This is a genomic window from Bacteroides sp. B1-V-101 (assembly GCF_023656585.1).
Taxonomy (GTDB): Bacteria; Bacteroidota; Bacteroidia; order Bacteroidales; family Bacteroidaceae; genus Bacteroides; species Bacteroides thetaiotaomicron.
Genome location: NZ_JAMOKH010000001.1, coordinates 346029 through 400873, shown reverse-complemented (window position 1 = coordinate 400873; position 54845 = coordinate 346029). Strand labels below are relative to the sequence as shown.

Genomic DNA, 54845 nt, shown 5'->3' with positions numbered 1-54845 from the left:
GTCTGATTCAGCCTATAGTCATTTAAGACTAGTGTCAAAGTTAGTTCACTGCAACTCTACTTTTCAAATATACACTTATATTTTGTTGTGATATTTAATACTGCAAATGTAAATGTGTCAAAACGCTGACACACCTCTTTTAAATGCTATTTAATGCGAAATTACAAAAATACGCATTTAGATGGAGGCAAACTGTTTGCGCCATTGGCTAGGTGACATGCCCGTTTTTTGTTTGAATATACGATAAATCCATGTGTGGGATGAGAAACCGCACTCTGTGGAAATAGCGTCAATGCTATATTCGGGGTTGGCTTTCATCATGCGAACAGCCTCATTAAAACGAATGTCGCTAAGCCAGGTTCTAAAATTGGTGTATTCTGACTGATTGAAGTATTCTGTCAGTTCGTTTTTCTTGTATCCCAACTTGGTAACTAGCGAATAGATGTTAACTTCATAGTCCTTATAAAATCCCTCTTCACACCATTTCTTGAGGGCTAATTCTATTTCCATCTTTCTATTAGCTGTCAAGATATTTGTGCCATGAGTGTTCTTGCCGTCTTTCATGTCTTCTGCTTCCGTGACTTTTGCTTCTGCGTCATTTTCCTCAGGAATGACTTCTTTGGGTGTGATGTAATAGCCCATAGCAATGAAAGTGTGGACGAAAAAGATGACAGAGAGTAATATCAAGGGACCTATTATATATAATAAGGTATTGAAGAGGATTGCTACAGGAAGGAGTCCAGCAGCAAAGTATAGCAAAATGATGCTGGCTTGCGAATAGCGCACGTATGGAATCAAGTCGATTCCGAAATTCTCCATGAGCTTCTGCTTTCGGGCTTTTGTTTCTTTGCGAATGATAAGAATAAAATATGCCATGCTAGCCACAAAAAGACCGAGCATCACATAGAGCATATTGCCAATGTGTAAACTTTGACTTTTGAACATGCCAATGACGAAAACTATGGCGATGAGTATGTATGCCATCATACCACGTAAACAATACCGTCGCACTTTGTTGCCTGTGCTCTCTATGTTGATTATGGAGAGAGTGATGGCAAATGCCACTGGAGTATAGAACAATATGTTGAATGCTGCGCCCACATCGGTACCTTGTGCACGGAGTCCATGAATCATCTGTAAGAGGTAGTGGACGGAGAAGAATAGCATGGATGCAACGAGAATCCATCTTGATATTTCGTAGCGCCACACCTTCCATCTCACCTGCAAACTTGCCATGGCTAATTGCAATGCTAGCATGGCTGTAATGACGCAACATACAAGTTGTAATATGAATAACGATTTCATAGTATTGTTATTACCTTAATTCCGCAACACTATAAATTTTAACTTTTATAATATCCTGAACAACAAAAAGTTCTTGGACAAGCCAAGCGGCAAAGCCGAGCGGCTCAGGATTTTGTCATGTCAAAGGATTCACTTAACTTAGTGTTGCAAAAATAGTCAAACAAAACCTCATCAAGCATGGTAAAAGTACAAATAAAATCCGAGAAACTCACATCTTTTGGTGGTATATTTCCAATTATGGAGAAATTCGACAGGATGTTGTCTTGTACAATAGACTCTACTTTAGGTTTGCGTAGCAAAGTGTATGGCTATCAATATAGCGAGATAATACGTTCTCTGATGTGCGTATATTTCTGTGGAGGGTCATGTGTCGAAGACGTGACCTCACACCTTATGGAAGCACTTTGCTTGCATCCACCCCTCCGTACATGCAGCGCAGACACAATACTTAGGGCCATTCGTGAATTGACCACACCGAATCTGACCTACAGGTCTGATTCGGGCAAAAGCTACGACTTCAACGTGGCTTCCGACCTTAACAATCTGCTTGTCAATGCATTGCTGGCAACTGGACAGTTGCTGCCAGACAATGAATATGACTTTGATTTTGACCACCAGTTCATTGAGACGGAGAAATTTGACGCAAAAATAACCTACAAGAAGTTTACCGGTTACAGTCCAGGAATAGCAACGGTCGGCGATGTCATCGTCGGGATAGAGAACCGCGACGGCAATACCAATGTCCGTTTCCATCAGGAAGACACTCTAAAACGTATTTTTGAGCGTTTGGAGAATGCCAGAATACATATAAACCGTGCGAGGATGGATTGTGGCTCATGCTCTGAGGCTATGGTGGAAATGGTGGAGAAGCACAGTCGGCATTTTTATATCCGCGCAAACAGGTGTGTATCGTTGTATGACGATATCTTTGCCTTGCGCGGATGGAAGACCGAATACATAAACGGTCACGAGTTTGAGATATGCTCCATCATTGCAGAGAAATGGGTCGGCAAAGCGTACCGCCTTGTCATACAGCGGCAAAGAAGCATCAACAAGGAACTCGACCTGTGGGAAGGGGAATATACATACAGATGCATACTGACAAATGACTATACTTCGACAGACCGTGACATCGTGGAGTATTACAACAAGCGTGGCGGTGCTGAGCGTGTATTGGACGACATGAACAACGGCTTTGGCTGGAAACGGCTGCCAAAATCGTTCATGGCGGAAAACACGGTGTTCCTGCTTCTGACCGCTTTAATACGAAACTTTTACAGACACCTCATATCTGACGCAAACATGAAGAGCTTTGGACTTAAACGCACAAGCAGAATCAAAACTTTTGTATTCAAGTATGTTTCTGTCCCTGCAAAATGGATTAAGACTGCAAGACAGCACATACTGAACATATACACAAGCAATGATGCATACATGATGGCCTTCAAATTTGATTTTGGGTAGCCTCAAATCTTCGTGGCCTTTTGCGTATTGCCTCAAGTCGCATCATGGGGTAAGGGGATTTTGTCTCTTGCGACTGCACCATTAGGGTTCTTTACGAAAACGAGTCGTTTTAGAGAGGTATCTGCAACCCCAGATATCAAAAATATTACAGGTTGCGGATTTTAGGATGTACAAAAGCTCTTTTATGAGGCAATTGATGAACTCAGGATTACTTATCGCTGAAGGGCACGGGATTTGGAGAGCGGAGAGCGATGAAATTCAGTGGCGCAGAGAGTAAAATAATAAAAAAGTTGGATTTTTATTGACGCGAATCAATTCTTTTAGTATTTTTGCCTTGTCTTTTACCAAAAAAGATTAATAACAGTAAGCGTTAGGCATTATCCATGTTCAGGAAATCCCCAATTTCAAGACAACAATTGGATAATACATCAGGTGTCCCTATGCACTATTATATCTTGTTAGCATATATAGGCGTGGGGCTTTGTGTATTATATGTTGTTGAGTATGGGGATACTTCTGAACGGTAATACCAAAGTTCCCACGCTTAACTTTATATAAACACAACTTCAGGGAACAGAGTTGTCATATAATCGCATTATGAAAGCAATTTGTTTCAAAACCGGACAGGTCCTGCCTTCCGTTTTCATTCCTCTGTCTGTTACTGTCTTTAGTGGAATTCTCTGCCTTTTTGTTTCCATTCCTGCCCCTTTTCGGGACTTGCGGCTATTATTACACAAATTACATGCCAAACAGTTTCTCTGAATCCATTTATGGCATTCAATAATCCCCCTGGACATACAGAAGAGGAACTTTGGCAACAAATACTCTCCCTGTCAAGGGAATTGCAGGAATGCAGGGCCTGCCTGCACTATCATAATACGCTGGATTACATATACGACAAGATCAACATGATAGAGAAAGAACTGGATATCTTGTTGAGAATGTTGTAGGGATCTTGTGACAAAAAGGCATGATAATTATACATTTTTATGACTATTTGTCTCGCAAGCATTAAAATTCATTTTACAACTCCATAAGAGTCCGATTTACAGATGCTATCACATAAATTCATGATTATTGCAGGATATGAATTACGATTTATTTTGTCTAATTTCAAATATCAGAACAGCCATGGATAAACGAATTGAATATGCGATGAACACATTGATCAATACAGAAATCTGGTCAACTAACCTGTACCTGTCATTGCAGGTCTATTTTGAGGGGCAGCAACTTCCGATATTGGCCTCATGGCTAAGTGCACAGGCACAGGACAATATGGGCAAGGTCTATCAGATGATGAACCGCATCTATCATGAAGGAGGTGCTGTAACCATCCATGAAATCAGGCGCGACATCCGGCAATGGCCGACACCGCTGGCTGCCTTGAACACCCTGCTTGAACATGAACAATATATATCCCGTCAGATATCCGAACTTCACGTACTATGCCAGAATACGGATTCATCCATCCATTCTTTCATCAAGGGGCTGTACACAAAACGGATATATGTAAGTACGGCGTTTATGGAATTGTTGCGTATCCTGGCCATGGAATATGAACGCAGGCTGCCCTGCTTCATATGATGTGTCAAATCGTGTAACCTGACCGGAGTTTATTGTTCACAGAGAAAATAATGGTCTAAAAATAAAACAAGTATCATCCTATGGATATATTCGCATACTCAATGTTGTGTTTCACTTCGTTGTTCACATTGATGGACCCCCTCGGAGTGATGCCGGTTTTCCTGCAGATGACCGAGGGCATGAGTGCCGGAGAACGCCGGAGCATCGCCTTAAAATCCTGCGCCCTCACGTTCGTCATACTGGTACTTTTCACCTTGTGCGGCAGGTTCCTGTTCCATTTTTTCGGGATCTCGACCAATGGTTTCCGGATTGCGGGAGGTATCATCATCTTTAAAATCGGATATGACATGCTGCAGGCACACTTCACCCATGTGAAACTGAACGAGAACGAGAAAAAAGAATATTCCAGGAACATCACCGTCACGCCTCTTGCCGTTCCGATGCTGTGCGGTCCGGGTGTAATTTCAAGCGGCATAACACTGATGGAAGATGCCCCTGAGCATATTTTCAAAATTGCACTGGTTTGCGTGATCGCCCTAGTCTGTCTCCTCTCTTTCATTATCCTTTGCGTGTCAACGCGGCTTTTGAAAATTCTTGGAGAAACCGGAAATAATGTGATGATGAGACTGATGGGGCTTATTCTGATGGTCATCGCCGTGGAATGTTTCATAAACGGGATGCAACCTGTCCTGACAGATATTTTGAGACAAGCACACGCTTGCCCCTGAATATGAAAAATAAAAAATAGTACCAACATTAAAAATTAGATTCATTATGACCGAGAATTTACAAAAGGCCCTGAACGGGCAGATTACTGCGGAATTATGGTCCGCCAACCTGTATCTTTCAATGTCCTTCTATCTGGAAAAGGAAGGTTTTTCCGGCATGGCCCGCTGGATGCGCAAGCAATCGGCGGAAGAGACAGGACACGCATGTGCCATCGCCGAATATATGGCCAAACGTGAGGCGGAGGCAAAAGTGGACAAGGTCGATGTGGTTCCACAGGGTTGGGGCAGTCCCACCGAAGTCTTTGAACATGCCTTGGAACACGAGAGACATGTTTCCAGATTGATTGACGAACTGGTACATCTGGCTTCCGAGGAGAAAGACAATGCCACCCGTGATTTTCTTTGGGGATTTGTCAGGGAGCAGGTGGAGGAAGAGGCGAATTTCCTGAACATCGTAAACCTGATGAAGAAAGCCGGAGAGAGCGGCATCCTTTTCATGGATGCAAAACTGGGGGAACGCCAGTCCTGATTTGGAATAAAAAAACGACTGACATGAGCACGATTATTGATTTGTTGGGAACGCAGGCAGGATACTACCTGGACCATGTATGCAAGACAATAGACAAGAAACTCATCCATATCCCCGAGCCGAATATGATAGACAAGGCATGGGTGGATTCCGACAGGAATATACGCACCTTGGAGAGCCTGCAAGCCCTGTACGGGCACGGGCGTCTGGCCAATACCGGATATGTCTCCATCCTGCCGGTGGATCAGGGGATAGAACATTCTGCCGGAGCATCCTTTGCACCCAATCCTCTTTACTTCGATCCCGGGAACATTGTGAAACTCGCTATCGAGGGAGGATGCAACGCCGTGGCATCCACATTCGGAGTTCTGGGAGCTGTGGCACGTAAGTACGCCCATAAGATTCCTTTCATCGTGAAGTTGAACCATAACGAGCTGCTGACTTATCCGAACAGTTATGACCAGGTCATGTTCGGTACAGTGAAGGAGGCATGGAACATGGGTGCCGTTGCCGTGGGGGCAACTATCTATTTCGGTTCGGAACAAAGCCGCCGCCAGATTGTGGAGGTCTCACAGGCGTTTGAATATGCCCATGAGTTGGGGATGGCCACGGTATTGTGGTGTTATCTGAGAAACAGCAGTTTTAAGAAAGACGGGATTGACTATCATGCGGCAGCAGATCTGACAGGGCAGGCCAACCATATCGGGGTCACCATCAAGGCTGATATCGTGAAGCAGAAGCTGCCGTCCAACAATGGAGGTTTTAAAGCCATCGGATTCGGTAAGACCGACGGGCGTATGTATACGGAACTGGTCTCCGACCATCCGATAGACCTCTGCCGCTACCAGGTGGCCAACGGGTATATGGGAAGGGTTGGCCTGATCAATTCGGGGGGCGAGTCCCATGGGACATCTGACCTGCATGATGCCGTCGTAACCGCAGTGGTGAACAAACGTGCCGGAGGTATGGGACTTATCTGTGGGAGAAAAGCCTTCCAGAAGACGATGAAAGACGGGGTCTCGCTTCTGAACACCATTCAGGATGTCTATCTGGATCCTTCGATAACCGTTGCATAAAAACTATATGGCATGAAAAGGATCGTATTGTTGAGACATGGCGAGAGCCTATGGAACAAGGAAAACCGCTTTACCGGTTGGACCGATGTAGACCTGAGTGATAAGGGGATCGCAGAAGCCTGTAAAGCCGGTGATATGCTGAAAGAAGCGGGATTCTCTTTTGAGGCGGCTTACACATCCTATCTGAAACGGGCTGTGAAAACGTTGAATTGTGTTCTGGACCGTCTCAATGAAGACTGGATCCCGGTGGAGAAAAGCTGGAGGTTGAACGAGAAACACTACGGCATACTTCAGGGACTTAACAAAAGGGAGACAGCAGACAAATATGGCGAGGAACAAGTCCATATCTGGCGGAGAAGTTACGGCGTGTCGCCCGAGCCGGTGAAGGAAGACGATCCCCGCTATCCGGGGAACGACACCCGTTACGCCGGTGTTCCCGAAATGGAACTGCCACGGACTGAATCCCTGAAGGATGCCGTCATGCGTGTCATGCCCTATTGGGAATGTGTCATCCTACCCACATTGATGCATAGGGACAACCTGCTTGTCGTTGCCCATGGAAACAGTCTGCGCGGGATAGTCAAGCATCTCAAGAATATTTCCGATACGGACATATCCCTCTTGAACCTGCCCACGGCAGTACCTTATGTATTCGAATTTGATGAACGGCCGGTGCTTGTCAGGGACTATTTCCTCGGAGACCAGGAGGAGATACGGAGACGGACGGAGGCTGTAGCCGAACAAGGTATGATCAGACGATAAGAGTCAGTCAATCAGACTGATTTGTATTGTCTTTTTGAATATTTTATTTATTAACAATTTAAAAAAGGAGGTAAAAATGGTACCTGTAAAAACAAATTCAAACTGGTTGCCGAGTATTTTTAACGATTTCTTCGAGAATGAGTGGCTGGCAAAAACGGGAGTTACGGCTCCTGCCATCAATGTCATTGAGAATGACAAGGACTACAAGGTTGAAATGGCGGCTCCCGGAATGACGAAGGATGATTTCAAGGTGAATGTTGACGAAAACAACAACCTGACAATCTGCATGGAAAAGAAAGAAGAGAAGAAGGAGGAGAAGAAAGACAAGAAGTATCTCCGCCGCGAATTCTCTTATTCCAAGTTCCAGCAGACCATCCTGCTACCTGAAAACGTGGAGAAGGATAAGATTTCCGCAAAAGTCGAACACGGGATCCTGTCCATTGAAATCCCGAAAGTGAAGGAGGAAGAAAAACAAAAAACTTCCAAGGCTATCGAGGTTAAATAATTCCATATCTGGAATGGTGTAAGGCCGGACAGGCTTTTCCTGTCCGGAGAGCCGTCCGGCCTTTAACAGGCACTTCCGGAACAGGGAACCGGCACAACCGATGAAGGAATTCAATTTTGAAAAAGAGCTGCTTAGCGTACAGGACGAACTGTTCCGTTTCGCGTACAAACTGACAGCGGACAGGGAGAAGGCGGAAGATCTGCTGCAGGATACCCTGCTCAAGGCAATGCTTCACAAAGAAAGTTACAACAAGAACACAAATTTCAAAGGGTGGCTGTTTATCATCATGCGTAACACGTTTATCAACGGTTACCGGGCGGAGGTCGGTCATACCCGTCTGTACATATCCTCCGATCCTGCATATTATTCGCGGATCATGGACGAGTCCCGTACAGAGGAGGTGGACAGGAACTATGACCTGGAAAAGATACGTAATGCCATCAAAAGTATACCGGAGTCGCATTTCATACCTTTTGAGATGTACCTGTCAGGGTTCAAATACCGTGAGATAGCGGAAAGAACCGGTGTGAGTTTGGGAACCATAAAGAGCCGTATTTTTCACTGCCGGAAAAAACTGAAAGCTATATTGGCAGAATGAAACAAAACAAGAACTGAGATAGATGAAAAAAGATGAATATATAGGAATCCTTACTTCCGGAGGGGACGCTTCCGGAATGAATGCGGCAATCCGTGCCGTGACCCGTACCGCCATTTTCAACGGCTTCAAAGTCAAAGGAATTTACAGAGGGTACGAAGGCCTGATAGCGGGCGAGTCCAGGGAACTTACGACCGAGGATGTGAGCAGCATCATCCAGCGTGGGGGAACCATCCTGAAAACGGCACGTTCCGAAGCGTTCACCACCCCGGAAGGACGCAGAGAGGCATACGATACCATGAGGAAAGAAAAAATCGGGGCGCTGGTAGTCATCGGGGGCGACGGCTCACTGACTGGAGCCCGCATATTTGCCGAGGAATACCCTGTCACGTGCATAGGACTGCCCGGTACCATCGACAATGACCTGTACGGTACCGATTTTACAATCGGATATGATACGGCCCTGAACACCATTGTGGAGTGTGTGGACAAAATCCGGGATACAGCCACCTCGCACGACCGAATTTTCTTTGTCGAGGTGATGGGACGCGACGCCGGTTTCCTCGCCCAGAACAGCGCAATAGCCTCGGGAGCCGAGGCCGCCATTATTCCGGAAGACCGGACGGATGCGGATCAGCTGGAGACTTTTATCGGACGCGGATTCCGGAAGACCAAGAACAGCAGCATCGTCATCGTGACGGAAAGCCCGGGCAATAAGAATGGCGGAGCCATGCACTATGCCGACCGGGTAAAAAGGGAATACCCCGGATATGATGTCAGGGTCTCTATCCTGGGACATCTACAACGGGGAGGAGCGCCAAGTGCCAACGACCGCATATTGGCCAGCCGGCTGGGTGAGGCCGCCATACAGGCCCTGATGGAGGACCAGCACAATATCATGGTAGGCATACATAACAATGAGATTGTCTATGTTCCTTTTGACCAGGCTATCAAGAACGACAAGCCCATTGACAAAAACCTGATCCGTGTCCTTAACGAGTTGTCCATATAAAATGTTACTCCTATGTCGGAAGTTGCCCCTTTAATATCAGACCTTGCCACTATCTTGATTATAGCCGGTATCATAACCGTCATTTTCAAATGGCTGGGACAGCCGGTCATAGTGGGATATATTGTGGCCGGTATTATGGCAGGTCCTTCCATTTCCCTATTCCCGACTGTTTCCGACCAGGCCAATATCAAGATATGGGCGGATATCGGTGTTATTTTCCTCCTGTTCGCCATAGGACTGGATTTCTCGTTCAGAAAGCTGATAAGTGTGGGAGCCTCGGCCATATTCTCCACTGTTATCATCGTCTGCGGCATGATGTTCCTGGGATATACGGCAGGCAATGCGATGGGCTTCTCACACACGAGCTGTATCTTTCTGGGCGGAATGCTGTCCATGTCCTCCACCGCCATCGTATTCAAAGCATTCAGTGACATGGGGCTTCTCGATCAGAAATTTACCGGTATTGTCCTGGGGATACTAATCATTGAGGACGTGGTGGCGGTAATCATGATGGTGGTCCTCTCCACATTGGCTGTAGGCAAGCATTTTGAAGGCTTCGAAATGCTGGAGAGCATATTGAAACTTGCGGCCTTTCTTATTTTCTGGTCAGCATTGGGAATCTATCTGATTCCTACCCTTCTGAAAAGATTGAACCGCTTTATTAGCAATGAAATACTGTTGACAACCTCCCTGGGACTATGCCTGGGAATGGTGATGATAGCGACAAAGGCGGGATTCTCCGCCGCGCTGGGTGCGTTCGTCATGGGATCCCTGCTGGCAGAAACAGATAAAGCGGAAGAAATCGCACATATCGTGCAACCGGTAAAGGACCTGTTCGCCTCCGTTTTCTTCGTATCAGTGGGAATGATGATCGACCCTGCCATGATATGGGAATATGCCGTTCCTGTTTTTATCCTGACGGCACTGGTCCTATGCGGGCAGGTCCTGTTCGGGAGTTTCGGCGTGTTGCTTTCCGGACAACCGCTAAAGATTGCGATACAAGCCGGCTTTTCCCTGGCACAAGTGGGTGAGTTTGCGTTCATCATCGCTTCGTTAGGAATCAGTCTGAATGTAATGGACAAATACCTTTATCCGGTCATAGTGGCAGTATCGGTCATCACCACTTTCCTTACTCCTTATATGATAAGACTGTCGGATCCCGTCTACTGTTTTGCAGACAGGCACTTGCCACAATTCCTGAAAGATTACCTGACGCATTATTCTTCTGGAACAATGACCACAAGACATCAAGGCTCCTGGCACAAGCTCATCAGGTCCATGTTGGTATCCGTCACCCTTTATCTGGTGGTATGCCTGTTTTTCATAGCGCTGTTCTTCTCCTATGCGTATCCTCTGGTAATGGGACGTATTCCGGGGATGAAAGGAAGCCTGCTGAGCTTCGTTCTTGTCCTCCTTATCATATCCCCGTTTTTGTGCGCCATCATCATGAAGAAAAACAATTCCGTCGAATTCCGCAAACTTTGGGCGGACAACAGGTTCAACAGGGGGCTGCTGGTATCAATGATAGTGATCAAGGTGTTGATCTGTATCATTATCGTAATGGGTATCATCATCCGTCTTTTCAATGTCGCTTTGGGGTCAGGACTGATATTATCTTTCCTGATCATTGTCGTTATCTATTTTTCCAAGCGGATACGGAAACGATCGCTAAGTATGGAAAAACAGTTCCTCGAGAATTTCCAGGGTACAGCCGGGACATTTCCACAGGAAGAACCGGAAACAGGAGAAACCTCCACAGAAAAAAATCATGAACTATCAAATAAGTAAAATGTTATGGAATATTCAAGTTATCATGTAAACGTCCCACAATGGAGGGAGATTACAGTCGGTTCACACCTTCCGGCAGAATTGCGGAGATTTGCGGAGATGGCACATAATCTTTGGTGGACCTGGAACGAGGATGCGAAGAGTTTATATAGTGGTTTGAACCCGGAACTATGGGAAGAGGCGGAACAGAATCCGGTACTGTTTCTGGAACGGATGGATTATGAAGAGCTGGAGGCACTGACACATGACGGAAACTTCATGCGTAAGATGGAAAACGTATATTCCACTTTTAAGGCGTATCTTGATGTGGAGCCGGACCACAGCCGTCCGTCAGTTGCCTATTTCAGCATGGAATATGGTCTGGACAGGGTTCTTAAAATCTATTCCGGCGGTCTGGGCATATTGGCAGGTGACTATCTGAAGGAAGCTTCGGACAGTAACGTAGACCTCTGCGCTGTAGGGCTTTTATATCGTTATGGCTATTTTGACCAGGCTCTGGCGATGGACGGGCAGCAACAGGTTCATTATGACCCACAGAATTTCGGGCAGCTTCCGATAGAGAAAGTGATGCAGCCTGACGGGCGACAACTGGTAATCCATGTTCCCTATGCCGACAGTTTCACGGTCCATGCCAATGTATGGAAGGCCAATGTGGGACGTGTTTCCCTCTACCTGCTGGATACGGACAATGAACTGAACAGCGAGTTCGACCGTCCGATTACCCATCACCTGTATGGCGGTGACTGGGAAAACCGGCTCAAGCAGGAAATACTGCTCGGCATCGGAGGAATGATGACATTAAAAGTATTGGGCATCGAGAAAGATGTATATCACTGCAACGAGGGGCATGCCGCACTGATCAATATCCAGCGGTTATGCGACTATATATCCGAAGGCCTGGACTTCGGACAAGCCATGGAACTGGTTAGGGCTTCCTCGCTTTACACTGTGCATACACCTGTGCCTGCCGGCCATGACTATTTCGATGAGGGGCTTTTCAATAAATATATGAAAGGATATCCTGATAAGCTGGGCATTACGTGGGACGAGTTGATGAACCTCGGACGGCAAACTCCGGGCAACAAGGGAGAACGTTTCTGCATGTCGGTATTCGCCTGCAAAACCAGCCAGGCGGTAAACGGTGTCAGCAAGCTGCACAAGTCCGTTTCACAGCAGATGTTCGCGCCTCTCTGGAAAGGCTATTTCCCGGAAGAGAACCATGTGGGCTATGTGACGAATGGCGTACACTTTCCCACTTGGTGTACGGCGGAGTGGAAAAAGCTGTTTAAGGACAATTTCGATGAGAATTTCATGAACGACCAGTCCAATCAGGAAATATGGAAAGGCGTTTATAATATACCCGATGAAGAGATATGGAACATGCGGAAAAGGTTGAAAACCAAACTGATATCCTACATCAAGTGGAAATGCGGCCGGGACTGGCTCAAAAGCCAGGTTGACCCGGCATTGGGTGTCTCCATTTTCGAGAAGTTTAATCCGAATGCTCTTCTTGTCGGCTTCGGAAGGCGCTTTGCAACTTACAAAAGAGCTCATCTTTTGTTTACCGATTTGGATCGTCTGGCGCGGATTGTGAACAATCAGGAACATCCCATACAGTTTGTCTTTGCAGGAAAAGCCCATCCAAACGACACTGCCGGGCAAGGGCTCATCAAGCAGATTGTGGAGATATCCCGCCGTCCTGAATTCTTGGGTAAAATCATCTTCCTTGAGAATTATGACATGGACCTGGCACGGCATCTTATTTCTGGGGTTGACATCTGGATGAATACTCCCACCCGTCTTGCGGAGGCTTCCGGAACTTCCGGTGAGAAGGCTCTGATGAACGGCGTACTCAACTTCTCCGTGCTGGACGGTTGGTGGTACGAAGGCTACCGCAAGGAGGCGGGATGGGCCATCACCGACAAGGCCACCTATCAGGATGAACAGTACCAGAACCAACTGGATGCGGAAACAATTTATTTCCTGCTGGAACATAATATCCTGCCGTTATATTATGAACGGAAAGAAAAAGACTATCCGGAAACCTGGGTCAAGTACATCAAGAACTCGGTTGCGCAAATAGCTCCCCGCTTCACGATGAAAAGACAGCTGGATGACTACTATGACGGATTTTACAACAAGTTGTCGGAACACTTTCATGTTTTGGCGGCGGACAATTATGCAAAGGCGAAAACGCTTGCCGGCTGGAAGGCAGCTGTCGACAGCAGATGGAATGCCGTGGAAATCGTTTCCGTGAATGCGGGAAAAGGATTGGACGCCACGGTGGAGGCTGGTAAGGAATACGAGATGACGGTCGTCATTGACGAGAAAGGGCTGGACAACGCGATCGGATTGGAATCGGTCATTATACGGTATGAGGAGAATGAGGATCGCATCCATGAGGTCATTCCTTTTTCTTTGACATCCAAAGACGGAAACCTATACACTTTCAAGGCAATAACCAGAATGTTCAGCGCTGGAAGCTTCAAACAGGCATTCAGAATGTATCCCAACCATCCCCTGTTACCTCACCGGCAAGATTTTTGTTATGTACGATGGTTCTGAACGGACATGAATAAGCAAGAGTTACTGACAAATGGACGGTGTAAGAAGAAGGCGGACCGAGAAACCGTCTGGCCGGTTGTCATCATGAACTTCACCGGTGTGTATGCCCATGAGGTATTTGCACGGAACAATCAGTTCATTTGGCTAGACTGCCGTCACCTTTCTGGAACGAGAGGTTACTGTGACAAGGAGGGGATACGAAAATTGAAGCGGGTGATTGCCGGTTATCCAGCGGAAGGTATCCATTTCATTGATTCGGGCAATTATCATTACCTGACCAAATTATGGACAGACAAACTTCGAGTTCCGTTCTCTCTGATTGTATTCGACCATCACCCCGACATGCAGCCTCCCTTGTTCAAGGGCATGCTTTCTTGTGGGAGCTGGGTAAAAGACATGTTAGACTGGAATATGCTTTGCAAGAAAGTGGTGATAGTCGGTGCATCGGACAAACTGATACGCACCGTACCGGAAGAATACGGACAACGAGTCAGTTTTTATAGCGAAGCGACGTTAGCTCACGAGAAGGGCTGGCGCAATTTCTCCTCTGCGTATATTGAAGGACCGGTTTACTTGTCCATAGACAAGGATGTCCTGAACCCGGCATCCGCAGTAACAGACTGGGATCAAGGGTCTTTCAGCCTGCAGGAACTGGAGGAATTACTGGCAATTGTCCTTCGAAAGGAACGTGTAGTCGGCATTGATATCTGCGGGGAATGCTCCGCAACGCTTACTTTGTTTGAGGAGAGGCGGGAAGCCACCGTGGACAGCCGGGCGAACAAGGAGCTGCTCAAACTCATACAGTCATTCTCCTGTTTTTTATAAAGCTGTTGGATATTGTTAATTATATTATCACATAAACCATATTTTATTATTATGATGAAAACAATTGTTCGTAAAATCGGTCTGGTTGCACACGATGCAATGAAAAAGGACATGATAGAATGGGTTCTTTGGAACTCGGAACGTCTGATAGGGCATAAGTTCTATTGTACGGGAACCACCGGTACACTCATTAAAAAAGCGCTCGAAGAGAAACATCCTGAAACAGAATGGGATATCACGATTCTGAAATCCGGTCCTTTAGGTGGTGACCAGCAAATGGGCTCACGTATTGTGGAAGGAGAGATTGATTATTTGTTCTTTTTCACGGATCCGATGACATTGCAGCCACATGACACGGATGTAAAGGCACTGACCCGGCTGGCGGGAGTTGAAAATATAGTTTTCTGTTGTAACCGTTCGACAGCGGACCATATTATTTCCAGTCCTTTGTTTCTTGACCCGACCTACAAACGGATTCATCCAGACTATACCAATTATACACAACGCTTTGAAAACAAAGAAATTGTATCGGAAGCAGTAGAACGGGTGAAGAAACGGATGAGCCGAAATGAAAACAATATGATCGAATGAGAATGTAATGTCCAATAAAGGGGATGTGATATGTTTCAGTCATAAAAAGCAGGTTCCTATCCTTTCTGTGAGTATAAAAAAAGATTAAAAGATCAACTGTGTGATAGCAAACTTGCGAGGTATCCTCAAATGGTTTGAAACAGTAATAAACTTTTATCATAAGTTTCTATTATTCCCTTTTATATGAGCGAACACGCCTTTTTGTAGGATTCCAATATAAGAATGAAGACTTCCATGTGGTTGAAACTTAAAATCCTTTTAGGATATGTCATACTGCTTCTCCTGCTCGTCCTGACCATTCATATCTTCCGCAAGGAACAGACGAGGCGGAACAGCCTGCGACAGGATGAGCATGAACTGGCCTGTATCCGGCATCTGGCCGGAGAAACATACGCGGGCTTGCTGGGACTGGCCACTTACGGTGAAACAGCCAGCGTCTGGGATGAAAGCGACCTTGGACTCTACCACACAAAAAAAGACAGTGTCTGTAACATGTTGCAGACACTGAAAAGGTATGTGAAGTCTCCCGAACAACAGTCGCGCATAGATTCGTTATGCCTGCTGCTGGAAAGAAAGGAACTGTTGTTAGACACGGTCATGGACACGTTCGGGCGTCTGCGCAAGACCGGCGAGATCGTGAACAGCAAGATTCCGGCAATCGTGTCCCATATCCAGCAGGCGGATGTCCTTCCTGCCGAGAAAAAGAAGGAGGAGGAAACTCCGAAGAAGGGTTTCTGGTCATTCATCAGGCCCGGGAGGAAAAAATCGGCCTATCTGCAGCAGAAGGAACAGCTGGAACGCCAGCGACAGTCCATTGGTAAACATCAGGGTACCACATCTGTCACGAGCATGCTGCACTCCCTTGACAGGGAGGTGACCGACATGCAGAAAGCCGAACGGGAAAGGCTGCTGGAACAGATGGACCTCCTGTACAGTAACAACACGGACCTGAACCACAGGCTACACCGGATTGTCAGGGACTTTGAGGCGGATGCTGGAATACGGCTTGATGAGCGTTACAGGCAATTCATTTCCACACGCGACCGCTCGTTCCATACGGTCTCTCTGCTGGCTGTCCTCATCTCGTTGCTGACCGTCCTCCTGTATCTTATCATCCACCGGGATCTGAACAGGATAAACCAGTATCAGCGTCAGCTGGAAGCCTCCAATCGTGAGAACACGGAGCTCCTACAATCCAGAAAACGCATGATGCTCACCATCGCTCATGACCTTCGTGCGCCACTGGCTACTATCAAAGGATGCGCCGAACTGCTCCCCGGGGAAGAAAAGAAGAGCCGCAAGGACGAGTATGCGGAAAATATACTCCATTCTTCCGATTACATGATCGGGCTGGTCAATACGCTGATCGGATTCTACCTGCTGGATACCGGCAGGAACAAACCCATCCTTTCGATTTTCCGGCTGGAGACCCTTTTCAGCGAAACAGCCCGGAACTACGGTTCGCTGGCCAAAAAGAAAAAGCTGCGGCTGACAACCGCCTTTTCCGGTCTGGATGTGGTAGTAAGCGGTGACCGTTCCCAGCTCCAGCAAATCCTGAACAATCTGCTTTCCAACGCCATTAAATTCACCCGGCAAGGTGAAATCCGCCTGCAAGCGGAATACCGGAATAAAGAATTGCATTTCTCGGTACAGGACACCGGTACCGGGATGACGGAGGAAGAAACAACCCGGATATTCACAGCTTTTGAACGGTTGGACAATGCCCGTAATGTTCCCGGTTTCGGATTGGGGCTGGCCATTGCAAGCAGGCTGGTCTCCGGGATGCAGGGAAGCCTTACCGTAAAAAGCAAACCGGGTGAAGGCAGCACGTTTACCGCATTCCTGCCACTCCTTGAGGCGGATGAATCCACCCAGATGGATGAGACACGCATCGCTACTGATTATCATCTGGATGGAATCAACGTACTGGTCATTGATGACGACCGGATGCAACTGAACATTACCAAAGAGATGTTTAACCGTAACGGAGTGCGGTGCGACTGCTGCCAGACCAGCCGTGAACTGGTTACCCGGCTACGGTCACAAAGATATGACCTGCTGCTGACGGATATACAGATGCCTGAAACGGACGGCTACGGAATACTTGAACTGCTCCGGGCATCCAATATGGAGAACGCAAAGACAATCCCCGTCATAGCGGTAACGGCACGGGTGGATGATGACAACGAGTATCTGTCGGGCGGCTTTTCGGGCTGCATCCATAAACCATTCTCTATGGAAGAACTGATAAATACAGTGGCACAAGTGATAGGAGAAAAAGACAGAAAGGAGTATGCTCCCGATTTCTCACTCATCCTTTCAGGAGAGGACAACAGGGAGGAAATGCTCGCCCTGTTTATCGAAGAGAGCCGGAAAGACCTTGCCGCATTAACCGCTGCCTTAGACCGACAAGACAAGGAGGCCGCCGCCTCCATCCTGCATAAGAACCTGCCCCTATGGGAAACCGTCCGTCTGGATTTCCCCTTGTCTCATTTACGGGAACTGGTGACAGAACCTGCGACAGAGTGGACCAATAGACAATCCATGGAAATGCGGGACATCATCCGGGCAGTGGAAAAACTGATAGTATACGCTGAAAAATACGGGAGGAAAGCCTATGAAAACAATCCTGATTATTGAAGATGATATTGTGTTCAGCCGTAGCATCAGCAACTGGCTGGTGAAAAAAGGGATGAAAACCGAATGCGTGGCAACCCTTGCGAATGCCCGTAAAGCCATCGGGCAAAAGGAGTTCGACCTAATACTGGCAGACCTGCGCCTGCCGGACGGAAATAGCACCTCGCTCCTGAAATGGATGAATGAGAAGTACTACTCTATCCCTTTTCTGATCATGACCAACTACGGACAGGTGGAGAATGCGGTGACAACCATGCAACTGGGAGCCATCAACTACCTGTGTAAGCCTGTGCAGCCAGACAATCTCCTGGCTCTGATAACGGAGATACTGGATAAAAACGATAACGAACAGGAGTTCTACCGAGGTGAAAGCCCCAAAGCCCATGAGATGTACCGTCTGATAGAGATGATTGCCTGTGCCGACATCTCCGTTCTGCTCCGTGGGGCTTCCGGCACCGGGAAGGAGCACATTGCAGCCGAGATACATGCCCGGAGCCATCGGAAGAACAAGCCGTATCTGGCTATCGACTGCGGGGCCATTTCCGATGAGCTTGCCGCCTCCGAGTTTTTCGGTCATCAGAAGGGAGCCTTTACCGGTGCGGAAAGCGACAAGGTCGGATTGTTCCGTGCCGTTAACGGAGGGACATTGTTTCTGGACGAGATAGGCAACCTTTCCTATAAGACACAGATGCTCCTGCTCAGGGCCTTGCAAGAGAAACGCTGCAAGCCGGTAGGTTCCACGAAAGAATACTCTTTTGATATCCGGCTGGTTGCCGCCACCAATGAGAATCTGGAAAAAGCCATCGGAGAAGGACGCTTCCGGGAAGACCTGTTCCACCGGCTCAATGAGTTCACTCTGCAGATTCCTACACTGGCAGAATGCCGGGAAGACATCCTTCCTCTGGCTTATTTTTTCTTGAAACTCACTTGCGCCAAGGCCCATAAATCGTTTCGTGGCTTTGACCGGCTGGCAGAGGCGGCACTGCTGGAATATCCCTGGCCGGGGAATATCCGTGAACTGAAGAATGTAATAGGTCGAGCCGTACTCATCTGCCAAGAGCAATGGATTTCCGTTTCAGACCTGAACCTTGAAATCTCCCTTCCTAAAGAAGAAGAAACGCAGTGGACGGAAGAAGAAAAAGAAAAGGCGTTGCTTCTCCAGACCCTTGAAAAGACGGGTGACAACCGTTCCAAGGCGGCCCGGTTGCTCAATGTCAGCCGGACTACCCTGTATGAGAAACTAAGGAAATACCATATCATCGACTGACCGGAGGATAACCCGAAGCAAATGAGGTTTACAAAAGTGTAAGCCGTCCTAACATTCTTGTCAAGGACGGCTTACACTTTTTATTTACACCCGTTTCTATATGAAATTTGTTTATTGTTGATTGTCAGTATTTTAAAAAGGTATAGAGCTTTAAACGATAGCAGAGGCATTTCATTTGGCTTACTCCGGTATAAACAAATCAAATGTATGCCGTATGAAACCATTTACAGAATGCCGTATATTCAATTATTTATCTCTGGCTTCAAGCCCAAAACAGACAGTTTCCGATGAAGAATTCTCTTCCTCCTATACCGAATATGAACAATACCTTTACGACCTCGCCATCGAATCGGTTTCCGTATCGGAAAGGCTGCGCCATCTGCTTCACAGCAAGGTAGAACTGATTTCCCTAAAGAAGTTATTCACCCGAACAGGACATTTCCACACGGCAGTAGCCGAATTCTATCTGGACAAATGCCTCCTGCTGGTGGAGGCGGAAATAGAGCTGGTCAATTTTGGTGTACAGTACCCCGGAACCATCACGACACCTTCCTCGTTTCTTTCATCGCTCCATTGGAAAGGTTCGCTGGTCAACCTGATGGAACTGATCTCCTCGCTGGATTACAGCGGGCTGATTACGGACGAAAGCGGCAAACGCCTCTCTTTCGCCGGTATCGTTTCCGCTTTTGAGAAACTCTTCAATGTTGCCATTCCCAAACCATATGACCTGCGTGCCGACCTTGCCCGGCGCAAAAAGAACTATTCCGTCCTGCTGCCCAAACTAAAGGAAACCTTTGAAAAGAACATCGCGGCTTGCGGAAACGGGAAGTGAACAGGGGTATTTTTACCCCCTGTCACAAATAGTCATCTCTTGTCATTTGTAGTCACTTTCCGATTTTAGGTTCGTATCAAAATTATCACTTATTTTGCTGCCGGATAAATAAAACCTGAAAAGATATGGCTAAAATCAATAGTACACGCAAACCCGGACGGGCTGACACTTCGAGCAAATGAAGAGGCGGACGGAATCCCAAAGAGGAATCAGAACTTCATTCTTATTATTACGGATTCCGTCTGGACGAACTCCAGAACATCGAGTTTGAGAGGCTCTTTGAGAATTCGGGAGCTAATAATAAATCCCAGTTCATCCTTGCCGCCCTTTTCGACAAACCGATGAAAGTCGTGAAAATAGATAAGGCGGCAACGGACTACTACATCAAGCTGACCAACCTGCAGAGCGAATACCGCCGGATCGGAGTAAACTATAACCAGGCAGTCAAAGCTCTGCATACCGGACTATCCGAAAAGAAGGCTCTTGCCATGCTCTATAAATTGGAGCAACTGACTATTGAACTAATATCTCTCAACCGGGAGATTATCCGTCTCACCCAAGAATTTGAACAATGGTTGCAAAAATAACATCAGGAGCCTCCGTTTACGGGGCATTATACTACAATCAAGAAAAAGTGGACAAGCAGCAGGCACGGCCACTGGCATGAAACCGGATCATGGAACCGGCAGACGGCCATCCGACCATCCAGCACTGCATCCGTTCCTTCGAACCGTATCTGGCGGCTAACCGCCGGACTGAGAAGCCCGTTATCCACATTTCATTAAATCCACACCCGGACGATGTGCTGACCGATGAACAGTTGACCGCTATCGGCCAGGAATACATGGAAAAAATGGGATATGGCAACCAACCCTATATCATCTACCGGCATGAGGATATCGGCAGGCCCCACATCCATATCGTCTCCCTGCGTATTGACGAGCAGGGAAAGAAAATTAAAGATTACAAAGAATGGCAACGCTCGACCGCTGTTTGCCGGGAGCTGGAGAGGAAATACCATCTGTTACCCGCCGAGAAGATGGAGCGACGGGAATCCCTGCCGCTGACTGCCGTCGATTACCGGAAGGGGGATATCAAGCATCAGATAGCCAATGTGGTCAAGCCCGTCATGCAGGGATACAAGTTCCAATCCGTCAAGGAGTTTAAAGCCCTGCTTGGCCTTTTCCATGTAACGGTGGAAGAGGCCCACAAGACGATAAAGGGAAAGACCTATCATGGACTGGTCTATGCGGCTACCGATGAAAAAGGAGAACGGACCGGCGTAGCCATCAAATCCAGCAAGATCGGTAAAAGCGTAGGCTACGAGGCACTCCAAAAGAAATTTGTGAAAAGCAAACAATGAATTGCCCGACATCCCGTACCCGTACAGACGAAGGAAGCTATCGCTACCGCCCTGCAAGGACAGCCCACCCGTCAGGGATTCCTGCAGGAACTTTCTGGAAAAGGCATTGCCGCCATACTCTGGCAGAACGATTCCGGTGTGATCTATGGCGTGACCTACATCGACCATAACTCAAAGACCGTATTCAAGGGCTCGCTTCTGGGCAAAGAATATTCGGCATCGGTTATAAACCGGAAGTACGGCACGATCCCACCGGAAAAGACTGAAGAAGCCCCTGTTATCCATCCGTCCGAACCGGAAATGAAAGAGACGGAGCTGGTGGAAGGACTGCTTGATATATTCTCTTTGGAATCCTATCCGTATCCGGCAGACGACCTGACGCAAAGCCCTTACGGGAAAAAGAAAAAGAGAAAACGCAGAGGTCCGCATCTGGGCTAATAAAATGTATCACCATTAATTATCATACCGCTTATGTCACAAGACGAAACCAGAGGGCTCAATAAGAACCTTGACTTCATGAGGGCCATCAGCATCCTATTTTTAGTGATGAATGTCTATTATTTCTGCTATCCCTATTTTCTTTCCATGAACCTGAACATCGGTGTCGTGGACAAGATACTGCTCAATTTCCAGCGGGATACCGGGCTGTTTTCCCATTCGCTGGTGAGCAAGTCCTTCAGTCTGCTCTTCCTTTTCTTCTCCTGCATGGGAGCGAAAGGACGGAAGGACGTGGAGATGTCATGAAGGAGTATCGGCTGTTACCTTATAGCCGGGATGCTGCTCTTTTTTGGTAGCGAGCTCTTACTGACGGCACGCTTCCCCGTCGCGCTTCTAACCTTATTATATGTAGCTACCGTAGCTGCCGGATATATCAGCCTGCTTACCGCCGGAACCTGGATCAGCCGCCTGTTGAAGAACCAACTCATGGATGACGTCTTTAACGACGAGAACGAGAGCTTCATGCAGGAGCGCAGGTTGATTGCCAATGAATACTCGGTAAACCTGCCCACCCGTTTCCGTTACCAACGAAAGACCTATTCAGGCTGGATAAACGTGATTAATCCCTTCCGCGCCTCATTGATATTAGGCACGCCGGGATCAGGAAAGAGTTATGCCATCATCAATAACTATATCCGCCAGCAGATAGAGAAAGGATTCGCCGCCTATATCTATGATTTTAAGTATCCGGATTTAAGCATAATTGCTTATAACCAGCTGCTTAAAAACAAGGATAAGTATGCCAAGCCGGTCGGATTTTATGTGATTAATTTCGATGATCCCAGATACAGCCACCGGTGCAATCCCCTCAATCCTTCGTTTCTATCCGATATCGCGGATGCATACGAATCAGCGTATGTAATCATGTTAAATTTGAACAAGAGTTGGATTCAAAAGCAGGGAGATTTCTTTGTAGAAAGCCCGATTGTGCTATTTGCGGCGGTGATCTGGTATCTTAAAATCTATGAAAACGGGAAATTCTGCACCTTCCCACATGCCATAGAGCTATTGAATAAACCGTATTCCGACCTGTTCACCATACTGACCTCTTACCGGGAGCTGGAGAATTACCTGTCACCTTTTATGGATGCATGGAAAGGTGGTGCGATGGAGCAGCTCCAAGGGCAGATAGCTTCCGCCAAAATTCCGCTATCAAGGCTGATCTCACCTGCCTTATATTGGATTATGACCGGAGATGACTTCACGCTGGATATCAATAATCCGGAGGAACCCAAAGTTTTGTGCGTCGGCAATAACCCTGACAGACAGAATATTTACTCATGTGCGTTAGGATTGTATAATGCCCGTATCGTTAAAATGGTCAACCGAAAAGGCAGGCTCAAATGCTCTATTCTAGTGGATGAGGTTCCCACACTTTACTTTAAAGGACTTGACACCCTGATCGCTACCGCCCGTAGCAACAAAGTGGCAGTATGTCTGGGAGCACAGGATTTCAGCCAGTTAATACGTGACTACGGTGATAAGGAGGCGCGGGTGATCCAGAACACAATTGGAAATATCTTTTCCGGGCAAGTGGTCGGAGAAACAGCGAAAAACCTTTCTGAAAGGTTTGGGAAAGTGCTCCAACAGCGCAAATCCATTAATATGACCCGTGAAGACACCTCAACCAATATCAGTACCCAGCTCGACTCGCTGATACCTGCCTCCAAAATCTCCAACCTCTCGCAAGGAGAGTTTGTCGGCAGTGTCTGCGACAACTTCGGGGAGAAGATAGAACAGAAGATATTCCATTGCGAGATCGTGGTGGACAATGAACGGGTAGCCGCCGAAACAAAAGCCTACAAGCCTATCCCCGTCATAACCGACTTTACCGGTGCGGATGGTAAGGACCACATGCAAGAGGAAATCGAAAGGAACTACTATCAAATCAAGGAAGACGTGACGCAAATCATCGAAAAAGAGCTGCTTCGCATCCAAAATGATCCCAACTTGAAACACCTGCTGGAAACGGCAGACGATGAATAATCCCTATTTAATTTATTAATCATTTAAATGTTGTAAACATGGAAAAAAAGAAAAGTTCTCCGGCCAACCTGCCGGGAAAACCCTGCTTCCCCTGGGTGGGAGGTAAAAGAAGACTGCTTCCCGTACTTATCGAATCCCTTCCGAAAGACTTCGGACAGATGGATACCTATGTAGAACCGTTTGTCGGTGGCGGCGCCCTCTTCTTCTGAATAAGACAAGCCTATCCGGAAATCCGTTGCGTCATCAACGACTCCAACGAGGCTCTGATCAATGTCTACCGCGTCATCAAGGAATCCCCGGAGCAGCTTATTAAAGTGCTTGCCCGGATACAGGACGAATACATCGCGCTGGAGGAACATACCCGAAGAAGGGTCTACTTCATGGAGAAACGTACCTACTACAATGAAGGAAACCCGAATAACATCACCCGTGCCGCCCTGTTTATCTTCTTCATGCGTACCTGTTATAACGGCATCTACTCCGTGAACCATAGCGGAAAGCTGTCCGTCACTTTTGGTGCCGGGGGACGGGTAAAACTGTTGGAAGAGGAACTGATCCGCTTTAACCACAAGCTGCTGCAAGATGTTGTGATTCTGGACGGTGACTACCGGCAGACCGCAGAATACACCGGAGCCAACTCCCTATTTTATTTTGACCCGCCTTATAAGCCGGTCAATGAGGGTAACTCCTGCACCTCCTACATGCCACAGGACTTCGGAGATGAAGAGCAGATCAACCTGGCAAATTTCTGCAAGGGAATAGGTGAAACCGGTGCCAAATGAATGCTTTCCAACTCCGATCCCCGGCAAAAGAACCCTGAGAACACCTTCTTCGACGACCTCTATGCCGGTTTCCATATCCAGCGAATCAGCATCTTCCGTTCCATCTGTTCCATAGCCGAGAAAAGAGAAGCGGTCAATGAATTGCTGATCAGAAATTATTAAGAATAAATATCCGGTGGTAGCCGGGTAGCAATAAAAAGAGAGCCAAATCCCCTCCAGCAGGGATTTGACTCTCTTTTTTATTGCCTGCCTTTCATGCATCAGACAAGGACCAGTATTTTATAATTTTCAACCGGACTGTTTCTTTGCAGGCTTTTCAATCAGCTTCGGGGCTGTTTCGTGCTGATGATCCGTCTTGTTCTCCTGCGCCATCTTCCTGCCCAACAGGTAATCGTTCAAATCGTTATACTCCCGGTAGCAGTCGGACTTGTCCCTGACCGGGCATCCGGCTTGCGCCATCTGCTGAAAAGCCTGCCTTCCGGCGGAATCGTTATCCAGTAGGCAGAGGGCACTCTTATACTCTTTCAAGACAGGGATAGCCTTGCCTACATTGCTGACCGAATTTAAAACGATATAGTCCGGACCGTTTCCTTTAGGCTGTCCGTTACCGGGATGCGTAGCCTTGAGCGTGAGGTATGAGAGATAATCCATAAAGCCTTCAACCACTATGCAACGGTCGCTGCCATTTTTGATATGGGTAATCTCTTTGGGCGATATGCTGCCTTTTAGGTATTTGTTACGGATCTCGTACCCGCCGCTCCGGTTGGCAAAGCCTACGGCAAAATACCATTTTCCCTTGTTCTGAAAATGCACTTCCTTGCATGCTTCCCTTGCGATTTCAGGCAAGATGCCTCTTTCTTTGAGATATCCCAGCAAGACCGGGTTCGTCAGCGGATCAATGCGTACCTGCCGGTAGCCGGTAGCCTGCGGTTCCGCCTGCCGGGGAGAGGCTGCTACCGGACGGAAAGCAGCCGGAAAATGTCCCTCTATCGTTTTAAGCGCATAAGAGATATCCTTCGTCTTTTGAAGCTCCATCGCCAGGGTGATGATGTCCCCTCCCTGTCCGATGCCGAAATCGTATCATAGGTTGCGGGATGCGCTCACCTTGAAAGAAGGTGTCTTCTCCTCACGGAAAGGGGAACAATACCAGATACTGTCCCCTTGTTGTTTTACCGGGTTGAACCCCATACGCCGGAGATAATCCTCTCAACTGAATGCTCTTGGCTTCTTCAATGTTCATTGTGTAACGGATTAAATTAATGACTCTTTTTAGAACGGGAATCCTTTAGTATCACCCACTGCAACGGATTCTGCGGCTTCCCGTTTTTTCTCAGTTCAAAATGCAGATGGTTGCCGGTCGCTATGCCGGTATGACCGACATTGCCGATATGCCGACCTATGCGTACATCGCTCCCTTTCCTCACATGCAATTTGCTCAAGTGTGCATACAACGTGGAAAAGCCGCCCGCGTGCCGGATTTCGATGTACCAGCCGTAACTGCTGCTATACCTGGCTTCAACGACTTTCCCGCTTCCTGAAGCATAGACCGGCGTGCCATAGGGTGCGGCAAGATCCACTCCGGCATGGAGTATCCTTTTCTTTTTCACCGGATGCATCCTTATACCGAAACCGGAAGAAACGGCATACCTCCTCCGACTTTCATTCAATGGATACAGAATAGGATAATCGGCCAGTACGGTAACCGGCAACCGGCTGTCTCATATGAAAGACTTTCACTGCCGGGCAGAGTGGATACGGTAGATGACAGCACTGAGTCCGGCTTTATATCCCTTTGACGGGGACTGTGCAAAAGCCGGACATGACAATAAGTGACAGAACATGACAATTAATGACAACTTCCTCATAATCAAACTATTTAATGACAAAGATAGTAATTTTACCCTCGTAAATGATTCATTAATCTTTAAAATTAACGTATATGAACGATGTGAATTTAGCTCCTGAAAACAAGGAAGCAACCCCGGAACACGGGTATTTGATGGCGTATGACAAGAAAGAGCAGAAAGCCAAAGGTGTAAAAGGAATCGCAGCGAACGGAGAGCTGGAAACGCTCGAAGCTAACGAGGCGAACAGGGACCAGTTTATCAAAGTGGACCAACGTGGAAACTTCTTCACCAACTTCGGGAAGAATTTTCTCTACCAGTACAATAATCCCGGTCGTTACTCCCTCTACAACATGCCGAAGGAAACGCTCGTAGAGCAGGCCAAAGAAAAGATCGAAGCGGCGCAGGAACCACAGAACGAAGCAGTCAGAAGGGAACTGGCTTCGACCAGGGTGTATAATAACCATCGCTTCAACGAGCGGGAAGTGAATTGGGAACAGGCCGCCAAATACGGCATTACCCCGGACGGACTGAAGAACGCAAAGGACAGCCTCGAAAGAATGTTGCAGGGAAAGACTTCCGCTATCGCTTTCCGTGTGGCAAAAAATTCCGAGCTGGGGCGTGAAAACGGGGATGCCAAACTCTCCCTGTTCCGCGACGAGAACGGAGCTGTCAAGTTCGACATCCACTACATCCGTCAGGCTCCCAAGATCGGGGAAGACTACAGGGGACATGTCCTGACGGAAGAAGACCTCAAGGCCCTGAACCAGACCGGCAATCTCGTCAAGGCGGTGGATGTAGTCATTGACTACCGTACCAAAGAAACCAAATCCTGCTACCTTTCCAAAGACCCGGTGACCAATGAATTGTTCCATATGCCCGTAGAGCAGGCACGCATTCCGCGTAAGGTGAAAGATTATACGCTTTCTCCGAAAGAATACGATGCTGCCGTGCGCGGTGAGGAAGTACCGATCCGTTTCAAGTCTGATAATGGAAAATTTTATGCCACCTCCATCCAGATGAGTGCCGCCGAGCGAGGGGTGGAATTCCTCTGGGAAAGAAGCACCAAGAAGTTGGAAGAGGCACAGAAACAAGGTCAGGAACAAGACGGAAGCCAGCAGCAGCCCCATGCACCGGTACAAGTAGCCGGAAAACCCCGGAAAAAAGAGGAAGCCTCACAGCAAGCGGAAAAGAAACCGCGTACCCGTAAACCGTCCATCACACCTAAAATGTAAGAAAAATGGCAACCTATATTTCTGATGATCCCAAACTATTGGACGAGCTTTTCAGGAAAGACGGTGAAGGCCAGCTCCTTGTCGGTTATGAAACCGGCAAGGAGAAACCCCATGCAGAATCCTCCTATATGCTTTATCCTGCCAATCCCGACAGGCAAGACCCTGTCTATACGTTTATGGCCTTGTTCAGCCAACAATCGATAAAAGCCAAATACTCCGCCTTCGTACCGAATACCCGTCTGGAAATCTATTCATTCCCGAAGATGACGGATGTACCGGCTATCTCCGGAGATATTTCCAAAAAGGAATATATCAATCAGGTATTACTACCCTATATCCGGGAAAAGGGACTGGCTCCTCTAATAAGTACCAATCTGAGAAATGTCCTGTTTGCGCAGTCACGCAGCGATATCCTCATGATATCGGGAGAACTTCCGAAACTGACCACACAGCAGTTGGACGAGCTGGTCCATTTTCATCAGAAGCAGGATGAGCTGGCTGCCAGGTATGATTATAATCCGGTTTACAAATTACCGCTGCATGCTGTGGAAACGTCCAAAGGAATCTTGTTTTTCAGTGATACCAAAATGGGACGGGAGGGATTGAAGAGCTTTTACCAACAGTTATCCGGCAATTATTTCTGGGTTCATGGCGAACCCGGTCCTGTCAGGCAATACAACGTCAACTGCCTGTCCGACGATATCTGTCCTTTGGTGGATGCCTGCTACCGGAAGAATCCCCAAAGCGGAAAAGGGGAATATGATTTTGATAATGCTGTATTCTCAAAAGAGGCTTTCCGTGACAGGAAACAGTGGAAACTGGCGTTTGAAACGGACATGGAGCCGAGCGCTTCTGAATTTCTCCGCCTGAATGAATTTGCCGGATGTCCTGCGAGCCGTAACAATGCGGATATCAGCAAACTGTTGTATCTGATGGAGAACGGATTCAAGCGGGATATAATAAATGATCCCGATTTCGGATACCGGAATGTCTTTCAGGAGTATGTCACCCGGATAGACGACTGTATCAACGGACAGTCCTCGGGGCCAGATTTGTCAGATGTGCTGGATGACATGCGTTGGAAAGCCGGCTCTTTACCCCTCACCGGCAAGTATTGGCGGCAGGGCACGGACTCTTCCTGCCGGGAGAGGCAAAAAGCAACCCGTCCCATGCCTATGCATGGATAAACGGGGATTTCACCCGGATCGTATTTTCTAAGGATCCTCCTGCGAACAAACAGGTGTTCAAAGTGAAAACAGTCATCGAAAAGGCTTTGAATAAAAAGCAGGACGTGAAAAAGAAAAGAAATACCCACCCTAAATTGTAGAAATATGGACAAGAGAAACCAAATGGAAAATCCTTTTTTCGATCCCGACAAGCCGGGAAGTATTTTTGTCGGTATGGACCGTTACCATCAGTACTCTCCCCACCAGCCCCGAAATGCCCTCACATTCATTCAGAAAGGAGATGCGGACAGCCTGTTCCGCAAATTCCTGATTGACAATATCAAGGAAGCGGAGTGCTGCCCCTATATTCCGGATACGGAACTGCTCCGGTTTGACCTGGCGAACATGAGGCAGGTTCCACCGGTAGATACCCATACCCCTTTCGAGGAATATATCAGCAAGGAACTGCTGCCGTATTTTCAAGAACACTGCATTCCCCCTGCCAAACGCATTTCCCTGCGTGATGCGGTCTATACCTATAAATACAAGAATGAACCGGACGGCGGCATATTGAAGAAGTATCTCATGCAGGAACCCGCATACTTGGAGTTTCGATTACAGCAACAGGAAAAAAGGACATTGTACCGGTGCCAGCCGCGGTACACATTCCCCTTAAAAGTGGTGGAGAATGACTTCGGATACCTTATCTTTTCCGGTAACGAGATCGGCAGGAACGGATTCAGGGAGTGCATCCGGTACATCACGGACCATTACTTCGACCCGCACTACGATACCGGCCATCTGGCCGTCTACGACAGTACGTTCATGGACAAGAACCTGGTTCCTCTCATAGATGCCGCTTACAAGCCGTGCAAACCGATGGAACTGGATTATTCCTTCGATTTTTATCCGGCATCCTATATCGGTCTTGACGAACTGCCTAAAGAATTCATCGACAGTTTAAAACCGGTATGCTACCATTCGATGGAAGCGACAGCCGGGGATTTTATAAAATTCGCCACCGACTGGCATTTCAATAAGGATACACAGGTTTCCATCAGCCGGGAGAACCATGACATTTACCGGCTGCTGACCGTCATGCGTAACGGTTATATGAATATTCATGAACAACCGTTTACCTATTTCAATGAATTGCTGCCGTATGCCAAGGAATTTGAAAAAGTCACGCAGGTTAAATCTGCCGGCGAATTCGATACGGGAAAGTTCAAGCGGTTGTCTACGGAAATCCGGAAGGCTGCCGATGGAATTTTGAAAAGGGATTTCGATGTGAGAGGGCACCGTTCCCTTGAGAATATGTTGAATGACTCCACCGTTACCTTCACCGTCGGAAGCCGAAAACTGAATGAAGTTCAAAAGACGGCACTGGCTTCGGGATACGCACTGTATCTCCCGGAAAACAACAAGGAGGCGACAAGGCATCTCCTTTTTTGCAAGGCCGACTTTGAGCAGGGCAGAATTGAGGGTTCCTCCAAGCCCTTCGGCGTCAGGACATACGTGATAAAGGACGAACTGCTCTGTCCGCTGCCGGAAGAGAAGAATACCGTTAAAAAGACTGAGAATAAGAACAGACATAACAATAACCGTTTAAAATAAAGCGATATGATACCTAAAAGTCAGATGTACCTCGGAGCGCGGATTGTAGAGAACGATCCGGAAGAGGAAACTCCCGTTGTTCCCTATAAAGGAACAGTAACAGCCATTGAAGAAACCGGAAAAGGGGAACTGGATTACTTTGTCTATATCCGGCTGGATGATGAGTCCATGAAACAAAAAAGAATCTCCCTTTGCTGCCCGGACAAGATCATGACCTGTTTTCCATGGACTATAGACCTGGAAGAAAAACAGAAAATGGAGCAGAAAATGAAGAATAAAAAAGTTCCCGACCCGTCGAAACGGCATAGACTATCTTAATCAACCATTCATCTAAACCATAAAATAATATGAGTACATACATTGGTTTCAATTTGAACAGCAACAGGCAGATTGAACATTTCCAGACCATAGAGAATCGTTATGGCATCAATTCAGATGGCGGCAAATTTCTTTTCGGGCAGGCAGAACTGGCCTTGAAAGGCTCCTACATTCCTAAGGAAGAAGTCTATTTAATACCATATCAGGGTGCTGTACAACCGGGGAACATTGAAAGGTTCATCAAGGACATGACCCATAACGGAGGACTGTCTTGTGCAACTCATTTCCCATTGCGGGATATCGCCTTCGTTTACGAGAATACATCTCCTTATGGCATCCATAATGTGGATAGCATCCAGAGAATGCTTCAAAAGGCCAAAGACAATCCCCTGCTGAAAAAACAACTGAACGCTTACCGCGCATTCCATCAAGAAAAGGAAAAAGATATCTACAACAGGGTGATTACTGCAATAAATACGAACCAGGGAGTCCTGATGTTCAATGATACCGGCAGGGGGATACAGTGTGCGCAGAAATACCTGCAGCATATTGGCGATAATTTCTTCTCGCCGGTTTACAGGGATGCGGATAAACTGCAAATATATTATTTCAGCACTTCCAATATCAATCTGATCAAAGAGGCGTCAAAGTGTTCGAACATGTTTGAACATGGCTTAAAAAAGATATACCTTCCCCAAAAGGCTCATTTCCTGGATTCAAATATGATAGCCAACTATACCCCGGCGGTAGAATGCAGCATGGCTCCCTCTTTGGAATGTTATAACCAACTGGCCGAAAAGTTGAATCTGGGCAAGAGCCAGAAGAATTATAACATAGGCGTACTCGACCGGATCTGCAAGACCGGGCAAATCGGGAATTTGGAAAAAGACAGCCGGTTCAACCATCAAAACAGCTTTGTCTCCCTGGATGAACGGATCAGGCTGTCTTATGTGGGGAAGCAGGATGGCACACTGCTGAAAAATGCACTTGAACGGACCATCAAGGATACGGCAAAGAGAATCCTACAGACGGACTATGCGGTACGGGGCTATGAACCGCCCAAACAGGAAAAGAAAAAGAGTAGAAGTATCACCATGTAACTATTTTAAATTTCAATCGTATGCAAAAGCAAGAGATTTCAAACATTATGATTTTCTTTGTTACTCAGGACTTGGAAGGGCAACCCCGACAACTGGAGATGCACCTGATGCCGGAGAAAGAAGTATCGATGATGAATCAACGATTCACCGAATACCTCCAGCGGCAAAGGGAAATGTACAAGCCGTCCCTTGTCCAAAGCCACTTGCCGGATCTTTATCTGTGCCGCTACCAGTTTCCGGCAGGAGTAAGCTACCCGGATATCCGGCTCTTTGACAAGGATAACAGCTTGGTACAAAAATTCATCACCCGGAACGGAGGAAGCATGCAGGGCAATGTCTCATTGCGCGGACTGGAATACCTGCATTCTCACGATGAAGAAAAAAGCCTGCCCATGCTGGTAGCCAGCGGACTTGCCGACCACCTGCTTGTACAGCCGGAAGCCAAACGGTTCGCGCTGGCACAGGATACTCTCCACGACGATCCGTCGGAAACCCTGACCGCCGTGGAAACCGCCAAAGGAGTGCTTCTGTTCGAATATTCCGGCTTTGGAAAGACATGCTGCCATGCCTATATGCAACATCTGGCCGACCGTTTCTTCATTACGGACGAAGAGAAACCGGAGTTTGTCAACCTGTACAAGCTGACCCGTCCGGACGCAGAAGTGGTAAAGGCATTCCAAGCATCTCCCAATGCCTTCTCCTTATATACAAACTCTTTTCTGCCGGAGAAAGCACAATATCTGGATGCGACTATCCTGCGGAATGCCCGGCTGGACAGGAGCCACCGCATAGAACCGACATTCGATGCCTATGACAAGTTTGCTTCCTCCTATAACGTGCTCCCCAGTATTGCCAATGCCCAGATACTCCGGTTACTATCCTTACAGGAAACCGCAGGAATCTATGGGATAGACTATACAACCAGAAGGATTCCGTTCATACACAAGAATTCTTTCAACTCCCAGTTCAATGCGCTGCAGAATATTCCGGCTGAAAATAAAGGCGGACAGGAGAAGGTCAAATCACAGATCCGGGATCAGGCGGCCTATATCCTGAAACGTGATTACGGGCTTATCCCGGACAGCCTGCAAAACAAAGAGATAGACCCCATCATTTCCCTCCAGACTCCCAAAGGAGCCGTCTACCTGCCCACCACGGATGAAGGAGCCATCTATAAACAGTGTTACCTGCAATATCTGGCTGACCGTTTCTTCACTCCGGAAGTACAGGCTCTGGGACGAATCAGAGAATTCTATATTTCCTGCCCGAACCATAGCACGGAGCATTACATGCAGAAGCATCTGGACCTTTTCCGGTCCAATCCTTTCTACGGGCAGCTGGCGAAAATGCCATTGTATCCGATAGAGCAATCCGAGCTGTTGAAGAAAGGCGGCTATCCCATAGAGCCGACATACCATGCATTCAAACAGTTTACGGAAGATTACCGGCTTTCGGTAACGCCGGAGAATGCCGAGATATTCACCCTGCTCTTTATACGGGAATACGGATTACCGGCTGATTTCAATACTAATGAAAGCTATAAGGAGTTCACCCACAAAGGAAATTTTAAACCGCTGGATCAAGAAATGTCCGAACTGCAATCCAAAAAGGGATATAGTGAAAAGGCATTCTACAATATTCAAAACAGGCAGCAGCAACTCGCGGACAAGATACTTGGCCTGAGATACAGACTGACCTGTCCTCCGTTGCAACTGACCGGACCGGCGGCTTCGGAAAAGAGAAAGACGGCTTCCCGTCAGAACAAGTCACATAATCCCCGCATCTAAAACTGATTATCATGCCTGCATGGATGGAAAAAATAAAAGATACATTCACCGCTAAAGCGGATTTAAAGAGCCTGTTTATTGTGTTACAGCCGGATAATCAAGTCTCGACTGTCATGGTCGTGTCGTATGTTCCGACGGATAAGGACTCTTTTCAGGTATTTATGGATCTGACCGCCCGGATTGCTATGGATCAGAAAACCATACCGGATAACTTATTGCTGCATTTTGAGGGAATACCTGCTAAAGATATTCCTTTCACCAGCGAACTACCGGCGAAAGACAGTGAGAAAGCCCTCAGTTTCATCGCCTCTTACGGAGGCATCACTGAAAACAACTCCGTACCTTTACGGAAAGCGGCTTATTTGAGAGCATGCCAAAGGGAACTGACGGCAGAGAATATCCGGGATCTGGACTACTCACCAGCTTATAAGTGCTTTATTGCACACGAAGATGCGATGGAGAAGATTGCGGCAGGAAAGCAAGCCAAACAGTTCTACACCATAGCTGAAACGGAACAAGGTGTCCGCGTATTCAATGACGGACTTTCCGGGACTATAAAGTTTCGGGATTACCTGCAATCGACAGCGGACAATTTCTACTCAAGCTCTTTGCAGGATGTGGAGTCATTGAATATTTACCGGATAGAAACCGTCTCCCGCCGGATGCTGGAACTCTCCAACGGGAATCAGACCACCATGCCGCAGGCCGGGATGGAAATTCTGGCGAATTACAAGCCGTCCGTCACTTTCGACATGCATCCTACGGGAGAAAATCTCAACCGGTTTGTCACAGCCGGCGCATTGGAACTCTCTATCCGTAACCGGAACATTATGACACTTCAGGACATAGCAGCCAGAGGATACGCCCATTTACCGGCAGACGAATCGTTTGCCTATAAAAAGGATTTCTTGTTTGTGGAGAAAGGTATCCGTGAGATTACCCGGCAAAAGGAATTGTACCGGGATTATCCTTTCCGGCAGAAGATGGATGAATTACAAAATGCTGCCAGGTCATTGGCGCAAACACTGTTAAACAGGGATGGAGTCCGGAAGAACTATCATCGGGTAAGCCCGCCTGTTGTTGTTTCTAAGAAAGGAGAAGCTCAAACAGCCGAAAAACCGCAAGACAAGCCCGGACTGTCCTGTGGCAATGAAAAGAAAAAGGTCAAGACAAAAACCGCTTCCGTTAAAAAGCAGGCGAAGCCCAAATTATAATGCATATGGAACTGATAAATAATACATTCATTCCCGAAAAAGAGATACCACGTAGCCGCAGGGCTGCCGGAAGGAAAGCATTCCTGCAAACTTTCAGAAACCTGTTTACCAGCCGGAATCATTTCAGGAGATTCATGGATACTTACCGTTTCAACACGATCCGCTGGAGCGCGTCCAACCTCCACGAACCCTCATGGGGAAAACGGATCGGATTATTCTTTCGTACCAAAAATCCAATCGCTATCCTCCGGGATGATTACCGGAGCAATCGCAGTAATCTGTTGAATAAATGGGAAACGTCCAGCCTGAACCGTATCCAGATGGAACTGGTCCGAATGGGTAGTATGCCTATTCAGAATAAGGACAGACATACTTTCAAAGCTCTGAACAGCATTGAAAAGAAAATCAAACAACTGCAGGAATATGAAGGATGTCCCGATATGAGCCATGAAAAGCAGCTTCTGGCAACATACAAGTACATTCTTTCTTCTCCTTTTGACCGGAAGTTCGGAGGATTGCCACCCGATGAGATTTGTGGGATGCTTCAGCAGAACGGACTGTCTGAATCAAACCTTCCTTACCAAAATTACGAAGGAATCCTCCAGGGCCGTGAAACAGTCATGTACGAACTGGCAACCGGAAAGAACGGGGAGAAATACCTCCAACCGGCAGATCAGGTGAAACTGAATGCGGGAATGTCAGGAATCTCAATGGATTTAATCAGCCGTTTTCCGGCAAAGGAAATACCCCTGCCGAATCTGACGGAAAGCATACAAGTATCGGAAAAGAAAGAGAAGCTCTCCATTCCCAAAGAACCGAAGAAAAGGGTACGGAAAGAAAAATCAAAGGTCAAGAGTGTAAAAATTAAATAGTCATTCATATTAAAAAAGAAAGTAACATGAAAACAATTTGTATTTGTGAGAAGCCCTCGGTGGCACGCAGCATTGCCCGGGTCCTGGGCGTAACGGAGAAACAGGAAGGATACTTGAGTGGGAACGGATATGCCGTCACATGAACTTACGGCCATCTGTTGGCATTGGCCCTGCCTCAAGACTACGGCATTGTCCATGTGGAAAAGGAGATGCTGCCTATTATTCCCGACCCGTTCAAACTGGTTGTCCGTCAGATTAAAACCGAAGATGGATACAAGGCTGATCCGACGGCTCTGAAACAATTGGAAGTAATCCGTAAACTGTTGGGTCAGGCTGATCAAGTGATATCCTGTACTGATGCAGGGCGGGAAGGAGAGTTAATTATGAGATATGTGCTTGAATATCTGGGATATCATAAGGAAACCAAACGCTTGTGGATATCTTCCATGACAGAAAAATCGATACGGGAAGGATTTGATAGCCTCAAATCAAGTAAGGAGTTTGACAACCTGTACCGTGCCGCTAAAGCCAGGAGAGAATCAGATTGGGTCGTCGGTATGAATGCCAGCCTGTCTTTGAGCATGGCTGCAGGCAAGAGTAACTATTCTCTGGGAAGAGTACAGACACCGGCACTTGGCATGATTTGCCGTCGATATCTGGACAACAGGGATTTTATAGCCAAACCCTATTATCTGCTACAGCTACGGACAACGAAAGCAGGGAAAGAACTCGTCTTAACCTGTACCGGGAAATATGATACACCGGAAAAACTCGATGTGGACCGTAAAAAAGTGTATGAAGAGACGACAGCCAAAGTGGTGCAAGTGGAGAAGAAAGAGGTTCCAGAAGAAGCTCCGCTACTTTATGACCTGACCGCCCTGCAACGAAGTGCCAATACCAAACTCGGACTGACCGCAGAACAGACGCTGAACATTGCTCAAAAATTATATGAAGGAGGCTACATTTCGTATCCCCGTACCGGATGTAGCTATATCACAGAAGACATCTTCGAACAAGTCCCTTCCCTCATCGGCCTGCTTAAGCAACATCCCCGTTTCACATGGCATGCGGAAAACCTCTGTAACCAGCCTTTAAACCGGCACTGTGTGGACGATAGCAAGATGACGGACCATCATGCGTTAATCATTACGGAGAACTATCCCCAGAGGCTTTCCCTTGACGAGCAGAATATCTATTCCATGATCGCGGGACGCATGTTGGAGGCTTTCTCCGGCAAATGCCTGAAAGAAACGGTATCCGTACAAGCGGACTGTAACGGCGTTCTTTTCGGGATAAAAGGAAGCCAAATCAAAGTTCCGGGGTGGAGAGGCATCTATAACGAACCCAGTGAGAAAGAAGAAGGAAGTCTTCTGCCCGAATTTCAGGAAGACGAAATATTGCCCGTGCTCGGTATTGATACATTGGTCAAGAAAACCAAACCGCAGCCCATATTCACTGAGGCAAGCCTGCTTGCTGCGATGGAAGGTTGTGGCAGAACATTGGACGATGAAAAGGAAAAAGAGGCAATGGAGGATTCCGGCTTGGGTACACCGGCTACACGTGCCGGAATCATCGAACTGCTCATTGCCAGACACTACGTGGAAAGAAACGGACGGTCACTGATTCCCACTCCCAAAGGACTGGAAGTATATGATATTGTAAAAGAGAAGATGATCGCCAACGTGAGCATGACCGGAGGGTGGGAATGCGCCTTGCATGAAATCGAAACCGGCAAAGTTTCCACGGAAACATTTACTCAGAGCATCAATTCCTATACCCAACAAATCACCTCGGAACTGCTTGCCCTGAAACTTAACCATCCGGACTTGCCACATTGTAACTGCCCCAAATGCGGAGCAGAAACGATTATCGTCTTTAACAAGGTCGCCAAATGCAGCGATCCCAATTGTGGGTTCCTGTTATTTAGAACGTTCAACGGCAGGGAACTGACGGATAATCAGATGCTCCTGCTGCTATCGGGGAAACGTACCGGATATCTGAAGTTTACCAGCAAGAAAGGAAAGAAGTATGAGGCATCACTCGAGCTGGATGACAATTACAGGATTGAGATGACTTTCAAGGATAATAAACCTAAAAAATAAAGAAGCGACTTATGAAAAAAGAAATGGAAGAGATACCGGATGAACTGAATCCGGACTTAATGCTGAATACGATTGCTTCCGAACTGCTGATCAAGATAGCCAAAGGGGAGATTGATATCCAGAAGCTGGTCAGGAAACAACTCTCGGACAGGGGAATCGATGACCAACGGAACTGGATAGGACCGGACAAGGCAAGAAAATATTGGGAGAAATATAAGATGCCTGTCTAAACCAAGTCAGTCAGGATAAGAAGATAATTGCAGGTTATTCAATCCGTTTGTAGGCCAGCCTGCAAATACCGGATCTGAAACATTTGTTCCCGGTCATTTCCCATGAGGAAGGACCGGGAATTTCTGTAAACAGACGTATGCCGTCCCCTTGGATATACGGTGCGACAAAAAGGATGATTTCATCCACCAACCAGTATCTGAACATGCTGCTTATAACGGAAATTGTATCCGGAGCCGCTTCTATGAAATAAATACCTTCATTTTTCTTTTTCCATTGTGTCAATGAGATGAAAGATACATCCGGCCCGAGAGTCTGTGTAGCACGTTCCCGTATTTTGGTGAGGCCATATTTGTTCGGATTATCCCACAAAGGGGAAGAAACAGTCCTGTCGAAGAGGTATCCGTCAAGAGTAGTGATTGCAAGTAATTGGAGTTTTGCCATAAGTATAATATTTAACCTATAAATATTATTCGGCAGAAGTATTTGAGAAAGCGTGGCCTTACCCAACTCCAAGACGGAGGTTCTGGTAAACCTATGAATAGTAGCTGTGTAAGCCACGCTATGACAAAGCATAGCATAAGCAATACACAAAAAGCCTCTATTCATTGAAATTTACCAGATTTCCGTCTTGAGACATTCTGCGAATGTTATGTCTATATCTAATTGGAAGGCTATTGCCTGCCATTTAAATCTATATTTCGTTCCAAAGATACTCATATTTCTGATTTCTCCGAAGAAATCCATATCATAAAGAAATGTGGCAGGGCAAAAAAGGAAAAAAGATGAAAGAGTTACCATTTGTATAAGGGATGTCGGATTTCACGACTCCCCCGTTAAATAAAAAGTATAAGAAAAGCTACGCTGACAAAAAATGACTATTAATGACTATTAACGACACTGGAAACTAAACGATTGATTTATAGTAATATTCCCTTTATCTTGCACCCAATTTCATTATTCACAATTTAATTTATAAATCATGGAACTGACAATTATCGAAACAAGTGCTTATCAGGACTTGAAGAAACAACTAAGTATGCTGTCCGTGCAAATGATGGACTTTCAAAAGAAAATAGCCCCCGTAACACCGGACAAGTGACTGGATGCGCAGGATGTGTGCCTGGCTCTCAATATTTCCAAAAGGGCACTGCAGACTTACCGGGATAACGGGCTGATTCCTTATTCTAATATCGGTGGAAAATTCTTTTATAAAGAAGTGGACATCCAGCAAATTCTGGAGGAAGGACTAATCAAAAAAAGAAAATAAAGAGTATGGCAGACATTATCACTAAAGATTCGGAAGAGTTCAAGGAACTTACCGGATGGATCAAACGGACAGGAAAAAATCTGGAGGCTGCTGCGGCACGGATACGTCCGACGATTGCAGACGAACATTATCTGAGTGGAGATGAGGTATGCCGGATGCTTCATGTTTCCAAGCGTACATTACAAACACTACGGGATGAAAAGGCAATACCTTATACCTCAATTACCTCTGTCGGGGGTAAACTGCTCTATCCGGAAAGCGGGCTATACGAGGTACTAAAAAAGAACTATAAAGATTTCAGGCGTTACTTGAAATAAGCAACCTGCCTGAATACGAAAAACACCCTTCAACATTTGCTGAAGGGTGTTTTTTCATACTTATTCTAATTGGCCAAGCGATACACGGAACCAATCTTGTCGCACATCCTATCCGTATCTTCCCCAACCTTCGGATTGATCAGTTCAGCATAGACTTGTGTGGAAAGAATCGATTTGTGTCCTAATACTTTTTGCAAAGTTTCTAACGGCATGCCTTTCAATATAGCCAAAACTGCAAAGGTATGTCTCCCGATATGAGGGGTGATATTTACATTACAATCACACTTTTTCCCTAAAACCTTAAAACTACTTTTCATGGTTTCATAATCACCGACGGGGAAAACGCAATCAGGAGAATCTTTCTTTTTGTTATCACCCTTATACTTTTCTACAAGTTCAATTGCTATAGGTAATAATTTCACGACGTATGCTACGCCTGTTTTTATACGGTTTCCCATGAGCCATGTGCCACCATCAGAATCTGTATGGATATTCTTATAAGTAATTGCTTTCAGATCTGCGAAGGCGAGGCCTGTGAAGCACATGAAAAGTAGCATGTCACGCATAGCCTGCTGACGTTTATACCTCAATTCTACATGTATAAGCCTCTGCAGTTCTTCTTCAGAGAGAAATGAACGTCTTTTATATCCCGGCTTACATCCAAAACCCGTGAAGGGATGAACTTTTATTAAACCTTTCTCTTGAGCGATATGCATTAGCCATTTCATGGTATTAACACGTCCGAATGCTGTAGAACTGGCCGAGCCGCATGTGCCCAACATCCAATTATAATAGTCTTCAATAAAATCTTTGTCAAGTTCATCAAGTGCAATGTCCTCAACATTCTTTTTGTCTTTCAAAAAAAGCAATGCGCTCTTATAATCGGCTACTAAACCAAGATAGGTGCTTTTTGCCTTTTCCTTGCCTACTTTCTCCTTGTATGACTCAAGCTGTTCCCTGAAAAGCTCCATAAGGGTGTGGGAATCTTCTTTAAAACCGACATAGCGGCTATAGACTTTCTTGGCTGTGACAAAACTGTCATGATCGCATATGTATTGGTAATGCTTGGCAATTTGGGCTTTGGCATTATCAAGTTCCTGGTTTAACATTCTAGCTTCTTCGGATTTCCCTTTAGCCCTATTAGCTTTGGCGTCCCATAAAGAAATAGACACCTCCTTCTTACAGCTAAAGCAAGCTGTGGTCTTGTTGATGGTAATACGTCCCATTACAGGTACTTTACCATTCTTAATCGATTGATTTTTAGTGTAAAACAACACTCTGAATGTACTTCTCATAACTCAACTTTTTTAGTTACAAATTTAATTACTGTTGAGGTATTTGAAGTTATGAAGAATAATGCAATATATTGAAAACTAATGCCTTATATCCGATTAGTAGGCAAATTGGAAGAGGTAACAGATAAGTAACATAACTCACTCCCAAATATGCTCTATTTAGCTTTATTCACCACATCCGATTAAAACATTAGTTTTATAACTATTTGAATTTTAATAGGTTTGCACTATATTTGCGCATCTTGAAAAAACACTTTGTTTCATTCCTTGAAACCAAAAGTTTCAAGCGTCTGAAACTTTCTGAAGCTACTGTCGATTAGATTAGCTTGACCGTATGATTGGATCAACACAACCGCATGACCGGAGTAACCCGACCGTATCAGTTACTCCAATTCACCCGTTCTTTCAAGAAGTATTAACTCCTTTATTGGCCAATAATAAATGAGTTATCAGCCATTAACACCTGATTTCTCAATTATTAATAGCTGATATGTCAATCTTTAATAGTTGACGTATCAGGTGTTAGCATCCTACAAATCAGCCTACAACACTACAAAACACCACACAACTCGATACACCGGAGTGAGGGCAACCATTTGCTCTCATACCTGCCACCACACTTGCTGCCATACTTGAAACAGCGATGAATAAAGGGATACGCATGAATTGTTAGAGCATGAGAGCAAAACTGATGTTGTTTTCTTTTTGGTAGAAACAAATAAACTATATATCTTTGTCCCCGCATTGGTTTGCGACTCTCATCACGAGGGAAGCGATTAAAAGGGAATCAGGTGTAAATCCTGAACAGTCCCGCTGCTGTAAGTTCCATAGATATGTTGCGAGCAATCTACTCAAAGCCACTGGAAGGGTATTCCGGGAAGGCGCCCGCAACAGGAATAAGTCAGAAGACCTGCCATGTAAAATCCGTTTCACTGCTTTCGAGGAAAAAGCGTTGAATCTAATGACCCGGACCATTCGTCTATCATTTCATTCATCACTCTGATTCAGAGAAAGTATGTACAAACTAATAGACTCTGCCAAGTTTATTATGTGTGTCCGGTCGAAGCGATTTCGCCCGGACACTTGATGGACATATTTTATTTACTTAATATACAAAACATGAATTGTAAAAAGCTATCCAAGGCGTTACTGTTTCTGATAACAGCGCTTGTTATTGTGTCTTGCTCGAAAGACGATTGTGACCTGGACCACATTGACAAACTACAAGGATTGCCTGCTCTGAAAGCCGGCACTTTCCCCGAAGAGGATTTGACACTCAATGTCGGAGAACAATATGTATATGCCCCTAAGGCAAGTAGTCCGCTGGATATATACTATCAATGGTATCAGAATGGAGAAGATATGTCCACAGACCCGTCATTCACATTCAACGCCGAACATCCCAGCCGTTCCAAAGTTATTTTAGAACTCAGCAATGACCTGGGAAAAGTGACATTAGAAAATAAAGTGATGGTTCCGGGAGCGGATTACTCCAAAGGATGTCTGATTATCAATGAGGGATGGTTCGGACACGGATCCGGAAGTATTTCATTCTATAATTATGAGAAGAACAGCATTGAACACTGGTGCTATAAGAATCAGAATTTCGGAGATGTGCTGGGAGTTACCTCACAATCGGCTACTTTGTGGAATGGGAAGTTGTATGTCTGTTCAAAAGAAGATAATCAGTTGGTGGTGATGGACCCAAAGACTCTGTATGCTGAAAATAGCTGCGGCAAACTGGCTAATTATCAAGCCTATGAGTTTATCGGTTTGAATGACGATTATGGAGTAATTACTCATGGAGGATATTTCAGCCGTGTCAATTTAAAAACGTTTGAAACAATTACACTGGTAGCGGTAGGAAATACGTATACCGGAACAGGTAGCGGAATCGCTTATAACGGAAAACTCATATTAAATGTGAACTCCTCTGGGTGGGGAAGTCCTAAAGTGTATACCATAGACATTGCAGAATTATGTTCACCCGATCTCAAACCTACAGATAAAGTCGCATTCCAGGAATTAGACATTGCAACCTATGGTGGTACTCGCTTTGTACAATGTAAAGATGGAAATATCTATACTGTAGAAACGACCAAAGACGGTAAAAACAATCTGGTAAGAATCAATGCTGATTTTTCCCTGGAAAAGGTTGCTATGCGTGACGATTATTCTCCCTCCTCGTTCGGTGCTTACAGAGAAGCCAGTTTCTGCGGCACTCCTGAAGGAATATTCTACTACATCGCAGGAGGAAAGATATACAAAGCCACTTTTGACGATCCCGCCCCTAAGAAGGCACTGACCGACTACACCAAAGAAGGTTACGGATTCTATGGCGCAGGCATCCGCGTCAATCCAAAGACCAACGAATTACTGGCCATGTACCTGACCGGAGACTATCAGAAAAATCTCCTGGTAAGATTCAATGCCACCACAGGAGAAAAGATATCGGAAATAGCATACGATGGCTACTATTTCCCGGCTACATTCATTTTTAATTAATAACAAGACTCTGAAACAAGATGAATAAACTATATACCACTTTATTAATAGCCTGCCTTGCAGCAGGTTTTACAGCCTGCAACGACGACGATTGCGAAGATTTGCACCTCGGCAATCTGGCACATTATCCGAACGTACTGAAAGGAACTTTCCCGACAGAAAGCCAAGTACTGGAATTGGGAGAAACACTGGAGATTACTCCGGAACTGCTTAATCCGGAAGAAGCCACCTATTCATGGCTGGTCAATGGAAAAGAGTATTCTACCGAACCGACCTTTAGTTACAAAATAGACAATCCATGTCGCGCAAACCTGACATGTATCATCAAGAATAAATACGGAAAAGTAGAAATGAGCACAAGTTTCAGCTCTAACCATGACTTCTCCAAAGGATTCTTCTACATAGCAGACGGGACATTCAATTTCTATGATACGGAAAAGAAGGTTACTTATCCGGATTGTTATGCTTCCTTGAATGCAGGTAAAACTTTAGGCATGGGCAATTACGACTCTGCAAATATCATTCACAGCAACGGAAAGTTCTATATACTAATAAAAACCAGTACATCGAACAGAGACCATTTCTATGTTGTCGACGCCAAGACCCTTTATTACGAAAACTCTGCTGTAGTAGGCGCAAACCTAAGCGGTCTGACCATTCTGAACGAACAATATGGATTAGTGACAGGTGATGGCATACGCCGTATCGACCTAAAATCTCTGAATAATGTCACAGTCAAGGATGAGTATATGTTCTGTTTTTATAATAGCATGGTCTACAATGGCAAAGTGCTAACCAATGACACTTATCAGAAAGAGTCCAAAGTGAAATATTACGATGCAAACGAGCTTATCTCAGCCAAAGAAGGGGAAGCACCTGCTGCTACGGAACTTAATATCATCCAAAAGCAAAAATTCAACTTTGTGTCAGCAAAAGACGGCAATGCCTATACACTTGAATCCACCGATGAAGGATGTAATATAGTAAAGATCAGCAAGGATTTTACTTCTTTAGAAAAGACTCCGGCCACTTTCCAGCCAACAAAAGGAGGTTATTCAGATCCGACCGTCCGTATGGCAGCATCCGAATCTGAAAATGTGATTTACATTCCTTCGGCAGACAATACAATATATAAATATGTAATCGGAGATTCCGGTTCGCTAAACGAACCTTTCATTACCGCTGACGAGTCAGGACTTCCCATTACATCCTTGCAGTTAAATCAACAAAGCGGAGAATTATATGTAACTTATGCTAGGAAATGGGAAAATGGAAATAAAATCGTCGTTTACAGCAAAGACGGAAAGGTTCTCCACACAGTAGACTGTGGCGAGAGCGTCCCTTCACAAATATTATTCAATAACTAAATCAACATAGAAAAATGAAAAGATATTGGTATCTGATGGCTATAGCAGCCACTCTATTGGCTTCCTGCAACAAAGATGAGGAAGAAACGGAAATTCAAGGATTCAAAGTACTGGAATATCGTCCGGCACCAGGGCAGTTTATCAATGAAGGCTTCGACTGCCAGACAATGGAAGAAGCAAACGCTTATGCAGAAGAGCGCTTCAACAAGAAACTCTACGTCTCACTGGGATCCTTCGGCGGATACATCACCGTTAAAATGCCGAAAGAAATAAAGAACCGCAAAGGTTACGACTTCGGTATTATCGGCAATCCCTTCTCCGGAAGTTCCGAACCGGGCATCGTATGGGTATCCGAAGACGCTAATGGCAACGGAAAAGCAGACGACGTATGGTACGAGCTGAAAGGAAGTGACGAACCAGAACGCGACTATTCCGTCACTTACCACAGACCGGATGCAGCCGGAGATATCCCTTGGGAAGACAGCAAAGGAGAAAGCGGAGTCATCAAGTATCTCCCTCAATATCACGATCAGATGTATTATCCGAACTGGATTAAGGAGGACTCCTATACATTGAAAGGAAGTATGCTCGAAGCACGGACAGAGCAAGAAGGCGGAATATGGAAAAACAAGGATTTCGGAAAAGGATATGCCGACAACTGGGGAAGCGACATAGCAAAGGATGACAACGGCAACTACCGATATAATCAGTTTGACCTGGATGATGCCGTTGACCAGAATGGCAATCCTGTGACGCTGGAACGTATTCATTTTGTGAAGGTACAGAGTGCCATTTTGAAGAATGTCGAGTCGATAGGTGAAGTGTCAACCGAAGTGGTTGGATTCAAAGCTTTTTAAAAAGCTGTTCAAAGTCATGGATTTACCTTCGCTCCTCTCTTGCAAAAGACAAATAAACTATCTATCTTTGTCGCGCATTGGTTTGCAACTCTCATGCACGAGGGAAGCAATTAAAAGGGAATCAGGTGAAAGTCCTGAACAGTCCCGCTGCTGTAAGTTCATTTTTTGGTTGCGAGCAATCGACTTTATAGCCACTGGAAGGGTATTCCGGGAAGGCGTTCGCAACAGGAACAAGTCAGAAGACCTACCATGCAAACTCGTTTCACTGCTTTCGAGGAAAAAGCGATGAGTCTAATGAACCGGACAATCCGTCCATCATTTCATTCACCATTCTGATTCAGAGAAAGTGTGTACTAATTAATAAACTCTGCCAAGTTTATTATGATGTCCGGTCGAAGTGAGTTCGCCCGGACATCTTTTTACATTATGAACAGACTGAAAGAAAACAATGAGAAGGAATACTTTTATTAAAAAGATGAGCGTACTACTCTGCTGTCAGGCTTTGTCCTTATCCCTTTTTGCCCAACAACAAAAAGTGGATACAGCACATATCTACTCCATCCCCGAAATCATGGTATCCGACCCTTATCAGACGCGTGAAGTCCGTTCAGCCTCTCCTCTGCAGGTTTTCAATAAGGAAGAATTAAAGAATCTGCAGGCACTGCAGGTATCGGATGCGGTAAAACATTTCGCAGGAGTTACCGTGAAGGACTATGGAGGTATCGGAGGATTAAAAACCGTCTCCATCCGAAGTCTCGGGGCACAACACACCGCTGTTTCCTACGACGGCATCACCGTCAGCGACTGCCAGACCGGACAAGTAGACATAGGACGTTTCTCCTTAAACAACGTAGACCGCCTTTCGCTCAACAACGGACAAAGCGACAACATCTTCCAGCCTGCCCGTTTTTTTGCTTCTGCCGGTATACTGAACATACAGACACTGACTCCGCATTTCAAAGAAGACAAGCCGACTAATATAGCCGCCGAATTTAAGACCGGTTCATGGGGATTAGTAAACCCTTCCCTTTTTCTGGAACAACAACTCAACAAAAAATGGAGCATGACCGCCAACGGCGAATGGATGTCTTCGGACGGGCATTATCCATTTACCCTGCGTTACGGGAATGATGCCGATGTTCAGGTCAGTAAAGAGAAGCGCCGGAATACGGATGTAGAAAACCTTCGGGCTGAGATAAGCGCTTTCGCCAATCTCTCCGACAAAGAGCAATGGAGACTGAAAGCCTATTATTACCAGTCCTCACGGGGGCTGCCCAATGCCACTACCTTATATTATGACTTCTCCCGACAAAATCTGCGGGATAAGAACACCTTTATCCAAAGCCAGTACAAGAAAGAGTTTAGCAGAAAATGGGTATTCCAGACCTCTGCCAAGTGGAACTGGAGTTATCAGAACTATCAGGACCCGGATGCTCTTACCTCCGTCGGAGGAACTGACAACAGCTATTACCAGCAAGAATATTACCTGTCCGCTTCCGCTCTATACCGGATATGGAACAATCTTTCTTTCTCCTTGTCCACCGACGGAAGCATCAATACGATGAATGCCAATTTGCAGAACTTCGTCTCCCCCACCCGCTATTCATGGCTGACAGCCTTTGCCGGGAAATACGTCAATGAATGGGTGACGCTGTCCGCTTCTGCTCTGGTAACTGTCATCAACGAGAAAGCTAAAAACGGAGGTAGTGCCGGCAACCACCGGAAGCTGTCTCCCAATGTCAGCATCTCGCTAAAGCCGTTTCACAATGAAGAACTGCGGTTCCGTTTCTTCTACAAAGATATCTTCCGTCTGCCCAGCTTCAATGACTTATATTACGACAAGGCCGGAAACATCAATCTGAAGCCGGAAAGTGCTACTCAATATAATATAGGTATTACTTATAGTAAAGCCATCAACAACTTTATACCTTATCTTTCGGCCACCGTAGACGCCTACCATAATAAAGTGACCGACAAGATTGTAGCCACTCCTACCAAGAACTTATTCATCTGGAGTATGGTCAATCTGGGCAAAGTGGATATCAAGGGGATAGATGCAACTGCCAGCCTCAGCCTCCAGCCTCTGGATAAACTACGGATCAACCTTTCCGGAAACTATACTTACCAACGGGCACTGGACGTTACCAACTCCAATCCCAACTCACCGGAAGGTAAAGTGTACAAGCATCAGATAGCCTATACCCCGCGCGTCTCCGCTTCCGGACAAGCCGGAATAGAAACTCCATGGCTCAATCTTTCCTATTCATTCCTTTTCTCCGGAAAACGGTATATGTTAGGACAAAACATCAGCGACAACCGCCTGGACAGTTACAGTGATCACAGCATCTCTGCCTACAGAGATTTCAAAATACAGAAAGTTACAGCATCACTCAACCTGGAAGTGCTGAATCTGATGAACAGGAATTATGAGATCGTTAAGAATTTCCCCATGCCGGGAAGATCGGTAAGAGTGACGATAGGAGTCAGGTATTAGGTAATAAGTAATAGGTATTAAGTAATAAGTAATAGGTATTAGGTATGCAGAAAAGTCTTTTATATAATATGTTGCTACGGTTGGGGAAGTGTTTTTTTCTTTTCCCACTCTTCTTTATCGCTTGCGATGATCTGGAAGATAAGCCAAGTATTGTACCCGAAAGCAATGGGGATGTATTCGAAACCGGAACAGCGGAGATGTACATATTAAGCGAAGGACTGTTCAATCAGAATAATAGTTCGCTCGCTCGTTATTCTTTCAATCGGCAAAGATGTACGAACAACTACTTTAGTGCAAACAATCAGCGGGGATTGGGAGATACAGCCAATGACATAGCGATCTATGGAAATAAGATTTATGTGGTGGTCAGTGTGTCGAGCACCGTAGAGGTGATTGACTTTCCTACGGGCAAATCCATCCGGCAGATCAGTCTATTGCGCGACAATGGCAGTTCACGTCAGCCCCGTGCGATAGCGTTTGATAAGGATAAGGCATATGTATGTTCCTATGACGGTACAGTCGCAAGGATTGACACCACTTCTCTGGAGATCGAAGAGATTGTCACAGTCGGAAGAAATGCGGAGGATATCTGCGTACAAAACGGGAAATTGTATGTATCCAATTCCGGCGGACTGGATTATTCGGGGCCGGGCGTAGACACTACCGTATCAGTGATTGACATAACGACTTTCAAGGAGACAAAGAAAATAGAAGTCGGACCGAATCCGGGAAAAATACTTCCGGGGCTGGAAGAAGCCGTGTATGTAGTCACACGGGGAACTGACATTGAAGCCGGAGACTATCATCTGGTCAAAATCGACAGCCGGACGGATGCGGTCGCCACTACGTATGATGAAAAAGTACTGAGTTTTGCCATCGACGGCCCCATCGCTTATCTATATACTTACGACTATCAGACTAAAGATTCCGTCATCAAAGTATTTGACCTGAATGCAGGAACCGTCATACGGGATAACTTTATCACAGACGGAACGGCTATACAAACGCCTTTCAGCATTCAGCTGAATCCTTTCAGCGGGAATGTGTATATCACGGAGGCTTACAATTATACAGTCAAAGGAGATGTCCTTTGCTTCAACCAACAAGGGCAACTTCAATATCGTCTAAATGATATCGGCTTAAATCCTAATACAGTAGTATTTAGCGACAAGGCTTCACAGAACGAGGCAGGCGATACACCGGAAGATCCGAATGCGCCTTCCGCCTTTGCCAACAAAGTATTCGAATACATCCCTGCCCCCGGACAGTTCATTAATACAACAACCTCCGCCTACGAAGACGGCTTCTCTGCCAAACAGGTTTTGGAACGTGCAACAGAGAAATTAAAGAAGAAGTCTGTTATTTCTTTAGGTGGATTCGGGGGAACGATTACAGTCGGATTCCATCAGTCAATCCGTAATAGTAAAGGCGAATATGACTTCAGAATTTTAGGCAATGCCTCATACAATCAGAATACCGGTACGGGAGCTTTGGGAGGAAGTGCCGAACCGGGCATTGTCTTAGTCTCAAAAGATGAAAATGGCAATGGATTGCCGGACGATGAATGGTATGAACTGGCAGGAAGCGAATATGGGAAAGATACGGAAACCCGTAATTACGAAATAACCTATTATCGTCCTCAACCTGCCAATGGTGATATCCGCTGGACCGACAATCAAGGAGGAGAAGGGTTCGTCTATCGCAACAGTTACCATCAACAGGATTCCTACTATCCCAATTGGATAAAAGAAGATGAAATTACTTTTCGCGGAACACGCTTGAAAGACAATGCAATAAATGAAGGAGGTACTTGGGTAGGGTACTGTTATCCTTGGGGATATGCGGATAATCATCCCAACAGATCGGAGTTCAGCCAATTCAAAATAGACTGGGCTGTTGATCAAAACGGGAATCACGTAGAATTAGACAAAATTGATTTTGTGAAAATATATACAGCTGTCAATCAAAACGTAGGTTGGATGGGAGAAATTTCCACGGAAGTAATGACAGTAGAGGATTTACATTTCGAGAACTAATCAATAAAACAATTAATAATTTAAATGAAAGCAAAAATGAAAAAGTTATCTTTATTCTTACTGGTATCAGTATTCGCTTTTTGTGGATGTAGTGATGAGAATGATGAAGTAAAAGGTGGTGATGATAATAAAGGAGGAGAAAATGAGAAAAAAGAAGTGGTTGTCAGCTTCGAAAACCAATTAACGGAATCGGAGAGTGAATTTACTTCAACTAGTACCGAAGTTTCAGGATACTATTTTAAAGACACATTCACTGATCCTGAAAGTTATGTAACCTTCGATCATTATTACTCGGACTGGGGACAAGGGTATAGCTTCGCAGGCTTCACTTACACCAACAAAACTAGCCACTTCCAAAATTGTCAACCCAACTGTGGAAATATAAAAACCGGGGAAGTATATTTAGGTGTCTACAGTGATGAAAATACCACAGCCTCTATGACAATTATAGACTCTCAATATTCCATTAAAGGTCTATGGATAACCACTAGTAAAAATGCCTACATCGGTATGACGGAAGGTGACAGTTACGCAAGACCTTTCAAAAAAGGAGATTAGTATGAGGTTACTGCGACAGGATACGACAATAAAGGGAAAAAAATTGCTGAAACAAAAATTAAACTTGCCGATTACAAAACTGATACTGATAAACCAGTAAATACATGGATATGGTTTGATTTAACCCCTCTTAAAGATGCTTCTAAAATCACACTTATTCCTAGTTCTTCAGACTCGGGCGAGTTTGGAATGAATACTGGTAAATATTTCTGCATTGATGACCTTACTCTCATCGAAAAATAAAAATCAGGTATTTATTGTTTGACTCAAACAGAGGCTCTAATTACCACAAACAGACCCTCCGTTTGAGCCAAACAGACCGTTCAATTGCACCAAACAGACCGTTGGTTTATCCTCAATCAACCTCTCGATTACAAACGATCGACCGCATAAGTCCACTCAATCAACCGCATGACTTGAAAGAAGGTGCATAGAAACTCTAATAAGCATATCACTCCACTTTGGATAACAGTACTAAATGATAGCAAACTTGACTTTTAAACCTCATCTCTTAGATTCTACACATTCCCTTCTAGATTTTCTCTCCGTCCCATCTACTCTTTCCATGTCCCTTTAAAAACAATTACGCATCCCTATCCTTACAAAAAGTCATCAAAAACTTGTCCATCTCATACATATTCAGTATTTTAGTCGGATAAAAATCTAAAATCGAGGACAATGAAATTACCTTTTGCTGAATCATGGAAAATCAAGATGGTAGAACCCATCAGAAAAAGTACCCGCGAAGAACGCGAGCAATGGATTAAAGAAGCACATTATAACGTCTTTCAACTCAAATCAGAGCAAGTTTATATTGATCTTATCACCGACTCCGGAACGGGAGCTATGAGCGACCGCCAATGGGCAGGCATGATGCTGGGGGATGAAAGTTATGCCGGTGCTACCTCCTTCTTCAAACTAAAAGATGCCATTACAAGAATAACAGGATTCGAATACATCATTCCTACCCATCAGGGACGGGCGGCAGAAAATGTTCTTTTCTCTTATCTGGTACATGAAGGCAACATAGTTCCCGGCAACTCGCATTTCGACACCACCAAAGGGCATATCGAAGGACGGCACGCCATCGCACTGGACTGTACGATTGACGAAGCAAAGAATACACAACTGGAAATTCCCTTCAAAGGAAACGTAGACCCTGCCAAATTAGAGAAAGCATTAAGCGAATATGCTGACCGCATTCCTTTTATCATTGTTACCATTACCAACAATACCGCAGGAGGTCAACCTGTATCCATGCAAAACCTGCGTGAAGTACGTGCCATCGCCGATAAATACAACAAACCTGTACTTTTCGACTCCGCCCGCTTTGCAGAGAATGCCTACTTCATCAAGATGCGTGAAGAAGGTTATCAAGACAAATCAATCAAAGAAATCACCCGTGAAATGTTCGATCTCGCCGACGGTATGACAATGAGTGCCAAGAAAGACGGCATAGTCAACATGGGCGGCTTCATTGCCACCCGACGTAAAGAATGGTATGAAGGTGCCAAAGGTTTCTGCGTGCAATATGAAGGGTACTTAACCTACGGCGGCATGAACGGACGAGACATGAACGCCCTCGCTATCGGTCTTGACGAAAACACAGAATTTGATAACCTGGAAACACGTATCAAACAGGTAGAATACCTCGCCCAGAAACTGGACGAATACGAAATCCCCTATCAACGACCTGCCGGCGGCCATGCTATTTTCGTCGATGCTTCCAAAGTACTGACACATGTCCCGAAAGAAGAATTTCCCGCACAGACATTAACCGTCGAACTTTATCTGGAGGCAGGCATACGCGGCTGCGAGATTGGTTACATCCTTGCCGACCGTGACCCTATCACTCACGAAAATCGCTTTAACGGCCTTGATTTACTTCGCCTTGCCATCCCTCGCAGGGTATATACGGACAATCACATGAACGTAATAGCTGCCGCACTTAGAAACGTATTCGAACGGAGAGAAACGATCACCCGTGGTGTGCGCATCGCTTGGGAAGCCCCCTTGATGCGGCATTTTACCGTTCAGTTAGAACGATTGTCTGTATAGCAGGTAGACAAGACAAATGGCAATGACCTTGTAAGCAAGCAGAAAATTCTTTATAAACAAAATCAATCCTCAAGTGTTTATATTATAATCAAACTTAATACGTAAAGTTATGGCAGAAGATTATAAATTAATCGATAATGAGGAGAAACATCGGTATGAATTTCAGATCGATGACAAGATAGCCCAGATAGACTATATCAAATCAAATAATGGAGAAATCTATCTTGTACATACCGAAGTCCCCGCTTCCCTTGGAGGAAGAGGAGTCGGTTCACAGCTTGCAGAAAAGACATTGGCGGATATCGAACGACAAGGTTTACGCTTAGTTCCACTTTGTCCGTTTGTAGCCGGATACATTCATAAACACCCGGAATGGAAGAGAATTGTAATGCGTGGCATTCATATTAAATAAGTATAGATATGGGAAAAAAAGTTGAATATACCAGTGGCGAACTAACCATTGTATGGCAGCCGGAAATGTGCCAGCATGCAGGAATCTGCGTAAAAATGTTACCCAATGTTTACCACCCGAAAGAGAGGCCGTGGGTACAAATCGAGAATGCTACAACGGAAGAGCTAATTGCACAAATCAGTAAATGTCCATCGGGAGCATTAAGTTACAGACTGAACAAGAAAGATAAGTAACCAAAGATAAGCGGTGAATAATTGGTGGACTATTCCACTCATTATTCACCGCTTATCAATATGCAAATATGCTTCAAATAGTGACAGTCCACGTCAAAACAAAGTCCGGACAAATACGATAACCGACGGTGAACAATTGCTGCCGTTCCGTTGCATACTCCCGCACCTGGAATACCCCTTCGCTCTGAGGAATGAAATGTGATAAACAAAGTTTCCGAAGATCAGCGTCAGCATTTTCCATTGATTTGAAGATTGTCTCCTTTGCCGACCAATGCAACAGCATACTCCAAGTCTCATCTCCCTGATAAGATTCTACTCGCTCGTCGGAACGGATAAAACGATCGTATACTCTTTTCACACGCTGTCCATATTGCTCAATATCAATGCCTACAGGAGCTACGGAACTAAGTATCACAGCTACATACCCCTTTGTATGAGAAATACTGATAAAAGAAGAATTGTCTGTCAAATGCGGCTTTCCTTCCGATGAATATCCTATCTCTTTATCTTCCTGCAACATAGAATATAGCAGCACACGGACAGACAACCATTCCAGTTTCCTTCGGTCCGAAGTAAAACGCTGCATTTCCTGCTCACAAGAAACTCTTCGGGTATCGGGCAGAAGACTAAACAGTGTATCCAAAGATTCCTCCATCTTCCAGACAGCCCACTGCATATCAACCGTCTTATGTTGCAGAAATAATCCCATCGTTTTTGGTTTATAATTTCTTCTCCGATTATAGTTTCTCCGCCCGAACAGGTCTTATCTACTCATCACTCCTTACTCTCCGACTCATCCATCTCCTTCGGAAGAATCGTGAACTTAACCTTCAGAATACGGCGGCTATCCATCTCCAGCACCTCAAACTCATAATTGTGATAAGTCACCTTCTCATGCAATGCCGGAAACTCACCTTTTATTTCGAGCAGCATGCCTGCCAGCGTATCAGCGTCACCTACTACCTTTTCAAATTCATCTTCATCGACTTTCGCAATCTTATAGAAGTCAGTCAACTGTGTCTTTGCTTCAAATATCCATGTATGATCATTCAGCACAACATATGTGCGCTCTTCATCGTCATATTCATCATGAATCTCGCCTACGATTTCTTCGATAATATCCTCCATTGTCACCAGTCCGGAAGTACCTCCAAACTCATCCACCACAATGGCAATATGTATCTTATTCGCTTGAAAATCACGAAGCAGATCATCAATCATCTTCGTCTCCGGCACAAAATAAGCAGGGCGGATCAATGATTGCCA

Annotated in this window: 50 protein-coding genes, 4 pseudogenes and 2 riboswitches (1 of these 56 only partly in view); of the genes and pseudogenes, 46 read left to right on the top strand and 8 right to left on the bottom strand. The window is 45.7% G+C overall.

Annotation, left to right across the window (positions count from 1 at the left end; translation table 11 throughout):
• Positions 1 to 177 precede the first annotated feature (177 nt).
• Entirely contained in the window at positions 178 to 1305 is a 1128-nt protein-coding gene (locus NBH01_RS01760) for an AraC family transcriptional regulator (RefSeq protein WP_225680013.1), read from the bottom strand.
• 177 nt (positions 1306 to 1482) lie between these two features.
• Here NBH01_RS01760 and NBH01_RS01755 point away from each other — a divergent pair, with 177 nt between their 5' ends.
• The 24 genes and pseudogenes from NBH01_RS01755 (at position 1483) to NBH01_RS01640 (ending at position 24859) form a co-directional block, all read left to right on the top strand.
• A complete protein-coding gene (locus tag NBH01_RS01755; protein ID WP_004312659.1) occupies positions 1483 to 2769 on the top strand; it encodes an IS1380-like element ISBfi1 family transposase in 1287 nt (428 codons plus the stop codon).
• A gap of 770 nt (positions 2770 to 3539) precedes the next feature.
• The gene (locus tag NBH01_RS01750; RefSeq protein WP_008771119.1) at positions 3540 to 3719 is read left to right on the top strand and encodes a hypothetical protein; all 180 of its coding nucleotides are present in this window, start codon (positions 3540 to 3542) and stop codon (positions 3717 to 3719) included.
• Between the two features lie 181 nt (positions 3720 to 3900).
• Positions 3901 to 4356 (top strand): ferritin-like domain-containing protein, encoded by a 456-nt coding sequence (locus tag NBH01_RS01745; protein ID WP_005680129.1) that lies wholly within the window; start codon positions 3901 to 3903, stop codon positions 4354 to 4356.
• Between the two features lie 80 nt (positions 4357 to 4436).
• Positions 4437 to 5084, top strand: coding sequence for a MarC family protein (locus NBH01_RS01740; protein WP_004308119.1), 648 nt, complete (start codon positions 4437 to 4439; stop codon positions 5082 to 5084).
• Between the two features lie 46 nt (positions 5085 to 5130).
• Positions 5131 to 5613, top strand: coding sequence for a ferritin (locus NBH01_RS01735; protein WP_004308118.1), 483 nt, complete (start codon positions 5131 to 5133; stop codon positions 5611 to 5613).
• A gap of 23 nt (positions 5614 to 5636) precedes the next feature.
• Positions 5637 to 6689 (top strand): class I fructose-bisphosphate aldolase, encoded by a 1053-nt coding sequence (locus NBH01_RS01730; RefSeq protein WP_004308117.1) that lies wholly within the window; start codon positions 5637 to 5639, stop codon positions 6687 to 6689.
• A 12-nt stretch (positions 6690 to 6701) separates the two neighbouring features.
• The gene (gene gpmA / locus NBH01_RS01725) at positions 6702 to 7451 is read left to right on the top strand and encodes a 2,3-diphosphoglycerate-dependent phosphoglycerate mutase (protein ID WP_004308116.1); all 750 of its coding nucleotides are present in this window, start codon (positions 6702 to 6704) and stop codon (positions 7449 to 7451) included.
• Between the two features lie 76 nt (positions 7452 to 7527).
• A complete protein-coding gene (locus NBH01_RS01720; protein WP_004308115.1) occupies positions 7528 to 7956 on the top strand; it encodes an Hsp20/alpha crystallin family protein in 429 nt (142 codons plus the stop codon).
• Positions 7957 to 8056: 100 nt separating this feature from the next.
• The gene (locus tag NBH01_RS01715; protein WP_004308114.1) at positions 8057 to 8554 is read left to right on the top strand and encodes an RNA polymerase sigma factor; all 498 of its coding nucleotides are present in this window, start codon (positions 8057 to 8059) and stop codon (positions 8552 to 8554) included.
• Between the two features lie 22 nt (positions 8555 to 8576).
• Positions 8577 to 9563 carry a 6-phosphofructokinase gene (pfkA, locus tag NBH01_RS01710; RefSeq protein ID WP_004308113.1) on the top strand — a complete coding sequence of 329 codons (987 nt, stop codon included), beginning with the start codon at positions 8577 to 8579 and terminating at the stop codon, positions 9561 to 9563.
• 12 nt (positions 9564 to 9575) lie between these two features.
• On the top strand, positions 9576 to 11351 hold the full coding sequence (locus tag NBH01_RS01705; RefSeq protein WP_004308112.1) for a cation:proton antiporter: 1776 nt from the start codon (positions 9576 to 9578) through the stop codon (positions 11349 to 11351).
• Positions 11352 to 11357: 6 nt separating this feature from the next.
• Positions 11358 to 13916, top strand: coding sequence for an alpha-glucan family phosphorylase (gene glgP, locus NBH01_RS01700; RefSeq protein ID WP_250699948.1), 2559 nt, complete (start codon positions 11358 to 11360; stop codon positions 13914 to 13916).
• Positions 13917 to 13922: 6 nt separating this feature from the next.
• Positions 13923 to 14741, top strand: coding sequence for an arginase family protein (locus NBH01_RS01695; protein ID WP_004308109.1), 819 nt, complete (start codon positions 13923 to 13925; stop codon positions 14739 to 14741).
• A gap of 54 nt (positions 14742 to 14795) precedes the next feature.
• Positions 14796 to 15332 carry a methylglyoxal synthase gene (locus NBH01_RS01690; protein WP_008775197.1) on the top strand — a complete coding sequence of 179 codons (537 nt, stop codon included), beginning with the start codon at positions 14796 to 14798 and terminating at the stop codon, positions 15330 to 15332.
• 234 nt (positions 15333 to 15566) lie between these two features.
• Entirely contained in the window at positions 15567 to 17972 is a 2406-nt protein-coding gene (locus tag NBH01_RS01685; RefSeq protein WP_004312905.1) for an ATP-binding response regulator, read from the top strand.
• Positions 17950 to 19236 (top strand): sigma-54-dependent transcriptional regulator, encoded by a 1287-nt coding sequence (locus tag NBH01_RS01680; RefSeq protein WP_225680016.1) that lies wholly within the window; start codon positions 17950 to 17952, stop codon positions 19234 to 19236. Before NBH01_RS01685 ends, NBH01_RS01680 begins: the two co-directional genes overlap by 23 nt.
• Positions 19237 to 19450: 214 nt before the next feature.
• Entirely contained in the window at positions 19451 to 20068 is a 618-nt protein-coding gene (locus tag NBH01_RS01675) for an RteC domain-containing protein (protein ID WP_004308105.1), read from the top strand.
• A 188-nt stretch (positions 20069 to 20256) separates the two neighbouring features.
• A pseudogene (mobA, locus tag NBH01_RS01670) lies at positions 20257 to 20655 on the top strand (conjugal transfer protein MobA); the annotation flags it as partial.
• A gap of 89 nt (positions 20656 to 20744) precedes the next feature.
• On the top strand, positions 20745 to 21431 hold the full coding sequence (locus NBH01_RS01665) for a relaxase/mobilization nuclease domain-containing protein (RefSeq protein WP_004308102.1): 687 nt from the start codon (positions 20745 to 20747) through the stop codon (positions 21429 to 21431).
• Positions 21428 to 21601 carry a hypothetical protein gene (locus NBH01_RS01660; RefSeq protein WP_162864683.1) on the top strand — a complete coding sequence of 58 codons (174 nt, stop codon included), beginning with the start codon at positions 21428 to 21430 and terminating at the stop codon, positions 21599 to 21601. The genes NBH01_RS01665 and NBH01_RS01660 overlap by 4 nt, the downstream gene beginning before the upstream one ends.
• Positions 21570 to 21869 (top strand): hypothetical protein, encoded by a 300-nt coding sequence (locus NBH01_RS01655; RefSeq protein ID WP_004308101.1) that lies wholly within the window; start codon positions 21570 to 21572, stop codon positions 21867 to 21869. The genes NBH01_RS01660 and NBH01_RS01655 overlap by 32 nt, the downstream gene beginning before the upstream one ends.
• 33 nt (positions 21870 to 21902) lie before the next feature.
• Positions 21903 to 23915, top strand: a pseudogene (gene mobC, locus NBH01_RS01650) (conjugal transfer protein MobC).
• Positions 23916 to 23953: 38 nt separating this feature from the next.
• Positions 23954 to 24697: pseudogene (locus NBH01_RS01645) on the top strand (DNA adenine methylase).
• A complete protein-coding gene (locus tag NBH01_RS01640) occupies positions 24698 to 24859 on the top strand; it encodes a hypothetical protein (protein WP_004308096.1) in 162 nt (53 codons plus the stop codon). It abuts the pseudogene before it with no gap.
• A gap of 126 nt (positions 24860 to 24985) precedes the next feature.
• On the opposite strand, the gene NBH01_RS01635 is transcribed toward NBH01_RS01640, so the two are convergent.
• The 3 genes from NBH01_RS01635 to NBH01_RS26555 all read right to left on the bottom strand — a co-directional run bounded on the left by NBH01_RS01635 (position 24986) and on the right by NBH01_RS26555 (position 26562).
• Positions 24986 to 25732, bottom strand: coding sequence for a DUF8464 domain-containing protein (locus NBH01_RS01635; RefSeq protein ID WP_004318633.1), 747 nt, complete (start codon positions 25730 to 25732; stop codon positions 24986 to 24988).
• Positions 25733 to 25953: 221 nt separating this feature from the next.
• The gene (locus tag NBH01_RS01630) at positions 25954 to 26406 is read right to left on the bottom strand and encodes a M23 family metallopeptidase (protein ID WP_008771124.1); all 453 of its coding nucleotides are present in this window, start codon (positions 26404 to 26406) and stop codon (positions 25954 to 25956) included.
• A gap of 24 nt (positions 26407 to 26430) precedes the next feature.
• The gene (locus NBH01_RS26555; RefSeq protein WP_004311894.1) at positions 26431 to 26562 is read right to left on the bottom strand and encodes a hypothetical protein; all 132 of its coding nucleotides are present in this window, start codon (positions 26560 to 26562) and stop codon (positions 26431 to 26433) included.
• A 74-nt stretch (positions 26563 to 26636) separates the two neighbouring features.
• Here NBH01_RS26555 and NBH01_RS01625 point away from each other — a divergent pair, with 74 nt between their 5' ends.
• The 10 genes from NBH01_RS01625 to NBH01_RS01580 all read left to right on the top strand — a co-directional run bounded on the left by NBH01_RS01625 (position 26637) and on the right by NBH01_RS01580 (position 38179).
• On the top strand, positions 26637 to 27776 hold the full coding sequence (locus NBH01_RS01625; RefSeq protein ID WP_225680018.1) for a DUF4099 domain-containing protein: 1140 nt from the start codon (positions 26637 to 26639) through the stop codon (positions 27774 to 27776).
• 5 nt (positions 27777 to 27781) lie between these two features.
• Positions 27782 to 28963 carry a DUF6047 family protein gene (locus NBH01_RS01620; RefSeq protein WP_225680020.1) on the top strand — a complete coding sequence of 394 codons (1182 nt, stop codon included), beginning with the start codon at positions 27782 to 27784 and terminating at the stop codon, positions 28961 to 28963.
• 144 nt (positions 28964 to 29107) lie between these two features.
• The gene (locus tag NBH01_RS01615) at positions 29108 to 30556 is read left to right on the top strand and encodes a DUF6047 family protein (RefSeq protein ID WP_225693851.1); all 1449 of its coding nucleotides are present in this window, start codon (positions 29108 to 29110) and stop codon (positions 30554 to 30556) included.
• A gap of 6 nt (positions 30557 to 30562) precedes the next feature.
• Complete coding sequence (locus NBH01_RS01610; RefSeq protein WP_004311889.1) at positions 30563 to 30874, top strand: hypothetical protein; 312 nt, start codon at positions 30563 to 30565, stop codon at positions 30872 to 30874.
• Between the two features lie 29 nt (positions 30875 to 30903).
• Complete coding sequence (locus NBH01_RS01605; protein ID WP_004311888.1) at positions 30904 to 31974, top strand: DUF6047 family protein; 1071 nt, start codon at positions 30904 to 30906, stop codon at positions 31972 to 31974.
• A 20-nt stretch (positions 31975 to 31994) separates the two neighbouring features.
• Entirely contained in the window at positions 31995 to 33761 is a 1767-nt protein-coding gene (locus NBH01_RS01600; protein ID WP_225680025.1) for a DUF6047 family protein, read from the top strand.
• 11 nt (positions 33762 to 33772) lie between these two features.
• Positions 33773 to 34975, top strand: a complete 1203-nt coding sequence (locus NBH01_RS01595) for a DUF6047 family protein (protein WP_004315703.1) — start codon at positions 33773 to 33775, stop codon at positions 34973 to 34975.
• The gene (locus tag NBH01_RS01590) at positions 34975 to 35847 is read left to right on the top strand and encodes a hypothetical protein (RefSeq protein ID WP_004318625.1); all 873 of its coding nucleotides are present in this window, start codon (positions 34975 to 34977) and stop codon (positions 35845 to 35847) included. Before NBH01_RS01595 ends, NBH01_RS01590 begins: the two co-directional genes overlap by 1 nt.
• A 209-nt stretch (positions 35848 to 36056) precedes the next feature.
• The gene (locus tag NBH01_RS01585; protein ID WP_005680137.1) at positions 36057 to 37949 is read left to right on the top strand and encodes a type IA DNA topoisomerase; all 1893 of its coding nucleotides are present in this window, start codon (positions 36057 to 36059) and stop codon (positions 37947 to 37949) included.
• A gap of 11 nt (positions 37950 to 37960) precedes the next feature.
• Positions 37961 to 38179, top strand: a complete 219-nt coding sequence (locus tag NBH01_RS01580) for a hypothetical protein (protein WP_004318621.1) — start codon at positions 37961 to 37963, stop codon at positions 38177 to 38179.
• A 34-nt stretch (positions 38180 to 38213) separates the two neighbouring features.
• On the opposite strand, the gene NBH01_RS01575 is transcribed toward NBH01_RS01580, so the two are convergent.
• Positions 38214 to 38621, bottom strand: coding sequence for a dihydrofolate reductase family protein (locus NBH01_RS01575; protein WP_004311882.1), 408 nt, complete (start codon positions 38619 to 38621; stop codon positions 38214 to 38216).
• Between the two features lie 658 nt (positions 38622 to 39279).
• On the opposite strand from NBH01_RS01575, the gene NBH01_RS01570 reads away from it, so the two are divergent.
• Both NBH01_RS01570 and NBH01_RS01565 read left to right on the top strand, forming a co-directional pair.
• Entirely contained in the window at positions 39280 to 39447 is a 168-nt protein-coding gene (locus NBH01_RS01570; RefSeq protein ID WP_008771129.1) for a helix-turn-helix domain-containing protein, read from the top strand.
• A 5-nt stretch (positions 39448 to 39452) separates the two neighbouring features.
• Positions 39453 to 39764, top strand: coding sequence for a helix-turn-helix domain-containing protein (locus NBH01_RS01565; protein WP_004311879.1), 312 nt, complete (start codon positions 39453 to 39455; stop codon positions 39762 to 39764).
• Positions 39765 to 39829: 65 nt separating this feature from the next.
• On the opposite strand, the gene NBH01_RS01560 is transcribed toward NBH01_RS01565, so the two are convergent.
• Positions 39830 to 41059, bottom strand: a complete 1230-nt coding sequence (locus tag NBH01_RS01560) for a site-specific integrase (protein ID WP_004311878.1) — start codon at positions 41057 to 41059, stop codon at positions 39830 to 39832.
• Positions 41060 to 41786: 727 nt separating this feature from the next.
• A riboswitch (cobalamin riboswitch) is annotated at positions 41787 to 41991 on the top strand.
• A gap of 187 nt (positions 41992 to 42178) precedes the next feature.
• Here NBH01_RS01560 and NBH01_RS01555 point away from each other — a divergent pair.
• From NBH01_RS01555 to NBH01_RS01515, 10 genes and pseudogenes are all read left to right on the top strand, one after another.
• On the top strand, positions 42179 to 43564 hold the full coding sequence (locus NBH01_RS01555; protein WP_234141676.1) for a DUF5074 domain-containing protein: 1386 nt from the start codon (positions 42179 to 42181) through the stop codon (positions 43562 to 43564).
• A gap of 20 nt (positions 43565 to 43584) precedes the next feature.
• Positions 43585 to 44931 carry a PKD-like domain-containing protein gene (locus NBH01_RS01550; RefSeq protein ID WP_225693849.1) on the top strand — a complete coding sequence of 449 codons (1347 nt, stop codon included), beginning with the start codon at positions 43585 to 43587 and terminating at the stop codon, positions 44929 to 44931.
• Between the two features lie 14 nt (positions 44932 to 44945).
• Positions 44946 to 45788: a cell surface protein gene (locus NBH01_RS01545; RefSeq protein ID WP_234141675.1), complete on the top strand. Its 843-nt coding sequence runs from the start codon at positions 44946 to 44948 to the stop codon at positions 45786 to 45788.
• 60 nt (positions 45789 to 45848) lie between these two features.
• Positions 45849 to 46054: riboswitch (cobalamin riboswitch) on the top strand.
• A gap of 182 nt (positions 46055 to 46236) precedes the next feature.
• A complete protein-coding gene (locus NBH01_RS01540; protein WP_129655056.1) occupies positions 46237 to 48282 on the top strand; it encodes a TonB-dependent receptor plug domain-containing protein in 2046 nt (681 codons plus the stop codon).
• 44 nt (positions 48283 to 48326) lie between these two features.
• A complete protein-coding gene (locus NBH01_RS01535) occupies positions 48327 to 50318 on the top strand; it encodes a YncE family protein (RefSeq protein ID WP_215709758.1) in 1992 nt (663 codons plus the stop codon).
• Positions 50319 to 50342: 24 nt separating this feature from the next.
• On the top strand, positions 50343 to 50876 hold the full coding sequence (locus tag NBH01_RS01530) for a DUF4465 domain-containing protein (RefSeq protein ID WP_502801498.1): 534 nt from the start codon (positions 50343 to 50345) through the stop codon (positions 50874 to 50876).
• A gap of 12 nt (positions 50877 to 50888) precedes the next feature.
• Positions 50889 to 51119 (top strand): annotated as a pseudogene (locus NBH01_RS26755) (DUF4465 domain-containing protein); the annotation flags it as partial.
• 435 nt (positions 51120 to 51554) lie between these two features.
• On the top strand, positions 51555 to 52934 hold the full coding sequence (gene tnaA, locus NBH01_RS01525; RefSeq protein WP_151209507.1) for a tryptophanase TnaA: 1380 nt from the start codon (positions 51555 to 51557) through the stop codon (positions 52932 to 52934).
• A 109-nt stretch (positions 52935 to 53043) separates the two neighbouring features.
• Complete coding sequence (locus NBH01_RS01520) at positions 53044 to 53346, top strand: GNAT family N-acetyltransferase (protein WP_008762283.1); 303 nt, start codon at positions 53044 to 53046, stop codon at positions 53344 to 53346.
• 8 nt (positions 53347 to 53354) lie between these two features.
• Entirely contained in the window at positions 53355 to 53579 is a 225-nt protein-coding gene (locus tag NBH01_RS01515) for a (4Fe-4S)-binding protein (RefSeq protein WP_151209508.1), read from the top strand.
• A gap of 73 nt (positions 53580 to 53652) precedes the next feature.
• Here NBH01_RS01515 and NBH01_RS01510 read toward each other — a convergent pair whose 3' ends face one another.
• Both NBH01_RS01510 and NBH01_RS01505 read right to left on the bottom strand, forming a co-directional pair.
• The gene (locus NBH01_RS01510) at positions 53653 to 54288 is read right to left on the bottom strand and encodes a 4'-phosphopantetheinyl transferase family protein (protein WP_195440501.1); all 636 of its coding nucleotides are present in this window, start codon (positions 54286 to 54288) and stop codon (positions 53653 to 53655) included.
• Positions 54289 to 54353: 65 nt separating this feature from the next.
• Positions 54354 to 54845: the end of a gliding motility-associated protein GldE gene (locus NBH01_RS01505; protein ID WP_008762280.1), read on the bottom strand. Its footprint extends 861 nt past the window's final position; the window shows 492 of its 1353 coding nt (coding positions 862–1353); its start codon lies beyond the right edge, outside the window; its stop codon occupies positions 54354 to 54356.

Excerpts from the sequence above, each read along its gene's own strand:
- NBH01_RS01760 (WP_225680013.1), bottom strand. The coding sequence starts at position 1,305 with ATGAAATCGTTATTCATATTACAACTTGTATGTTGCGTCATTACAGCC.
- NBH01_RS01755 (WP_004312659.1), top strand. The coding sequence starts at position 1,483 with ATGGTAAAAGTACAAATAAAATCCGAGAAACTCACATCTTTTGGTGGT.
- NBH01_RS01750 (WP_008771119.1), top strand. The coding sequence starts at position 3,540 with ATGGCATTCAATAATCCCCCTGGACATACAGAAGAGGAACTTTGGCAA.
- NBH01_RS01745 (WP_005680129.1), top strand. The coding sequence starts at position 3,901 with ATGGATAAACGAATTGAATATGCGATGAACACATTGATCAATACAGAA.
- NBH01_RS01740 (WP_004308119.1), top strand. The coding sequence starts at position 4,437 with ATGGATATATTCGCATACTCAATGTTGTGTTTCACTTCGTTGTTCACA.
- NBH01_RS01735 (WP_004308118.1), top strand. The coding sequence starts at position 5,131 with ATGACCGAGAATTTACAAAAGGCCCTGAACGGGCAGATTACTGCGGAA.
- NBH01_RS01730 (WP_004308117.1), top strand. The coding sequence starts at position 5,637 with ATGAGCACGATTATTGATTTGTTGGGAACGCAGGCAGGATACTACCTG.
- gpmA (WP_004308116.1), top strand. The coding sequence starts at position 6,702 with ATGAAAAGGATCGTATTGTTGAGACATGGCGAGAGCCTATGGAACAAG.
- NBH01_RS01720 (WP_004308115.1), top strand. The coding sequence starts at position 7,528 with ATGGTACCTGTAAAAACAAATTCAAACTGGTTGCCGAGTATTTTTAAC.
- NBH01_RS01715 (WP_004308114.1), top strand. The coding sequence starts at position 8,057 with ATGAAGGAATTCAATTTTGAAAAAGAGCTGCTTAGCGTACAGGACGAA.
- pfkA (WP_004308113.1), top strand. The coding sequence starts at position 8,577 with ATGAAAAAAGATGAATATATAGGAATCCTTACTTCCGGAGGGGACGCT.
- NBH01_RS01705 (WP_004308112.1), top strand. The coding sequence starts at position 9,576 with ATGTCGGAAGTTGCCCCTTTAATATCAGACCTTGCCACTATCTTGATT.
- glgP (WP_250699948.1), top strand. The coding sequence starts at position 11,358 with ATGGAATATTCAAGTTATCATGTAAACGTCCCACAATGGAGGGAGATT.
- NBH01_RS01695 (WP_004308109.1), top strand. The coding sequence starts at position 13,923 with ATGAATAAGCAAGAGTTACTGACAAATGGACGGTGTAAGAAGAAGGCG.
- NBH01_RS01690 (WP_008775197.1), top strand. The coding sequence starts at position 14,796 with ATGAAAACAATTGTTCGTAAAATCGGTCTGGTTGCACACGATGCAATG.
- NBH01_RS01685 (WP_004312905.1), top strand. The coding sequence starts at position 15,567 with ATGTGGTTGAAACTTAAAATCCTTTTAGGATATGTCATACTGCTTCTC.
- NBH01_RS01680 (WP_225680016.1), top strand. The coding sequence starts at position 17,950 with ATGAAAACAATCCTGATTATTGAAGATGATATTGTGTTCAGCCGTAGC.
- NBH01_RS01675 (WP_004308105.1), top strand. The coding sequence starts at position 19,451 with ATGAAACCATTTACAGAATGCCGTATATTCAATTATTTATCTCTGGCT.
- NBH01_RS01665 (WP_004308102.1), top strand. The coding sequence starts at position 20,745 with ATGGAACCGGCAGACGGCCATCCGACCATCCAGCACTGCATCCGTTCC.
- NBH01_RS01660 (WP_162864683.1), top strand. The coding sequence starts at position 21,428 with ATGAATTGCCCGACATCCCGTACCCGTACAGACGAAGGAAGCTATCGC.
- NBH01_RS01640 (WP_004308096.1), top strand. The coding sequence starts at position 24,698 with ATGCTTTCCAACTCCGATCCCCGGCAAAAGAACCCTGAGAACACCTTC.
- NBH01_RS01635 (WP_004318633.1), bottom strand. The coding sequence starts at position 25,732 with ATGGAGCTTCAAAAGACGAAGGATATCTCTTATGCGCTTAAAACGATA.
- NBH01_RS26555 (WP_004311894.1), bottom strand. The coding sequence starts at position 26,562 with ATGAGGAAGTTGTCATTAATTGTCATGTTCTGTCACTTATTGTCATGT.
- NBH01_RS01625 (WP_225680018.1), top strand. The coding sequence starts at position 26,637 with ATGAACGATGTGAATTTAGCTCCTGAAAACAAGGAAGCAACCCCGGAA.
- NBH01_RS01620 (WP_225680020.1), top strand. The coding sequence starts at position 27,782 with ATGGCAACCTATATTTCTGATGATCCCAAACTATTGGACGAGCTTTTC.
- NBH01_RS01615 (WP_225693851.1), top strand. The coding sequence starts at position 29,108 with ATGGACAAGAGAAACCAAATGGAAAATCCTTTTTTCGATCCCGACAAG.
- NBH01_RS01610 (WP_004311889.1), top strand. The coding sequence starts at position 30,563 with ATGATACCTAAAAGTCAGATGTACCTCGGAGCGCGGATTGTAGAGAAC.
- NBH01_RS01605 (WP_004311888.1), top strand. The coding sequence starts at position 30,904 with ATGAGTACATACATTGGTTTCAATTTGAACAGCAACAGGCAGATTGAA.
- NBH01_RS01600 (WP_225680025.1), top strand. The coding sequence starts at position 31,995 with ATGCAAAAGCAAGAGATTTCAAACATTATGATTTTCTTTGTTACTCAG.
- NBH01_RS01595 (WP_004315703.1), top strand. The coding sequence starts at position 33,773 with ATGCCTGCATGGATGGAAAAAATAAAAGATACATTCACCGCTAAAGCG.
- NBH01_RS01590 (WP_004318625.1), top strand. The coding sequence starts at position 34,975 with ATGCATATGGAACTGATAAATAATACATTCATTCCCGAAAAAGAGATA.
- NBH01_RS01585 (WP_005680137.1), top strand. The coding sequence starts at position 36,057 with ATGCTGCCTATTATTCCCGACCCGTTCAAACTGGTTGTCCGTCAGATT.
- NBH01_RS01580 (WP_004318621.1), top strand. The coding sequence starts at position 37,961 with ATGAAAAAAGAAATGGAAGAGATACCGGATGAACTGAATCCGGACTTA.
- NBH01_RS01575 (WP_004311882.1), bottom strand. The coding sequence starts at position 38,621 with ATGGCAAAACTCCAATTACTTGCAATCACTACTCTTGACGGATACCTC.
- NBH01_RS01565 (WP_004311879.1), top strand. The coding sequence starts at position 39,453 with ATGGCAGACATTATCACTAAAGATTCGGAAGAGTTCAAGGAACTTACC.
- NBH01_RS01560 (WP_004311878.1), bottom strand. The coding sequence starts at position 41,059 with ATGAGAAGTACATTCAGAGTGTTGTTTTACACTAAAAATCAATCGATT.
- NBH01_RS01555 (WP_234141676.1), top strand. The coding sequence starts at position 42,179 with ATGAATTGTAAAAAGCTATCCAAGGCGTTACTGTTTCTGATAACAGCG.
- NBH01_RS01550 (WP_225693849.1), top strand. The coding sequence starts at position 43,585 with ATGAATAAACTATATACCACTTTATTAATAGCCTGCCTTGCAGCAGGT.
- NBH01_RS01545 (WP_234141675.1), top strand. The coding sequence starts at position 44,946 with ATGAAAAGATATTGGTATCTGATGGCTATAGCAGCCACTCTATTGGCT.
- NBH01_RS01540 (WP_129655056.1), top strand. The coding sequence starts at position 46,237 with ATGAGAAGGAATACTTTTATTAAAAAGATGAGCGTACTACTCTGCTGT.
- NBH01_RS01535 (WP_215709758.1), top strand. The coding sequence starts at position 48,327 with ATGCAGAAAAGTCTTTTATATAATATGTTGCTACGGTTGGGGAAGTGT.
- NBH01_RS01530 (WP_502801498.1), top strand. The coding sequence starts at position 50,343 with ATGAAAGCAAAAATGAAAAAGTTATCTTTATTCTTACTGGTATCAGTA.
- tnaA (WP_151209507.1), top strand. The coding sequence starts at position 51,555 with ATGAAATTACCTTTTGCTGAATCATGGAAAATCAAGATGGTAGAACCC.
- NBH01_RS01520 (WP_008762283.1), top strand. The coding sequence starts at position 53,044 with ATGGCAGAAGATTATAAATTAATCGATAATGAGGAGAAACATCGGTAT.
- NBH01_RS01515 (WP_151209508.1), top strand. The coding sequence starts at position 53,355 with ATGGGAAAAAAAGTTGAATATACCAGTGGCGAACTAACCATTGTATGG.
- NBH01_RS01510 (WP_195440501.1), bottom strand. The coding sequence starts at position 54,288 with ATGGGATTATTTCTGCAACATAAGACGGTTGATATGCAGTGGGCTGTC.